Source organism: Paenibacillus sp. R-74696 (assembly GCF_055814915.1).
In genome coordinates this window covers 57672-115342 of sequence record NZ_JBPULM010000045.1, presented here as the reverse complement: position 1 = coordinate 115342, position 57671 = coordinate 57672, and the positions used below count along the sequence as shown (strand labels likewise).

General features: G+C 51.2%; 46 protein-coding genes, 1 CRISPR repeat array and 1 riboswitch (1 of these 48 only partly in view). Of the genes, 42 read left to right on the top strand and 4 right to left on the bottom strand.

Going from position 1 to position 57671, the window contains the following annotated elements; genetic code table 11:
• From ACSR9A_RS20680 to ACSR9A_RS20670, 3 genes are all read left to right on the top strand, one after another.
• Positions 1–2230 carry the 3' portion of a VWA domain-containing protein gene (locus ACSR9A_RS20680; protein WP_473760197.1) on the top strand. 794 nt of this gene lie to the left of the window's left edge, so 2230 of the gene's 3024 nt are visible here — the last part of the coding sequence; the start codon falls outside the window, past its left edge; it ends in the stop codon at positions 2228–2230.
• 114 nt (positions 2231–2344) lie between these two features.
• The gene (locus ACSR9A_RS20675) at positions 2345–2653 is read left to right on the top strand and encodes a rhodanese-like domain-containing protein (RefSeq protein ID WP_473759273.1); all 309 of its coding nucleotides are present in this window, start codon (positions 2345–2347) and stop codon (positions 2651–2653) included.
• A 132-nt stretch (positions 2654–2785) separates the two neighbouring features.
• Positions 2786–3622 (top strand): Rpn family recombination-promoting nuclease/putative transposase, encoded by an 837-nt coding sequence (locus ACSR9A_RS20670; protein ID WP_473759272.1) that lies wholly within the window; start codon positions 2786–2788, stop codon positions 3620–3622.
• Positions 3623–3750: 128 nt separating this feature from the next.
• On the opposite strand, the gene ACSR9A_RS20665 is transcribed toward ACSR9A_RS20670, so the two are convergent.
• A complete protein-coding gene (locus ACSR9A_RS20665; protein WP_473759271.1) occupies positions 3751–4053 on the bottom strand; it encodes a BLB8/JUQZ-1 family protein in 303 nt (100 codons plus the stop codon).
• A gap of 246 nt (positions 4054–4299) precedes the next feature.
• Positions 4300–4929: a CRISPR direct-repeat array (repeat unit 32 nt; unit sequence GTTTCAATCCACGCACTCACATAGAGTGCGAC).
• 467 nt (positions 4930–5396) lie between these two features.
• Here ACSR9A_RS20665 and ACSR9A_RS20660 point away from each other — a divergent pair.
• The 20 genes from ACSR9A_RS20660 (at position 5397) to ACSR9A_RS20565 (ending at position 28570) form a co-directional block, all read left to right on the top strand.
• On the top strand, positions 5397–7667 hold the full coding sequence (locus ACSR9A_RS20660; protein ID WP_473759270.1) for a heavy metal translocating P-type ATPase: 2271 nt from the start codon (positions 5397–5399) through the stop codon (positions 7665–7667).
• 193 nt (positions 7668–7860) lie between these two features.
• Positions 7861–8838 carry an ABC transporter substrate-binding protein gene (locus tag ACSR9A_RS20655; protein WP_473759269.1) on the top strand — a complete coding sequence of 326 codons (978 nt, stop codon included), beginning with the start codon at positions 7861–7863 and terminating at the stop codon, positions 8836–8838.
• Positions 8839–8841: 3 nt separating this feature from the next.
• The gene (locus ACSR9A_RS20650; RefSeq protein ID WP_473759268.1) at positions 8842–9876 is read left to right on the top strand and encodes a FecCD family ABC transporter permease; all 1035 of its coding nucleotides are present in this window, start codon (positions 8842–8844) and stop codon (positions 9874–9876) included.
• A gap of 8 nt (positions 9877–9884) precedes the next feature.
• A complete protein-coding gene (locus ACSR9A_RS20645) occupies positions 9885–10685 on the top strand; it encodes a heme ABC transporter ATP-binding protein (RefSeq protein WP_473760194.1) in 801 nt (266 codons plus the stop codon).
• Between the two features lie 4 nt (positions 10686–10689).
• On the top strand, positions 10690–11754 hold the full coding sequence (gene cobT / locus ACSR9A_RS20640; protein WP_473759267.1) for a nicotinate-nucleotide--dimethylbenzimidazole phosphoribosyltransferase: 1065 nt from the start codon (positions 10690–10692) through the stop codon (positions 11752–11754).
• A gap of 11 nt (positions 11755–11765) precedes the next feature.
• Positions 11766–12371, top strand: coding sequence for a bifunctional adenosylcobinamide kinase/adenosylcobinamide-phosphate guanylyltransferase (gene cobU, locus ACSR9A_RS20635; protein ID WP_473759266.1), 606 nt, complete (start codon positions 11766–11768; stop codon positions 12369–12371).
• The gene (gene cbiB, locus ACSR9A_RS20630; protein WP_473759265.1) at positions 12368–13348 is read left to right on the top strand and encodes an adenosylcobinamide-phosphate synthase CbiB; all 981 of its coding nucleotides are present in this window, start codon (positions 12368–12370) and stop codon (positions 13346–13348) included. Before cobU ends, cbiB begins: the two co-directional genes overlap by 4 nt.
• Positions 13330–14139 carry an adenosylcobinamide-GDP ribazoletransferase gene (gene cobS / locus ACSR9A_RS20625; protein WP_473759264.1) on the top strand — a complete coding sequence of 270 codons (810 nt, stop codon included), beginning with the start codon at positions 13330–13332 and terminating at the stop codon, positions 14137–14139. Before cbiB ends, cobS begins: the two co-directional genes overlap by 19 nt.
• Positions 14140–14157: 18 nt before the next feature.
• Entirely contained in the window at positions 14158–15270 is a 1113-nt protein-coding gene (locus ACSR9A_RS20620) for a pyridoxal phosphate-dependent aminotransferase (RefSeq protein WP_473759263.1), read from the top strand.
• Positions 15263–16852: a cobyric acid synthase gene (locus ACSR9A_RS20615; protein WP_473759262.1), complete on the top strand. Its 1590-nt coding sequence runs from the start codon at positions 15263–15265 to the stop codon at positions 16850–16852. Before ACSR9A_RS20620 ends, ACSR9A_RS20615 begins: the two co-directional genes overlap by 8 nt.
• Positions 16853–16918: 66 nt before the next feature.
• The gene (locus ACSR9A_RS20610) at positions 16919–17743 is read left to right on the top strand and encodes a hypothetical protein (protein ID WP_473759261.1); all 825 of its coding nucleotides are present in this window, start codon (positions 16919–16921) and stop codon (positions 17741–17743) included.
• Between the two features lie 23 nt (positions 17744–17766).
• Complete coding sequence (gene hrpB, locus ACSR9A_RS20605) at positions 17767–20298, top strand: ATP-dependent helicase HrpB (protein ID WP_473759260.1); 2532 nt, start codon at positions 17767–17769, stop codon at positions 20296–20298.
• A 46-nt stretch (positions 20299–20344) separates the two neighbouring features.
• Entirely contained in the window at positions 20345–20638 is a 294-nt protein-coding gene (locus ACSR9A_RS20600) for a DUF1294 domain-containing protein (RefSeq protein WP_473759259.1), read from the top strand.
• Between the two features lie 216 nt (positions 20639–20854).
• The gene (locus ACSR9A_RS20595; RefSeq protein ID WP_473759258.1) at positions 20855–22954 is read left to right on the top strand and encodes a HelD family protein; all 2100 of its coding nucleotides are present in this window, start codon (positions 20855–20857) and stop codon (positions 22952–22954) included.
• A gap of 106 nt (positions 22955–23060) precedes the next feature.
• Positions 23061–23753, top strand: a complete 693-nt coding sequence (locus tag ACSR9A_RS20590) for a DsbA family protein (protein ID WP_473759257.1) — start codon at positions 23061–23063, stop codon at positions 23751–23753.
• Positions 23754–23785: 32 nt separating this feature from the next.
• Positions 23786–24241 carry a disulfide oxidoreductase gene (locus ACSR9A_RS20585; RefSeq protein ID WP_473759256.1) on the top strand — a complete coding sequence of 152 codons (456 nt, stop codon included), beginning with the start codon at positions 23786–23788 and terminating at the stop codon, positions 24239–24241.
• Positions 24242–24459: 218 nt separating this feature from the next.
• Positions 24460–25563: a nitric oxide synthase oxygenase gene (locus ACSR9A_RS20580; RefSeq protein ID WP_473760192.1), complete on the top strand. Its 1104-nt coding sequence runs from the start codon at positions 24460–24462 to the stop codon at positions 25561–25563.
• Positions 25564–25565: 2 nt separating this feature from the next.
• Positions 25566–26708 (top strand): DUF3900 domain-containing protein, encoded by a 1143-nt coding sequence (locus ACSR9A_RS20575; protein WP_473759255.1) that lies wholly within the window; start codon positions 25566–25568, stop codon positions 26706–26708.
• A gap of 64 nt (positions 26709–26772) precedes the next feature.
• The gene (locus ACSR9A_RS20570; protein WP_473760190.1) at positions 26773–27132 is read left to right on the top strand and encodes a Lin0512 family protein; all 360 of its coding nucleotides are present in this window, start codon (positions 26773–26775) and stop codon (positions 27130–27132) included.
• 160 nt (positions 27133–27292) lie between these two features.
• A complete protein-coding gene (locus ACSR9A_RS20565; protein ID WP_341282575.1) occupies positions 27293–28570 on the top strand; it encodes a hemolysin family protein in 1278 nt (425 codons plus the stop codon).
• A 25-nt stretch (positions 28571–28595) separates the two neighbouring features.
• On the opposite strand, the gene ACSR9A_RS20560 is transcribed toward ACSR9A_RS20565, so the two are convergent.
• Positions 28596–29129, bottom strand: a complete 534-nt coding sequence (locus ACSR9A_RS20560) for a hypothetical protein (RefSeq protein WP_473759253.1) — start codon at positions 29127–29129, stop codon at positions 28596–28598.
• A 199-nt stretch (positions 29130–29328) separates the two neighbouring features.
• On the opposite strand from ACSR9A_RS20560, the gene ACSR9A_RS20555 reads away from it, so the two are divergent.
• Positions 29329–30117 carry an undecaprenyl-diphosphate phosphatase gene (locus ACSR9A_RS20555; RefSeq protein ID WP_473759252.1) on the top strand — a complete coding sequence of 263 codons (789 nt, stop codon included), beginning with the start codon at positions 29329–29331 and terminating at the stop codon, positions 30115–30117.
• A gap of 126 nt (positions 30118–30243) precedes the next feature.
• Here ACSR9A_RS20555 and ACSR9A_RS20550 read toward each other — a convergent pair whose 3' ends face one another.
• Positions 30244–30858 (bottom strand): TetR/AcrR family transcriptional regulator, encoded by a 615-nt coding sequence (locus tag ACSR9A_RS20550; RefSeq protein ID WP_473759251.1) that lies wholly within the window; start codon positions 30856–30858, stop codon positions 30244–30246.
• Between the two features lie 135 nt (positions 30859–30993).
• Between ACSR9A_RS20550 and ACSR9A_RS20545 the strand changes: the two genes are divergently transcribed.
• The 18 genes from ACSR9A_RS20545 (at position 30994) to ACSR9A_RS20460 (ending at position 56064) form a co-directional block, all read left to right on the top strand.
• Positions 30994–33234, top strand: a complete 2241-nt coding sequence (locus ACSR9A_RS20545; RefSeq protein ID WP_473759249.1) for an MMPL family transporter — start codon at positions 30994–30996, stop codon at positions 33232–33234.
• A 297-nt stretch (positions 33235–33531) separates the two neighbouring features.
• On the top strand, positions 33532–33855 hold the full coding sequence (locus ACSR9A_RS20540) for a hypothetical protein (RefSeq protein WP_473759248.1): 324 nt from the start codon (positions 33532–33534) through the stop codon (positions 33853–33855).
• A gap of 787 nt (positions 33856–34642) precedes the next feature.
• On the top strand, positions 34643–39478 hold the full coding sequence (locus tag ACSR9A_RS20535; protein WP_473759246.1) for a leucine-rich repeat protein: 4836 nt from the start codon (positions 34643–34645) through the stop codon (positions 39476–39478).
• Between the two features lie 319 nt (positions 39479–39797).
• Complete coding sequence (locus tag ACSR9A_RS20530; protein ID WP_473759245.1) at positions 39798–40271, top strand: DUF6376 family protein; 474 nt, start codon at positions 39798–39800, stop codon at positions 40269–40271.
• Between the two features lie 24 nt (positions 40272–40295).
• Positions 40296–40565 (top strand): hypothetical protein, encoded by a 270-nt coding sequence (locus tag ACSR9A_RS20525; protein ID WP_341282584.1) that lies wholly within the window; start codon positions 40296–40298, stop codon positions 40563–40565.
• A 233-nt stretch (positions 40566–40798) separates the two neighbouring features.
• Positions 40799–40948: riboswitch (cobalamin riboswitch) on the top strand.
• Positions 40949–41113: 165 nt separating this feature from the next.
• Positions 41114–42955 carry a precorrin-3B C(17)-methyltransferase gene (gene cobJ / locus ACSR9A_RS20520; protein ID WP_473759244.1) on the top strand — a complete coding sequence of 614 codons (1842 nt, stop codon included), beginning with the start codon at positions 41114–41116 and terminating at the stop codon, positions 42953–42955.
• A 24-nt stretch (positions 42956–42979) separates the two neighbouring features.
• Entirely contained in the window at positions 42980–44044 is a 1065-nt protein-coding gene (locus ACSR9A_RS20515) for a sirohydrochlorin chelatase (RefSeq protein WP_473759243.1), read from the top strand.
• Between the two features lie 3 nt (positions 44045–44047).
• Positions 44048–44815, top strand: a complete 768-nt coding sequence (gene cobK, locus ACSR9A_RS20510; protein WP_473759242.1) for a precorrin-6A reductase — start codon at positions 44048–44050, stop codon at positions 44813–44815.
• Positions 44816–44855: 40 nt separating this feature from the next.
• Positions 44856–45506, top strand: a complete 651-nt coding sequence (locus ACSR9A_RS20505) for a precorrin-8X methylmutase (RefSeq protein WP_341282588.1) — start codon at positions 44856–44858, stop codon at positions 45504–45506.
• Between the two features lie 5 nt (positions 45507–45511).
• Entirely contained in the window at positions 45512–46603 is a 1092-nt protein-coding gene (locus ACSR9A_RS20500) for a cobalt-precorrin-5B (C(1))-methyltransferase (RefSeq protein ID WP_473759241.1), read from the top strand.
• Between the two features lie 72 nt (positions 46604–46675).
• Positions 46676–47893, top strand: coding sequence for a precorrin-6y C5,15-methyltransferase (decarboxylating) subunit CbiE (cbiE, locus tag ACSR9A_RS20495; protein WP_473760188.1), 1218 nt, complete (start codon positions 46676–46678; stop codon positions 47891–47893).
• The gene (gene cobI / locus ACSR9A_RS20490; protein ID WP_046233157.1) at positions 47886–48596 is read left to right on the top strand and encodes a precorrin-2 C(20)-methyltransferase; all 711 of its coding nucleotides are present in this window, start codon (positions 47886–47888) and stop codon (positions 48594–48596) included. Before cbiE ends, cobI begins: the two co-directional genes overlap by 8 nt.
• Entirely contained in the window at positions 48593–49372 is a 780-nt protein-coding gene (gene cobM / locus ACSR9A_RS20485; RefSeq protein ID WP_473759240.1) for a precorrin-4 C(11)-methyltransferase, read from the top strand. Before cobI ends, cobM begins: the two co-directional genes overlap by 4 nt.
• The gene (locus tag ACSR9A_RS20480; RefSeq protein WP_473759238.1) at positions 49369–50502 is read left to right on the top strand and encodes a cobalt-precorrin 5A hydrolase; all 1134 of its coding nucleotides are present in this window, start codon (positions 49369–49371) and stop codon (positions 50500–50502) included. The genes cobM and ACSR9A_RS20480 overlap by 4 nt, the downstream gene beginning before the upstream one ends.
• A 152-nt stretch (positions 50503–50654) precedes the next feature.
• Positions 50655–52058, top strand: a complete 1404-nt coding sequence (locus ACSR9A_RS20475) for a cobyrinic acid a,c-diamide synthase CobB (protein ID WP_473759236.1) — start codon at positions 50655–50657, stop codon at positions 52056–52058.
• A 223-nt stretch (positions 52059–52281) separates the two neighbouring features.
• Complete coding sequence (locus tag ACSR9A_RS20470) at positions 52282–52530, top strand: hypothetical protein (RefSeq protein WP_341282593.1); 249 nt, start codon at positions 52282–52284, stop codon at positions 52528–52530.
• A gap of 39 nt (positions 52531–52569) precedes the next feature.
• Positions 52570–53979, top strand: a complete 1410-nt coding sequence (locus tag ACSR9A_RS20465; RefSeq protein ID WP_473759234.1) for an MDR family MFS transporter — start codon at positions 52570–52572, stop codon at positions 53977–53979.
• A 111-nt stretch (positions 53980–54090) separates the two neighbouring features.
• Entirely contained in the window at positions 54091–56064 is a 1974-nt protein-coding gene (locus ACSR9A_RS20460) for a copper amine oxidase N-terminal domain-containing protein (RefSeq protein ID WP_473759233.1), read from the top strand.
• Between the two features lie 149 nt (positions 56065–56213).
• Here the strand turns inward: ACSR9A_RS20460 and ACSR9A_RS20455 are convergent, their stop codons facing one another.
• Positions 56214–57275, bottom strand: a complete 1062-nt coding sequence (locus tag ACSR9A_RS20455; RefSeq protein ID WP_473760185.1) for an NAD(P)/FAD-dependent oxidoreductase — start codon at positions 57273–57275, stop codon at positions 56214–56216.
• Positions 57276–57671 lie beyond the last annotated feature (396 nt).

Genomic DNA, 57671 nt, shown 5'->3' with positions numbered 1-57671 from the left:
CCGTTTTCGGGCTGAGCTGTATGCCGAAGGGGATGAACGTGAGCAGAACAATACTGCTTATGCGTTCAGCAGAGTCAGCGGCCCGCCCGCTGTGCTCATTGTCGAAGGTGTGCCGGGCTCATCAGGCAATGTGGAGGCAGCTTTGAAAGCTTCGCTCATTCGTTACGAGACGATACCGCCTGAGCGGCTGTCTGTACAGCTGGCTTCATATGCCGCCTATGACAGCATTATTTTAAACAATGTTTCAGCAACCCGCATTGCGGCTAAACCGATGGAGTGGCTTGGCAAGGCGGTCAGCGATTATGGCATTGGCCTAGTCATGCTGGGTGGCGACAACAGCTTTGGCTTGGGTGGCTATTTCCAAACGCCTATAGAGAAGGCGCTGCCGGTCTATATGGATTTGAAGGGCAAGCGCCAACTGCCCTCGCTCGGCTTGATTTTGGTAATTGACCGTTCCGGCAGTATGGTCGGCGGCAAGCTGGAGCTGGCGAAAGAAGCGGCAATGCGGACGATCGAGCTGATGCGCCCAGAGGATTCAGTAGGCGTAGTCGCCTTCGACTCGACGCCTTGGTGGATCGTGGAACCGACCAAGCTGACGGATCGCGAGGAGGTTTTGGATAAAATCCAGGGCATTCAGGCCGATGGGGGCACGGAAATTTTTCCGGCGCTCGATACCGCTTATAACAAGCTGCTGGAAATGGATGCACAGCGCAAGCATATTATTTTGCTCACCGATGGGCAATCGGCTTCCAACCCGGGTTATGCTGCGCTGACACAGGGCATGGTGGACAATAAAATGACGATGTCTACAGTTGCAGTCGGCGACGGTGCGGATCAGGTGATGCTGGAGCAGCTTGCGAAGCAGGCAAAGGGACGGTTTTATTTTACAAATGATGAAAGCACGCTTCCGGCTATTTTCAGCCGTGAGACGGTGCTAATGTCGCGAACCTATATTGTGGAGCAAAATGCTCCGCCGCTCGTCGGGCAAGCCGGAAGCTGGTCGTCGATGTGGCAAAATGGCGTGCCGAGCTTGCAGGCGTACATCGCAACGACAGCGAAGGAAACGGCAGAGGTCGCGCTGCTGTCGCCGCAAGGTGATCCGATTTTGGCGCGCTGGGCGTACGGTTCAGGACGAACGGTAGCCTGGACGAGTGACTTGACTGGGAAATGGTCACGAGACTGGGTGCAGTGGGCCGCATTGCCGAATGTGCTTGCCGAGTGGATTAAGTGGACGTTTCCCCAGTTTGAGAGCACGCCTTATTCCGCAACAGCTGCGCTTGATGGTCGAGAGGCTATGCTGCGCTTGCGCACCGAGGGCAGTGATACAGCTGCTAAGCTGTCGGCTGTAGTCACGGATGAAGCAGGCGAAAGCACGACGCTTTCGCCGCTTCCAGCAGCTCCAGGCGAATATGCGGCAAGCCTTCCGATATCGAAGCCGGGCGTGTATTTAATGCAAGTGAATGAACAGAGCGCTGCAGCGGGCGGAGCGGAAGCGCCCAATACGGGCAGCGGCACGACGACGGGTTTTGTCATCCCCTATTCGCCCGAGTATCGATTGACGGGTGAAAATGGAGCAGCAGCGCTGCAGCAGCTTGCTGACGCTACAGGCGGACGCTTGCTGTCGCTGGACGCGCCGCAGGAGGCTTACCGCTTCAATCCAGTAGAGTCCAGGCAGCCTTATGATTGGACGCGTGAGCTGCTCTTATTGATTTTGGCGCTTTGGCTGGTCGACATTTTACTGCGCAGGCTGTCGCTTCCATGGCAGCGAATCGGGCGGATGCTTTTGGCGAGACTCGGGCTCGTAGGTGGACGTTTGCAGAGGAATGAGCCAGCCGCCGCTCCGTCAGGTGCGATGAGCAGGCTGCAGCAGCGGAAAAGCCGCACCGCTGGCTTTTATGGTGAGCGAGCGGATACAAGTGACGTGACTCCAACTCCAACCTCGCCAGCATCTGGTCAGGTGAAGGGAGCGAGTGGAGAGATTAATGGCGTTCAGGGAGCTTCGGCCAATATGTCGCAAACGACTAGTCGTCCGTCTCGAGCACAGGCTCCGAAGCCAGATGGTCGAGGCCAGGCGGGTAAGCAGCAGCGAGAAATGCTAGACTCACAGGCTAACGCTTCAGGCGGCAGCAGCCAGCCGTCGGCCCCTCCTTCGAACCCAGAGACAAAGCAGGCTGATGGTCAGGCAACGGTCAATCGTCTGCTTGCTGCCAAGAAGCGCGGCAAGCGGTAGCATTTTTGAACGGATGCGGGGCTAAAATATTGGCATTGTTTAGAGGAATGGACAACGGCGGCGTCGAAAGTTACAATGCACATAAACGATTTTTTCTAAGGAGCTGACGTAACGATGTATAACGAAATCACGCCGGAGCAAGTTGAAGCGCGTCTGAATAATAAGGAAAAGTTTCATTTAATCGATGTTCGTGAGCTTGATGAGTGGGAGGAGGGACATATTGCCGAAGCAGCGCATTTGCCATTGTCTGAAATTCAGGAGCGTTTGGATGAGCTGCCTAAGGATGAAAATATAATTTTCGTATGCCGCAGCGGCGGACGCAGTGGCAAAGTATGCGACTTCCTCGCGCCACAGGGCTACTCCGTGACCAATATGATGGGCGGCATGCTCGCATGGCCGGGAGCCATCGTTACTGGAGCGTAGCATAAAGCGTTAAAATCAAAAGCAGCTTTGCAACCGGATGTTGGCGGATTGCAAGGCTGCTTTTCACTTTTTCCGATTCGGAAAAAAGGCATTGATCATGATATAATAAAAATTAAACGGAGCTGATCCTTCATGAATCTGCTAAATCCAAGAAATGATTTTTTGTTCAAACGCATTTTTGGGAGTGAAGAGAATCGCGATGTCCTACTAACCTTTTTAAATCGAACATTTGATGAGGCTGGCAGGCCTCCATTGACAGAGATTATTTTGCTCAACCCTTATACAGATAAGGACTCTCCGCGCGACAAGCAATCCATTCTGGACATTCGAGCCAGGACAACTGAAGGTGAAATTATTAATGTTGAAATGCAGCTTTTTAATAAATATGATACGGAGAAAAGAACGCTTTTCTATTGGAGTAAGCAATACTCTGGGCAATTGCAGGAAGGGCAGCCTTATAGCCAACTGAAACGGTGTGTGACTATTAATATTTTGAACTACGCCTTGCTGCCGAATGATTTGTACCATAACGTATTTCATCTGCGGGAGGATCGAACCGGAATTTCGCTAATTGACGATATTGAAATTCACTTTCTAGAGCTGCCGAAGCTAGACGAACAAGCCATTTCCATTGAGGAAGGCGGACTTGTGAACTGGCTGTTATTCCTGAAAGGTGCAGATCAATCTAAATGGGAGGTGTTAACGATGAATGAACCGGTACTAAGAAAGGCCATGGATACGCTGGAATTTTTGAGTCAGGATTTAGAAGCGCGAAGACAATATGAAGACCGTCAGAAGTATCTGCATGATGAGGCGTCGATGTATGAAGCAGCTAACTCAAGAGGAAAGGCGGAGGCGAAAAAGGAAATTGCCAGAAAGCTTCTTACTCTTGGAGTTGAGCTATCCGTCATCATTGAAGCATCCGGTCTAACTGAGAAAGAGATCAATGATTTAAAGTCGAGTAGTTAAAAATAGAGACGAGCGGACCCATGGCGGTCGGCTCGTTTTGTCTTTAAGGAGTTGTTTTTACAAAAAAAATCGTCAATTGACTGTATAAAAAGTACAGACCGCCTTTTATGACGGTCTGAGAGATAAATTTATGAGGTTACCGTAACATACCAAGTCCAAAGAAGGACTCCGCTGGTACTGTAGCCACGGACTGTTGCGCTCCCAGTATTTAATGCGGTTAGCCATCCAGAAGATGATACTGAAACAACAGATGTTCCTGATGCAACAACATAGTTATTTGCACCAATGAGTAACGTAGAATTTCCTTTTTTCAAAGTTGTAAAGGTTGTTCCAGCTGCGGAAACCGTTGTTGGAGCTAATAATGCGAAGCTTGTAAAGGATGCGAGTGCTAAGGTTGTGGCGAGAAAGATTTTCTGAATGGATTTTTTCATTTGAACCTCCCTTTTGATTAATTTACTTAAATGGTAATAATAAGTAAATTAAAATTAATCATACATTATGATTTTCTGCTTGCATAGAGGTGTATATTGTCGAACTAAGACTATTAATTACGAGCACGTTTGTTTCTGTTTAGTTGAGTGCGACTGTGTTTAAAGAGGCTATATTAGGCGCCTGTAAACACATGCCCACAAATAGCGCAACAAAGCTTGATTGGCGAGTTCGACTCAAGCCAATATTTTTCAATCATCGAACTCACTTAGAGTGCGACAGATGTAGCAACAAAAAAGGGAGATGATCGCGATGTTTCAATCCACGCACTCACACAGAGTGCGACTTATGACGCTTTTGGTAATTCGGAGGTCGTTCGGAGGTTTCAATCCACGCACTCACACAGAGTGCGACTTTAATACGACGGTCAACCGTTGACGCATTATAGTTTCAATCCACGCACTCACACAGAGTGCGACCGAGCGATTCCCTTCTGTTAACATTAATAAAATGGTTTCAATCCACGCACTCACATAGAGTGCGACGGGTAGAAGATTGGGATATTAAACGGTTCAAAGTAGTTTCAATCCACGCACTCACATAGAGTGCGACAAGCCATCCTTGGTACGCTGTCCGGCGATGAGAAGTTTCAATCCACGCACTCACATAGAGTGCGACGTCTCTGCTACTAATCCGTACCGCTTCGCGACAATGTTTCAATCCACGCACTCACATAGAGTGCGACGTTTGAGATCGAGAGATTAAAAGCGGCTCATATTGTTTCAATCCACGCACTCACATAGAGTGCGACGGTCCTCGGCTGTTATAGGCGCTCTGAGCACATAAGTTTCAATCCACGCACTCACATAGAGTGCGACAGCGGAAAAGTACATAATTTATTCCATAATCGCATTAATGCTGTATTTTTTCAACAAAATCAATGAAAGAAAAATCAACCGAGGTATTGACTTTTATCGAAACAGCACTTTTTCGGCATAATTCGACAAAATATGAGGTGCGAGTGACCTAGGGTTTTTATGTGAGCTTCACATTCGCACCAAAAAACGACCGTGAAGTGTTAGGCTTATCGAAATAAAATGCATATGTAAAACGTTTTTAAACAAGTTCTACCTCTACTCGAAATAAGAGCTGCCTTCAAAGGACGGCAACATCTGCTCACACTTGTTTATGCTTGATCTATATTGACACACTCAGCCTGTACACATGTTGGCCCCATGCCGAACATATGATGATAGTAAGATTATAAATCATTAAGATCATTTTGAATTGATCTACTATATTGCGGCGGCGGTTGTAAAAGAAGGGCGAAAGGGCGGGTGTGCCATTGGAACAGCGGCATAATGAGAGTGAGAATAGCGTGACGACGCAATATGCAGTGGGCGGCATGAGCTGTACAGCATGCGCGGCACGGATCGAGAAAGCTGTGGGCAAAATGGAAGGCGTACAGTCGGTCGCCGTCAGCTATCCGGCAAGATCGGCTTGGGTGCAGTTTGTGCCTGGGCGGATACGGTCTGAAGAGGTTATGGCGAAAATCGGACATATCGGTTTTCAAGCATCGGCAGCTGAGCACAGCAAAGAACAATGGAAGCAGGAGCGCAGCGCCCTCGGCCTCCGGCTGATGATCTCGCTGTTGCTTACGCTGCCGCTGCTTGCTGGAATGACCCAGCATCTCCCGCTGCTAAGCGGGCTTTCCATTCCGGCTTGGCTGCTGCATCCATGGCTTCAGCTCGCACTAGCTACGATAGTTCAATTCGTCATTGGGCTGCCTTTTTATATCGGCGCCTACCATGCGCTGCGTTCGCGAGCAGCGAATATGGACGTGCTAGTCGCAGCAGGAACGTCTGCTGCCTATTTATACAGCCATTATATTGTTTTCTCACGCCTTCCGACTGGAGAAACGCTTGCCGCCGGGCATACGCTGCCGCTTTATTTTGAAACCTCTGCTGTCGTTATTAGCGCGGTGCTGCTCGGCAAATATTTGGAGATGACAGCTGCATCGCGGGCGCAGGATGAGGCGGGCGGGTACAGCCAATTGCAGGTGCAATCCGCAACTGTAGAACGGTCAGGCCAGTGGGTCAGTGTACAGACCGCTTTCATACGGGAAGGCGAGATTGTGCGCATTGCACCGGGTGAGACGGTCCCGGTTGACGGCGTTTTAACGAGCGGGGAAACCGAAATGGATGAATCGCTGCTGACTGGAGAAAGCTTGCCGGTGATTAAACGAGCGGGAGATCGAATTTGGGCAGGAACAACGAATGTGGGAGCAATGCAACGCATCCGTACAACGGCTGCGGGACATGCGACGTTGCTCAGCCGCATTAGCGAGCTGCTTCGTCAGGCGCAGCGCTCCAAATCTGCGATTCAGCAGCAGGTGGACCGGGTGGCCGCGTGGTTCGTTCCGGCGATGCTTGCCCTTTCGGCTTTCACCTTTATGCTTTGGCTGGTGCTGCTGGAACCTGGCAATTGGCATCAAGCTTTCCGCTGTGGGGTCGCTGTTATGCTCGCTGCCTGTCCTTGTGCACTGGGGCTTGCCGCGCCTATTTCACTGGTTATCGCTTCTGGCCGCCTAGCAAAGCTGGGCATTGTGCTCAAACAGGCCGGGGCGCTGGAGCGGCTTGCACGGCTTAATACGCTGCTGCTAGACAAAACCGGAACGCTCACCGAAGGTACCCCGCAAGTTAGCGCCGTATGGGCTGCGCCGACTCAGACGCGCTCGGCCGTGCTTCGTTTGGCTGCAGCCGCGGAAGCGGGTTCCGCTCATCCGCTAGGGCAAGCGATAGGACGTGAAGCAGGGCGAGTAGGATTGACGCCGCCAAGCGCGCTTAATATGGTTTATTTTCCCGGCAAAGGCGTTCAAGCAGTAGTTGAGGGAAGGAGCATAGCCGTCGGAAATGCAACCTTTGCGAAAGCCGAGCAGTGGAAAGCGAATGCGGAGGTCGCAGCAGCTGTAGCTAATTTTTGCACCGAACGGGAAAAAAGAGGAGAAACGCTCTTATATGTGGCAGCAGATGGTCTGCTCATTGGGTGTATTTCACTTGCGGATCGGGTTAAACCTCATTCTTTCGCTGCCGTTCAGCAGCTCCAACGATATGGACTGCAGGTGATGCTCGCAACAGGCGACCACCAAATTCCTGCTCAAAATGCCGCCCGCCAAGCAGGCATTACGCAAGTGTTCGCCGGATTGCTGCCTGAGCAGAAGCTGGAGCTGGTAGAGCAGCTGAAACGTTCGGGCAAACGGGTCGGCATGGCTGGAGACGGCTGGAATGATGCACCGGCGCTTGCTGCTGCCGACGTGGGCATTGCGATGGGCAATGGTACGGAAGCGGCGCTCGCTGCCGGACATTTAACGCTGCTTCAGCCGCGCATGACTGCGATTGTTGATGCACTTGGCATAAGCCGGCTCACGGTGCGCAATATTAAGCAGAACTTGCTGCTTGCTTTCCTATATAACAGCAGCATCGTGCCGTTCGCCGCGTTCGGTCTGCTTGAGCCATGGATGGCAGGGGCAGCGATGGCGCTTAGCTCCGTGTCGGTAGTCGGAAATGCGATGCGGCTGAGCTATATTTTGCGGCGGCACAAGCAGCTCCCTGCCTAGTCCAAGGTGGACAAATACGGAAAAACGATGGTATAGTTACTACGTCTAACCTACATAATGATGAGGGCCAGCGCCAAGCAGGGATACCGCATTTTCGGCACAGCTGCCGCGAATGCTTTTTTTATGCCTGATTAGCCTGAAAGAGCCTTCCGCTTGGAGAGAACAAACCATTTTAGAGGAGTGTATACGAGTAATGAAAGTTAAAATGAATACCATGCTGAAAACAAGCCTTGCCATTTGGCTGATTGCTATGCTGACGCTGCTTGCCGCTTGCGGCGGTGCGGTGAATAATAGCAAGGAATCTGCTGCACCATCTATCGCACCATCCGCTGCTCCGTCTGCAGAGACAGGCGCCGCATATCCGCTCACCGTAACCGACGCAACGGATACCAAGCTAACCTTTGAGCAAGCGCCTGAAAAAATTGTAACGCTTGTGCCAAGCGAGACAGAAGTTGTGTTTGCTGTAGGAGCGGGCAAGCAGGTAGTCGGCGTGGATCAGTACAGCAACTATCCAGAAGAAGCGAATGACATTGAGAAAATTGGCGATATGACGACCAATATTGAGGCTGTCGTGAAGCTGAATCCGGACCTCGTGCTTGCATCCTCCAGCATGAATGGAGATGCGATTGCCAAGCTGCGCGAACTGAATATTCCGGTATTTGCCTCCGATTCGAAAACATATGGCGAAACCATTGCCCATATTGAGACGGTCGGCCAAATTTTGAACCATGTGAAGGATGCCGAAACGGTTGCTGAACATATGCGTGATGTGATGAATCAGGTCATGAATGCGGTGAAGGATGCGCCTGCGAAAAAGGTATATTTGGAGTTTAGCCCTGGCTATACGGCAGGATCAGGTACTTTTTTGGATGAGCTGCTGACGATGGCGGGAGGCACCAATGTAGCGGGCTCGAAGGAAGGCTGGTACGAAGTCAGCGCCGAAGAGATCGTGAAGCAAAATCCGGAAATCATCATCTACCCGGATATGAAGGTGAAACCGAACCCCATCGTTACAGCGTTGGACAGCCGGGCAGGCTGGAACGTCATTGACGCGGTGAAAAATAAGCAGGTTATCGCGGTTTCGGAAGATCCGCTCGTTCGTGTAGGCCCGCGGCTTGCCGATGGCTTGCTGGAAATTGCGAAGGCTGTTCATCCAGACCTCGTTAAATAGCGGATGAGACATCAATGGTTAGGCTACGGAGGAGCAGCAGTGCTCCTTCTTGCTGTTTCTATTATCGCAAGCTTGTCGATTGGCTCCGCAGGTATTTCCTTTACTGATGTGTGGGGCATTTTGCTGCATCAGCTGCCATGGCTTAGAGATCAGCCGGTTAGCTGGAGTGAAGGTGAAATTGCTATTGTTACTCAGGTGAGGCTGTCACGGGTGCTGCTGGCGGTGCTTGTAGGCGCTTGTCTGGCACTGGCGGGCAGCGGGTTTCAAGGTGTGCTGCGCAATCCGCTGGCCGATCCTTATACGCTCGGGGTTGCTTCTGGCAGCTCAGTCGGTGCTGCGGCATTGATTTTATTCGGCTATCAGGCGGCAGTAGGCATTTGGACGATTCCGATCGTCGCTTTCATAACGGGAATTGCGACGCTATTGGTCGTTTTCTGGCTAGCGCGAAGCTCGGCCGGACTGCAGTTGGAAACGCTTATATTATCCGGCGTTATTATCCAGGCCTTTCTCGGAGCTTTCGTATCCTTTATGGTCTCGCTTTCCAATAGCGTAGTAAACCAGATTTTGTTTTGGCTAATGGGCTCGCTGGCGATGAAAAGCTGGGCGAACGTCTACATGCTTATTCCTTTTCTTATTATTGGGCTTATTGTGCTGATTGCCTATGCGCAGCATTTGAATGTTTTTCTGCTTGGCGAGGGGCAGGCGGCACATTTAGGCATTCGCGTAGAGCGAACAAAGCTGATTGTGCTGGCTTGCTCGACGCTGCTCACGGCTGCTGCCGTATCGGTGGCTGGTGTGATTGGCTTCGTCGGCCTCGTCGTCCCGCATGTGATTCGCCTGATCGTTGGGCCGGATTACCGCCTGCTCATTCCACTGTCCGCATTTGGCGGCGGCATATTTGTGCTCTGGGCCGATACACTTGCCCGCATGGCGCTAAGTCCGAAGGAAATTCCGCTAGGCGTAGTAACTGCGCTGATTGGTGCGCCATTTTTCGCTTATTTACTGCATCGGCGCAAACGGCTGGAAGGAGGGGCATAATGGCTGTTATGCTTGAAGCACGCCAGCTTGGTACGACGATACGCGGGCGAAAAGTGCTGAATGACGTAACCTTTTCCTTTCAAAAAGGGTATACATATGGCATTATCGGCCCCAATGGCGTTGGGAAATCCACCTTGCTGAAGCTGCTTTCCGGCGTATTGCCTCCTTCGCAGGGTGATATTTTTCTGGAGGGGCGCAGCATTGCCGCCTATTCACGCAAGGAGGCAGCACGCAAGCTTGCTGTGCTTCAGCAGGGTGTGCTTCCGCCAGTAGGCTTTACGGTGCGTGAAGTAATTGAAATAGGCCGGTTTCCTTATCAAAATTGGTTCGGTAATGAAGCAAGCGATTCTGCGCCAATCATTAATCAGGCAATCTCAGCAATGGGGCTTGAAAAGCTGGAGCAGCGCAAAATGGCTGAGCTAAGCGGCGGCGAACGGCAGCGCGTCGCGTTAGCCAAGGTGATGGTGCAGCAAGCGGAAGTCATCTTGCTGGATGAGCCTACGACCTATTTGGATATCGGCTACCAAATTCAATTGCTCGATACGGTAAAGAGCTGGCAGCGTGAGCAAGGCATTACCGTTGTAACCGTGCTGCATGATTTAAATTTAGCCGCTTTATATTGCGATGAAGTGCTGGTGCTGCATAAGGGCAGCATCGCAGCATTGGGCAAACCGCAGCATATTTATACGACGGAGCTGATTCGCGATGTATACGGCGCTGAGGCTTCGATTATGAATCATCCGTTAACAGGGGCGCCGCAAATTTTGCTCGCGCCCAATGTGAGAATAAACAATGGGGAGCTGGAATGAAGGGATGAAAGAAGAATTATGCATGCTGCTGGCGAACGCAATTGGGAGAATCCCGGCATTTAATGAACAGGAAGCGGAGGCGGCAAGACGCCATTCGGACCAATTAACGAAGCCGCCGGGCAGCTTGGGCAAGCTTGAAGATGTGGCCTGCCAGCTTGCCGGAATTTCGGGGGAGCGCTGGCCGGATATGGAGCGCAAAGCGGTCATTATTATGGCTGGCGATCACGGCGTGTGCGAGGAAGGGGTCAGCGCCTTTCCACAAGCGGTAACCCCTCAAATGGTGCTTAATTTCTTGAATGGCGGCGCAGCCGTCAATGTACTCGCCCGGCAGGCGGGAGCTGACGTGTATTGCGTTGATATTGGCGTGAACGCGGAGCTTGAGCATCCGAATCTTTTAAGCCGCAAGGTCATGTATGGAACCGCCAATATGGCCAAAGGCGCTGCGATGACGAAAGAGCAGTCCATTAGAGCTATTTTGACAGGGATAGAAGTTGTGGATGAGCTTTACAAAAAAGGCTATCGCGCCTTTGCCATAGGAGAAATGGGCATCGGCAATACGACGGCAAGCGCAGCGATTACGACGGCACTGACAGGGCTTGCGCCCGAAGAAACCGTTGGCAGAGGAACAGGTATTAATGATGAGGCTTGGAAAAATAAAGTCGAGGTTGTTAAACGGGCTATCGCGGTTAATGCACCAGACACGCTCGATCCTTTTGACGTGCTGATGAAGCTGGGTGGTTTAGAAATCGCTGGGCTGGTAGGCGTTATTATTGGAGCGGCGGCCAATAGCTGTCCGGTCGTTATTGACGGCTATATTTCCTCGGTAGCAGCCTTAGTAGCTTCGCGTATTTCCGATAAAACGAAGCCATGCATGATTGCGTCCCATCTTTCCTATGAGCAGGGTCATGCGAAGCTGCTGAAAGCCGTGGGCTTAAGCCCGATGATTCATATGGATATGCGGCTCGGAGAAGGCACAGGTGCGGTATTATGCTTCCATTTTATCGATGCGGCATTAAAGCTCATGCAGGAAATGGCTACTTTTGAAAGTGCAGGGGTATCGAAAGCGTAGGTGAGGCTGAAATGGCAATGTTAGTAACAGGCGGTACGCGCAGCGGCAAAAGCTTATTCGCCGAGCAGCTCGCGATGAGGCTTGGCAAAAAGGGTATTTATATGGCAACAAGCCGTATTTGGGATGAAGAAATGGCTGAGCGCGTAAATAGGCATCAGCAAAGTCGCAGCACAGGAGATTTTGAATGGGAAACGGTGGAGGAGCCGCTTGAGCTGGCCGAATTGCTGGCGAAGCAGGCACGGGCAGCCGCAGCTATGGCATCAGCTGGAGAACAGCCGCCAGTTGTGCTTGTAGATTGTCTGACTCTCTGGTTGACAAATGCTTTGATGGCAGCAGAGGAGCAGGCAGGACAACCCGGCACAGAAGCAGACGAGCAGCTGCAACACCAGACGGAAGCACTCATTGCCGCTATTGCCGCTTATCCTTATCCGCTCGTAATCGTTACAAATGAGGTAGGGGCGGGTATTGTGCCTGCCTATCCAATGGGCCGAAAATTTCGCGATGAGGCAGGGAGGCTGAATCAGCGGGTGGCCGCGGTTTGCGATAAAGTATTTCTTGTAACAGCTGGCATTCCGATTGAGCTCAAGGCAGCGGCTTTCCGCTGGGAGCAGTTATGATCTTCTATTCCTTGCCGGACATGCTGTGGCTGACCGCCGCAGCTATTCTGGTCGATTGGATCGTTGGCGATCCAAAATGGCCGACACATCCCGTCATTTGGATCGGCAGGCTCATTGCTTGGCTGGAGCACAAGCTGCGCAGGAGCGATAAGGCCGAATCCTCCAAGCTCCTGAGACTAAAGGGCACCTTGCTAATGCTCATTACGTTAGCCATTTCATATGTCGTCATGTGGGGAGTCGTCGCGGTCGCTTCGCTTATCCATCCTTGGCTCGGCTATGCGGTGACCATTTGGTTTATATCGACGACTATCGCGGTCAAAGGATTAAAACAGGCAGCGATGCTCGTCTATACTCCGTTAATAGCTGGAAACCTTCAGGAAGCGCGCAAATATGTCGGCTACATTGTCGGACGCGATACGGACAAGCTGGATGAATCAGAAGCTGCCCGTGCTGCTGTGGAGACGGTGGCTGAAAATACAGTCGATGCGCTTGTATCACCTATCTTTTTCGCTTTAATAGGAGGAGCACCGCTTGCTATGCTGTATCGGGCGGCAAATACGCTTGACTCAATGGTCGGTTACCGCAATGATAAGTATATTGATTTCGGCTCGTGCTCGGCACGAACCGATGATGTGCTTAATTATATACCCGCCCGGTTGACGGGAGCTCTGCTCGCGTTGTCGGCTTGGCTGCTGCCGGGCATGTCTGCCAGGCGCTCGGTCGCTGCGATAAGAAAATTCGCCCATCGGCATCCGAGCCCAAACAGCGGCATTCCTGAATCGGCTGTTGCCGGGGCGCTCGGTATTGAGCTAGGCGGACTCAATTATTATTTTGGCGCGCCTAGCGAACGTGCGAGAATGGGAGAGCCTATGCGCCCATTGACGGCGCAGGATATTATTTTCACGACTAGATTATTGTATCTGGTCAGTCTATTACTTGTAGTTGGGGTGCTGGCATTATGGCTGTTCGTTCATTAAAGCTGCATGCTCAGGCGCTGGTCGCCGCTATTCAATTTTTGACTAGAATTCCGGTGCCTGTCACCGTTCCGTTTGAGCCGCAGGTGTTAGCGCGCAGCGCTGTTTATTTTTCGATTGCTGGAGGCATGATTGGCGGTATCGTCACATTAAGCTTTGCTGCTGTTCAAAGCTGGCTGCCCGTTGGGCCGGGAGCTGTCTTGCTGCTTGCACTATGGCTTGCGCTTAGTGGCGCTTTACATATGGATGGCTGGATGGACACGGCAGACGGCGTGCTGAGCCATCGCTCGCGGGAGCGCATGCTGGAAATTATGAAGGATAGCCGAGTAGGCGCTATGGGTGTCATTGCCGCCGTTTTGCTGCTGTTGTTCAAATTTACAGTGTTATATGAGCTGCTTAGTCATACAGAGTCTGTTTATGTGCTTCAGATGCTGGTCATTATTCCGGTGTGGAGCCGCTGGTGGATGGCGGCGGCGATTGTCATCTGGCCGAGTGCCCGTGAGGGAGAGGGGATCGGCGCATTATTCCAAGCGGCCTCACTGCGGCATGTATGGACGGGGTTTGTGCTTACCTTCCTGCTAGCCTGTGGCATCGGTCTGGCATTCGGATTGCCTCTCAGCACATCCGTATTCACAGTGGCAGGTGCTGCTGCTGTGACGATGGTGACAGGGACGCTAATGTCTTTCTGGCTCGCCCGCAAGCTTGGCGGCTTGACTGGAGACACTTACGGTGCCATGAATGAAGCGATTGAAGCTATATTGTTGTTTGCACTGCTATTATTGATAACTCACTAGAAGAGGGGAATACTCACCATGCTTGAAAGATACGGACATGGCGGTGACCTGCGAACGGCAGAGGAAAATTTCGGACGGCCAGCTGATCAATTTGTCGACTTCAGCTCCAATATGAATCCGTTAGGCCCGCCCCCCTTGGTACATCAGGCGCTGCTTTCGTATGCCCAGCAGATTGGCAAGTATCCTGATCCTGCGGTACGCGGGCTGCGGGCAAAGCTTGCGAAGCTGCACGGCATTGACGAACAGTGCATTTTAATCGGAAATGGTGCGGCAGAGCTGATCGACCTGACTGTTCGTGCTGTAAATCCTATCATTACGAGCCTTGCTTTTCCTTGTTTTAGCGAATATGGCGACGCCGTTCATAAAATTAGCAGCGGCATTGCCCCTATTATGCTAAAGCCGGAAAATGGCTTTGAGCTGACCGAAGAGGCCATTCAAAGCACGACGACCGAGATGGAGGAGCCTTTCTATATGCTGGGCTCACCGAATAATCCGACGGGTCGGCTAGTCCAGCCGGAGCTGATCAGAAAGCTTCTAGCCAGTGGCGCTAAGGTGGTCGTAGATGAAGCCTTCATGGATTTTGTGCCTGAAGAAGCGGATTATTCGCTGGTGAAGGAGGCTGCCAGCAATGACAGGCTGTATGTCATTCGTTCCATGACGAAATTTTATGCGATTCCAGGCATTCGGCTTGGGTATATGGTCAGTACGCCAGAGCGGATTGCAGCGCTGCGACTGCTGCAGGTTCCGTGGAGCGTCAACTCGCTTGCGCAGCTCATTGGAGAGGGCGTATTGGAGGATGCGGAATATGCGGAGAAGACGCTGAAATGGCTGGACGAAGAACGGCCTTGGCTCATTTCGAAGCTGGAGGAGCTTGGTTTTTTCGTCACGCCTAGTCAAACCAATTATGTGCTTGTAAGGCTGCCGTCGCTGCCTAATTTAACGGCAGCTGCTTTGCAGCTGGAAATGGGCCGCCGCGGGGTGCTTATTCGCGATGCCTCCCACTTTGTCGGGCTTGATGACCATTATTGCCGCTTTGCGATTAAGCTGCGCAGTGATAATGAAAAGCTGCTGGAAGCACTGACAGAATGTCTGGATGATTTTAAAGAAGATAGTAGGGATAAGCATGAGTAATCAGTCAAAAAACAAGGCTGGGCTGACGATAATGGTGCAGGGCACCGCTTCTGATGTTGGGAAAAGCTTGGTGACAGCCGCTTTGTGCCGGATTTTTAGGCAGGATGGTTATACAGTCGTTCCCTTCAAATCACAAAATATGTCGCTTAATTCCTATGTCACCTGGGATGGCAAGGAAATTGGAAGGGCACAAGGCATGCAGGCAGATGCTTGCGGCGTGCTGGCAACGACGGATATGAACCCGATTTTGCTGAAGCCGACGAAGGAGATGTCTTCACAGGTTGTCGTTCATGGCAAGCCGCTGCGAGATTTCAGCGCGCGCGAATATCGGGAGAGCTATTTGCCGCAGGCTGGCGTTATTGTGCGGGAAGCACTCGCCCGTCTGCGCAGCAGCAATGATATTGTCGTGCTGGAAGGTGCAGGCAGCCCAGCGGAAATTAACCTGAAAGATCGCGACATTGTCAATATGCGCATGGCTGCTTGGGCAGATGCACCCGTCATTCTTGTGGCGGATATTGACCGGGGCGGTGTGTTTGCTTCAATTGTCGGTACGCTTGAGCTGCTTGAACCGCATGAGCGCGAGCGCGTATGCGGGTTCGTTATCAATAAATTTCGCGGCGATATAGGACTGCTGCAGCCCGGAGTCGATTGGCTGGAGGAGCGGACGGGCAAGCCAGTGCTTGGCGTATTGCCGTTCTTGCCGGGACTTGCGCTGGAGGATGAGGATTCGCTGTCGCTGGACCGGAAGCTCGAAGAGCAGGTGAAGGGTCGGCCTGATACGCTGGATATTGTCGTGCTGCGTCTGCCTCGTATATCTAATTTTACCGATGCTGATCCGCTTTACTTTGAAGCGGATGTCATGCTGCGTTTTGTAGACAGGCCTGAGCAATGGGGCAATCCTGATGCTGTTATTTTGCCAGGCAGCAAAAATACGGTCGAGGATTTGCTATGGCTTCGCGAAACGGGACTAGCCCAGCAGGTAAGCGCGTTCGCTAAGAAGGGCGGACATCTCGTCGGCATATGCGGAGGCTATGAAATGCTTGGGGATATGCTGCTTGATCCGGCAGGTGTGGAGTCCGAGCATAAGGAAACACCGGGCTTTGGCTTTTTTCCTTTTAACGTAAAATTTGCAGGGGAGAAGAAGACGGTTCGTATAGAGGGGACTGCCCATGCTGCCTCAGGTTGGCTGGCAGACAAGCTTCCCGTTGAAGGCTATGAAATTCATATGGGGGAAATGATCCAGCATGGAGAGCTTCTTCAGCCCTTTGCCATTCGAAGCCAGCAGACTGGTGCAGCATCGCTGCAAGAGGGCGAGCTTGCCTATGAAGGTGAAGGGGCATGCTCGGCGGATGGCCGGCTTTGGGGCACATTTATACATGGCATTTTACATAATGATGATTTGCGCCGGGCGTGGCTGAATAATATTCGTGAGGAGCGCGGCTGGGAGCCGCTTGCGGCAGAGCTGCGTTTCCGTGAAAGCCGTGAGGAGGCTTTTGACCGGCTTGCAGCACATACGCGCAAGCATTTGAATATGCCGCTCGTTTATAAGCTGCTTGGTGCGGGCGGAGAGCTTGGTGCTTAGCTTAAGAATCGGGCCTAATGGTATGAAATGATTAATTAAACAGCTGGAAAGGGAGTGGGTGAAGTCATGGAGAAGCAAGCTGCGCAGCGTTTGGGAAAGAAAAAAAGCTGGATCATCGCAGGCATTATGCTGGCGTTTCTTGCCTTTTGCGCGCTGCTGCTTTACGGAATGATTCAGTCGATGCAGCATAAGGGTGGAGCGGCAAGCGACGGCACCCAGCAGCCTGTTAATTACAGCTATGAAGCTGCGGAGGCGACTAATGGCTTTATGCTGCATGTTTTGAAAACCCGGCCATCCAATGTGAAGCCTCAATTGGTGCAAAATAATGTAGCGTTAACGCCGTATTATGGCATTAATGGCGGATTTTTTTATGAAAAATCGCTGCTTAGCATTGCCGTGGTCAACAGCCTTGCGGTCAATGAAGAGCAGGGGGCCTATGGCTCCGGCAGCGAAAATGCCAAATATGCCCGCGGAACGCTCGTATGGGATGGCGTTAAGGATCAGCTTAGCGTACAAATAGCGAGCAAGGCATCCGAGCTTAAAGTTCAGGATCATACACGCTTTTGGGCGCAGGGCGGCATTAGCATGAGTATCGGCAATGATGCGGGCTGGCTGGCGCAGGCGGAACAGGAAAATGCTCCTTTTCCCGACGACGCGCGCTTAAGGTCTGCTGCCGTATACGATCAGCGGGGCAATATTTATTTGGTAGTCAGCAGCACGAAGGGGAGCTTGGCTGCTTTTCGCGAAGCAGTTATCGAGAAGGTTGGCGACAACAAGCTGTCAGGCGGCATCTTTCTCGATGGCGACGGCTCCTCGCAGCTGCGTAGTGCGGAGGCGACGCTGCAAGGAGATAGCCGCCCCGTCGTGCAAATGCTGCGCATTATGAAATAAGACGGTTTATTGAGGAGAAAAAGATGAATCAACTTCCGATTGATGCGGTTTTGCCGGAGCTGCTTGAGGTGCTGGCTGCTGGAAGCGGCGCCGTGCTGGTCGCCGAGCCAGGAGCCGGCAAGACGACGCGCGTGCCGCTTGCCCTGCTGGACGCGGCCTGGCTGGACGGCCGTAAAATTATTATGCTGGAGCCGCGAAGGCTTGCAGCCCGCTCTGCCGCCAAATATATGGCGGAGATGCTCGGAGAACAGGTAGGCGACACGGTCGGCTACCGCGTTCGTCTGGATACGAAGGTGAGCGCTCGGACCCGCATTGAAGTGGTGACGGAAGGCGTACTGACCCGCATGCTTCAGGAAGACCCGGCATTGCTGGACGTTGGTGTTATTGTGTTTGACGAGTTTCATGAGCGCCATTTGCATGGTGATCTTGGGCTGGCGCTGAGCCTGCAGTCGCAGGCGCTGCTGCGCAGCGATCTGAGGCTGCTTGTGATGTCGGCGACGCTTGCAGCAGGCCCCGTTGCAGAACTGCTCGGTGGAGCGCCGATTATCGAAAGTGCCGGAAGAGTATTTCCGGTGCAGACGATTTATCGCTCCGCGAAAGTGGAAGGGCGTATCGAGCCGAATGTTGTAAGCACGATCTTGCAGGCGCTTTCGGCAAATGAAGGGAATATGCTCGTCTTTCTGCCGGGCGTTGGCGAAATTCGGCGCGTTGCCTCTTTGCTGGCAAGAGAGGAGCGGATGAAGGGCGTTAAGGTGGCGGAGCTTTATGGCACGATGCCGCTGGAAGCGCAGGATCAGGCGATTCAGCCGTCCGCTGCTGGCGAGCGCAAAGTTGTGCTGGCAACGGCAATTGCCGAATCCAGCCTGACGGTCGAAGGCGTGCGTATCGTCGTCGATGCAGGCCTGATGCGAGTGTCGCGGTTTTCGCCGCGCACGGGCATGACGCGGCTGGATACGGCTCTGGTGTCGCAAGCGTCAGCCGACCAGCGCCGGGGGCGCGCCGGAAGGCTTGCTCCTGGCGTCTGCTACCGGCTGTGGACGGAGCAGGAGCATATGTATTTGCAGCCGTTCAGCCAGCCGGAAATGCTGGAGGCCGATCTTGCGCCGCTCGCGCTGGAGCTTGCGGTGTGGGGTATCCAGCAGCCGGAGGAGCTCGGCTGGCTTGACCCGCCGCCGATCGGCGCGTATCAGCAGGCGCTGCAGCTGCTTGAGCTGCTGCAGGCTGTTGATTCATTAGGCAGGCCTACGGAGTCGGGCCGGCGAATGGCGAGGCTCGGGCTTCATCCGAGGCTCGGGTATATGCTGCTCCGCGCGCAGCAGTATGGCGCGGGGCAGCGCGCTTGTGAGCTGGCCGCGCTGCTTAGCGAGCGCGACCTGCTGCCGCAGCAGCGCAGCGCGGATGTGCAGCTGCGGCTGGATGCCCTGCACCGCGGCAGCAGCGGTGCAGACGTGGATCGCAGCGCCGTGCAGCGTATACGCTCGCAGGCGCAGCAATGGAGCCGGCTGCTGGCTAGCGCAGCAGCCGGCGAAGCAGCGTTGGCCGCGCAGCACGGAGCAGCGGCTGCCGGAGCGCGCCAGCAGGACGCCGCGATGTCCTGCGGCGCGCTGCTGGCGCTCGCATATCCCGATCGCATCGCGCAGCGGCGCAGCGACGGCAGGTATTTGCTCGCAAGCGGCCGCGGTGCAGCGCTGCCGGAAGCCCAGCCCTTGTCGCGCGCAGCCTACCTCGTTGCGGCGGAGCTCGACGATGCCGGAATGGAGAGCCGTATCCGGCTCGCGGCTGAACTGACGGAAGGCGAGCTGGCATCGGCAGCTCGCGACCAAATCCGGCAGGAGCGCGTCGTGGAGTGGGACGCGTCCGCCCAAGCGGTAAGGGCGCGTGAGCGCGTCCGGCTTGGCGCGCTCCTTTTGCAGGAAAAGCCGCTGGCGAAGCCGGATGCAGAGCTCGTCGCTGCGGCGCTGGCACAGGGGGTGCAGCAGGAGGGCCTGGCCTTGCTCCCGTTATCTAAGCAAGCTGCCCAGTTTCTTGCCCGTATGCGGCTGATGAGACACTATGACAGCAGCTGGCCGGATGTATCTGAGGAAGGGCTGTTGTCCTCCTCAGCACTCGCGCAGTGGCTGCTGCCGCATATACAAGGGATGAAGAGCAAATCCGATCTGCAGCGCCTCAGTATGCAGCAGCTTCTCGAAGGCATGCTTACCTGGACGCAGCGGCAGGAGCTGGACAAGCAGGTTCCAACGCATATCACGGTGCCAAGCGGCTCGCGCATTCCGGTCGATTACAATGACCCGGAAGCGCCGTTCATCGCTGTGCGGCTTCAGGAGCTGTTCGGCATGAAGGACACGCCAATGCTCGCAGGCGGCAAGCTGCCGCTAACGCTCCAGCTGCTTTCGCCTTCGCAGCGCCCGGTTCAGGTGACGCGCGATTTGGGCAGCTTTTGGAGCCATACTTATTTTGAAGTGAAAAAGGATTTAAAAGGACGTTACCCGAAGCATTATTGGCCGGACGACCCTTACGCGGCGCAGCCGACGAATCGGGTAAAGCCGCGCAAGTAGCTTGCGGCATTCATAGCAATAGCAACAAGGAAAAGAGGGCTTAAAAATGTCGATGGAGCTTTTTATTTTATTTATACTCGCGATTAACTGCTGGACATTTACGCTCATGTATCTCGACAAGCAGAGCGCTCGCCGCCAGCAAAGGCGTATTCCGGAGAAACGGCTGTTTACTTTGAGCGCTCTTGGAGGAGCTATTGGCGCCTACGCCGGCATGCGGGCATGGCGCCACAAGACGAAGCATCGCTCTTTCGTTTTGGGAATGCCGCTGCTTGTGATGTTGAATTTGGTTCTATTTGCAACGGTATTCCACTATGTGTTCGACATCTCGATTTTCAAATAGCGCAACGGGCGCAGCAGGCTTTTTCAAAAATATAGGAAAGGATATGATTTCGTTATCCTTTCTCTATATTTCTCGGACTGAAACGCGCCGCACCGCCAGAGGACGGCTTTCGGCCGTTTCACCTTGATTGGAAATAAGAAGTTGATACCCGCTATTCTCTTATGGTATATTGACAGTTCGTTTTCCCACTATATTCTTAGGAGGTAACTGGCTGAAATGACGGTTCAAAGTGCCTATCAAGAAGAGCAAGAGCGTTTAGCGCGCTCGCTTGAAGAAATACAATCACAGCTAAGCGCGATAGGCCCGCGCTACACAGGCGATGATTTTACGGAGCAAATGCTCGATTTGCAAAGAGAGGAACGGAAGCGGGGGCTGGAAATTGCTTTTCGCGAGCCATATTTTGGACGGATTGATTTTCAGGAGCTGCCAAATGATGCTAAGCAGGAGCTCTATATCGGCAAGGCAGGCGTAGCTAGAGAGGGTGGCAAGGAGCTGCTCGTTATTGACTGGCGTGCGCCAATTGCCAGCTTGTTTTATTCTTTTACAGGCGGTGAAGCGGCGGTCACTTATGATTCTCCTGATGGCGAAATCGAAGGGATCGTCTATTTAAAGCGCAATCTGATGGTTCGCCAGGGCGAGCTTGTCCGAATGGTGGACAGCTTCACACGCGGTCAGGAAGAAGAAGCGGTCACCGACGAGTTTTTGCTCTATCGACTAGGTGAAAATAAAGACAATAGGCTCAGAGATATCGTCTCGACGATCCAGCAGGAGCAGGATGCGATCATCCGTACGGGACGGAGCAAGGCGCTGTTTATTCAAGGCGTGGCGGGGAGCGGCAAGACGACGGTAGCGCTGCACCGGCTCGCTTTTTTGCTCTATCAGTATGCGGATCGAATGCGGGCGGAGCGGATGGTTATTTTTGCGCCTAACCGCATGTTTCTTGAGTATATTTCCGGCGTGCTGCCGGAACTGGGCGTAGGCGATATTCAGCAGACGACGTTTGCCGACTGGGCGCTGGATCTGCTGGAGCTTGAAGTGCGAATGGATGATAAAACCGATACATTGGAATATTGGTTTGAGCATTATCGCAGCGCGGAGGAAATTGCGGAGGCGCCGGGACGCTTGAAGGGCTCGCTTGATTTTAAGCAGGCCATTGACGAGCGGCTGGAGCAGCTAGAACTAAGCATCGTGCCTTTGCAGCCGTTTGAGCCTGTAGATAAGCTGGTGCTGACTCCGGAGCAAATGCTGGAATGGTATCGCACCGATTATGGCGAGGAGCCGCTGATGCGCAAGCGCGAGCGATTCGTCAGCCGTATTCGCAGATGGCTGGAATCCGAGCTGAAAATGCGCGGCATGCATGATAAAAAAGTAAGGGCCAAGGCATTAACCCGCTTAAATGCACTAGCGAAAAAAATTCCGGCTTACACCGCGCCGAAGCTATATGCGTCTTTCTTCCAAGGCAAGCAGGCGATGAGCCTGGTGCCAAAAGCAATAGCGGCGGCAACGGCTGCCCGCCTGAAAGCAGGAACGATTGCGCCGGAGGATTTGGCGCCGCTCGCCTATATTCATTTGCGCCTGTTTGGGCTGCAAACAGCGCCTTATGACCATATCGTCATTGACGAGGCGCAGGATTATTCGCCGTTCCAGCTGGAAGCGCTGCGTCTCTGCCAGCAAACGCCGTCATTGACCGTGCTGGGCGACTTGCAGCAGGGCATCCATGCCTATGCAGGCATTCATAGCTGGCAGGAGCTGACTGCGCTGTATGATGAAGAACAGACCGGATTTTTTGAGCTGAACCGCAGCTATCGCTCAACGATGGAAATTATTGCCTTCGCCAATCGGATTCTTGGTGCAATGGGGGCTGGCGTGAAGGCGGCCGTACCTGTATTCCGGAGCGGAGATGCCGTGGAGCTTGCGCCAGCTGAGCCAAGTGAGTGGATGGACATGCTGGAGCAAACGATTCGGGAATGGCAGGCGGATGGCAGCTATCAGACGATCGCAGTTATTGGCCGGACGACGGAGGAATGCGCGGTTATCCATGCAGCTTTGAATGCTGCGGGGGTAGAAGCTTCGCTTGTGGAACGGGGACAGCCCGAATACAGCGGCGGCTTGTCCGTCGTGCCCGCTTACTTGTCCAAAGGGCTGGAATTTGATGCGGTGCTCATTGCTGATGCCGGTGCGCTTGCTTATACCGATCAGGATGCCAAGCTGCTATATGTTGGTTGTACGAGAGCGCTTCATAAGCTAAAATTAGTTTATCAAGGCTCGTTTACCTCGTTAGTAGCAGACGTTGCCGACGGCGTGCAAGAATTATGACAGTATTAAGGCATTTTGCCGCAAATTCTTGACTTTAGCAGGCCTTGTAACTAAAATTGCTACAAGATGTATATACCTGTATTTATTGAGGAGGATTTGAGCGGTAGTGACGAAAACAAAGAAAAAAGGTTCTAGCAGTAATCAGCAGCAAAGGCAGCAGCCCAAGAAAAATTCGAACAGCGCGCTTATTTTTCTGACGGTCGGTATTTTGGCGGTCATTGTCGTCATCGTACTCGGCATTAACAATCAGTCCAAGCCGTTTGAATTTGACTATGAAGCAATGCCTGTACTGGGCAGCGTAGATGCACCTGTCAAAATCGTTGAATTCGGCGATTACAAGTGCCCAATCTGCCGTGATTTTTCGCAACAAATCAAACCTCAGCTGGAGAAAGAATTTATTGAAACAGGCAAAGCATCCTTTTATTTTGCAAACTATTCGTTCATCGGTAAAGATTCCGTGACTGCTGCACTCGCGGCGGAAGCGGTCTATCAGCAAAATAATGACGCCTTCTGGACTTATAATCAAGCGATTTATGATAATCAACAGAATGAAAATATCGAATGGGCAACGCCGGAACATTTGGTGCAGCTTGCAAAGGACGCCAAACTTCCTATCGATTTTGATTTGCTGAAAAGCGACATCGAGAATAAAACCTATCAAAAGCAGGTCGACCGCGATAACTCGCTCGTTCGTCCGCTTAATATCGGAGGAACGCCTACCGTCTTTGTTAATGGCAAGGCGGTTTCAAGTCTCGATTACGCAACGATCAAATCAACAATCGAGGCAGCTCTAAAATAAGGGGCCTTGATTAAAAAGGAGCCCGGTCAAAAATGACAACGCCACCCTATGAATCGTGGTTGAAACGGTATGCATTATATTTTGCCTGGATCGTTACGCTAGTCGCAACGGGGGGCAGCTTGTATTTTAGTGAAATTAAAGGGTTTTTACCTTGTGATTTATGCTGGTATCAGCGCATCTTCATGTATCCGCAGGTCATTATTTTAGGTATTGCAACGTATCGCGGGGACCGGAATATCATTAAATACTTACTGCCGATTAATATAATCGGGCTTGCGATTTCCATTTTCCATAACTTCGAGATTTGGTTTCCGAAGGTGGGCGAGCTGGTGCCTTGCCGTTCCGGCATCCCGTGCAATTTTGACTATTTGAACTGGTTTGGCTTTCTGACGATTCCGATGATGGCGATGATCGCTTTTGTGCTTATTATCGTGTTTCTGCTGCTGGCTCGCCAAAGCAATGAAGACGAAGAAGCAAACGAAAACTAACGGTATTCCTAAGCAAAGCCCCGAGGCGGATGTCGCCATTCGGGGCTTTGCTTTTGTATATTGGGGATGCAGCATAAAGTGACAAGGCAGTGAACAAACGCCTAAAGTTTGCTCCCCCTAATGTCTAATCCCTTAGCAATCGGCTAGCGAATGAAAGCAAAATGGGTTATCTTAAAAGTAGCAGGTGTGAAAGCATAAAGAGAGTAGGGAACACCATGATCGAAGTGGAGCAGCAGCTATATAGAGAAGCAGAGCAGTTCATCTTTACCTGTTATGCCGAGCTTGGCAAAAGTGAAGCGGAGGTTGTGCATCGGCTGGCGGAAATCCGCTCTGAAGTTGAGCGCACAGGTTTTTATGAGCATACATATGAAGAGCTCCAGCATGGGGCGAAAATGGCTTGGCGCAACAGCAATCGCTGCATTGGCCGTCTTTTTTGGCAGACGATGGAGGTGTTTGACGCCCGTCAGCTCCACGAGGAAGACGATATCGCAAATGCGATCTTTTCGCATATTCGCTATGCGACGAATGGCGGCAAAGTCCGCCCGGCGATTACGATTTTTGCAGCAAAGCAAGAGCAAAATCAAATCCGGCTGTGGAACCATCAGTTTGTTCGTTATGCGGGCTATGAGGACGGGAATGGCGGTGTCATAGGCGATCCGGCTTCGCTGCCATTTACGAGGGCTTGCGAAGCATTGGGCTGGCAAGGTGCAGGAACAAGGTTCGATGTGCTGCCGCTTGTTATTCAGAAGCTCGGAGAAGAACCGAAGCTGTACGAGCTTCCCGCAGGGCTGGCGCTGGAAATTCCACTGTCGCATCCGGAGCTGGAGTCGTTTGCGGAGCTGGGCCTGCGTTGGTACGCGGTCCCATTCATCGCAGATATGATGCTGGAAATTGGCGGTATTTCCTACACAGCGGCGCCGTTTAATGGCTGGTATATGGGGACGGAAATTGGGGCGCGCAATTTGGCAGATACGGATCGTTACAATCAGCTGCCTATCGTAGCTAGGTTAATGGGACTGGATATGACGACGAATACATCTCTGTGGAAAGATCGGGCGCTAGTAGAGCTGAACGCGGCGGTCATTCATTCGTTCAAAAAGCATGGCGCCAGCATCGTCGACCATCATACGGCTGCCGAGCAGTTTACTCGCTTCGAGAAGCAGGAGAAGGAACAGGGACGTGCGGTTACCGGCCGCTGGTCATGGCTTATACCGCCGATGTCTCCGGCAACAACAGCGGTATGGCATCGGAGCTATGATGATACGGAATTAAAGCCAGCTTATTTATATCAGGAAAAGGCGTATACAAGCGGAGGGTCATAAACGTGGATTTTATAATGGAATATTTATCCTTCTTCGTCATTGTTACCGAGGGCGAAGACAGCAGCTCCTCCAAGCGATACAAGCATTATCAGACGCTGGAGGAAGAGGACTATGAAGATAGTGAGATTAAGCGATTTTTGGACGGGGAATTTGCCCGCATCGTCAAGCGCAAAGTAGAGCGCAACCCGAATTCGGAAAATGCGCCGACTAAAATCGGACGGTTCATGGTTGAGCCTGGCTATGAGCTGGGCAGTAATCAAAACTATAATTTGTTCCAGCGGCTGCGTGATGCGGACAATAAGGAGCGTTACATAGGCATTGCTGACGAGCTGGTGCATATTTATATGGATACGAGCGCAGTGCGCGGCGGTGCTTTTATTATTGCAAGAGCGAAGCTGAACACTTATTTTGATGAACCTTTTTTATTCCTCTTAAAATGTGATTTTGAGCCGAAAATCGCCCGCATTTCCGATGAGCGTAATTTGATTTCGCAGGTGGAAATGGCGATTAGCGCCCGCAGCATCAAGTCGATTCAATACCCGCATATGCCCGAGGAGGGGATACTTGAGCATTGGGAGCTGAAAATTCATCAGGCATCGCATGCCCGCTATTTTGAAGATTTTCTAAAATACGTATCATATGAGAAGCCGCTACCGGAAGTGATGAGCGATCAGCTGCTGGACATGGTGCAGCAATATATGGATGAAAAGTGGGAGGGCGTGACGGAGAGCACCGAGCGCCACGAGGAAGAAAATGCGATTGAAGTATGGGCGCATAGCGAGAAACGCGATATTCATGAATACTGGTCACAGGAGCAGGTGACATTGGCATCGGCAGCACTGGTGGAACAGAAGCCGGATTTGCCGTTTACATTCAAGCTGGACAGCGTAACGGTTAAAGGTTTGCTGGCGGAGTTTGGTACAGCGCTGCATTTTGCCAAGCATAATGGCCGTTATGTTGTCGTCATTGAGGGGGATTCGTTCCAGTTTGATAAAGGGATGTCGCCAATCGAGCTGCTGCAGCCGCCGGATTTAATGGAGCTGCTGCCTGAGATCGGGACGCACAAGCAGGAGAGCAGCGCCATTGAGGATTTGCAGCGTTATGCGGATGACCTAGCGAATGACCCGAATTACGAAGGCGAATAACAGCTACGGCTGTATTGGCAAGCTATATGGAATAAGCCAACAAGAAGATAAAGGAGGTACTATGGTGGAAAAGCTGCTGTTTATTGAAATTGGCATGGGCTGCGACCTGCATGGTCAAGATGTTACGAAAGCGGCGGTACGGGCTGTGCAAAATGCGATTCATCACAATTCCATGCCGGGCCTGCTTGAAATTTTGCCAGGCGGAACGCTGGATGCGATGAAGGTCAGAGTGCGGCTTGCTGTTCCATGCGACAAGGACCTGCTGGATATCGAGCAAGTGAAAGCGGTGCTCCCCTATGGCGAAGTAACTGTGGAGCTTGTGGACGGAGGCATGCTGACAACAAGCGGTATTGTGCTTCCGGACAAGGCAGATCGCAATGATTTGATCTACATCGTCAATGCATCCGTTGAGGTAGGCTATTAGTCAGAGATTAGTCCAACGCTTCTTATAAAATGCCCGCAGGCAGCTGTAGCTTTACAGCCTGTCTTGCGGGCATTTTTCTTTTCAGCCGTCCCCTTTGTAATGATTTTCGCCGTTCATGGAAACAATAGGGCATAGTCCAAAATGACAGAGGAGATTCGGCATGATTTGGAAGCTGACGGTATTCGTAATTTTGCTTATTTTTACCGCGTTTTTTGTGGCGACTGAATTTGCTGTCGTCCGTTTGCGGGCAAGCCGCGTGCATCAGATGGTAGCGGAAGGCGTGAAAAACGCGGGTGCAGTGGAAAAGGTCATTAACAATTTGGATGGCTATTTATCTGCCTGCCAGCTAGGAATTACGATTACAGCGCTCGGACTTGGTTGGCTCGGAGAGCCGACGATTCATGAGGTGCTGCATCCACTGCTTCACCGCTCAGGCATCGTAGGCGATTTTGCCGATGTGCTGTCCTTTATCGTTTCCTTTAGTATCGTGACCTACTTGCATGTCGTGCTGGGCGAGCTTGCGCCAAAGACGCTGGCCATTATTAAGTCGGAGCAAATTAGTCAGCTCACAGCGCCGCTCATCATTTGGTTTTACCGGCTGTTTTTTCCGTTCATCTGGCTGCTGAACGGGTCAGCAAATGGGCTGGTGCGATTAGTCGGTTTTAAGCCGGCTACGGAGCATGAGGCACATTCGGAGGAAGAAATCCGGCTGATAATGTCCGAAAGCTACGAAAGCGGCAAAATCAATAAAAGCGAGCTTAGCTATGTAAATCGGATTTTTGAATTCGACGAGCGGCTGGCGAGAGAAATTATGGTGCCGCGCACCGATATGGTGTGCCTGTACAGCGATAAGCCGCATGAGGAAAATGTCGCGACCATAAAGCGTGAGCAATATACGCGATTTCCAGTGGCCCAGGGGAGCAAGGATAATATTATTGGAGTTATAAATACGAAGCAGTTTTTTATGCATTATGTGGATCAGCAGACGACCGAGGTAAGCTCGCTCATGCAGCCGGTCATGTTTATGCCGGAGGTTATGCCTATAAAGAAGCTGCTGCGGACGATGCAAACGGAACGGGTGCATTTATCGATCTTGCTCGATGAATACGGCGGCACATCGGGGCTGATTACAATCGAAGATATTATTGAGGAAATCGTAGGCGAAATTCGCGATGAATTTGATGCGGACGAAGTGAAGGAAATTGATCAGCTTGGTGAGGGAAGGTTCATGGTAAACGGCAATGCGCTCATTAGCGAGGTGAATACAGCGACCGGCAGCCATTTAGAAAGCGAAGAGGTGGATTCGATTGGCGGCTGGCTGTTTAACCGCATGCCCGACCTCCCTGTCGGGGAGGCATGGACGTTTGCGGAGCTAACATTCATCATTCGCGAGAAAGAGACGCATCGCATTCGTAAAATCGAAATTATCGTCGGTTGAGACTTGTAATGGGAATGAGCTGCCGTTACGAAAACCAGCCTGCAACGATGTTATATAAGCTTTCCAGCCGCGTGAGAAGCTTGTTCGTTTTTCTCCCGTGCTGCATCAGGTTTATGGCCCAGTCCCAGTCCACGAGAAAATGAATGACGGTCACGACAATGATAATGAAGACGATGGCGAACGTAATAATAAAGGCGGCTTGCAGCCGAAAATAAAGCAGCAGCCGCTGCGCCAGCTTGAGCATCGCATTTTCGTCAGACTGGCCAGCAAGCTTGCCAACCTGTTTTCCTAACAGGTACAATACGACCGCGACGCTGATTTCCAGCAGCCCGGCAATCGTCCCGAGGCCAAATTGCAGCAGGCTGGCGAAGGTTTGAAACAAGCCGAACAGCATCGTTAGAAAGGCCGTCATTTTTATCCAAAACGCGAGCTTTTTCCAAGTGCTGCTTAGCTGGGCAGCGGTATTCGTTTGCATAATCGCTGAGCTCTCGCTCAGCGCGGGTGGGTCGCCTTCTCTTGTATGGAGTGGGCTTTTTGACATGTCTTCTTGGTGATTCAATGCTGCAGGCTCCCTTCATGACATACGCTGAAATGTTACACGACTAATACGGAAGGCCCTTAGGACAAGTTGCAAAAACCTAGCTGTCGCTGTCGAAAATCTGGGACTTGCTGAGCAAGACTTGGCGGAAGTCATGTGTTACAATAATAGAGTTTATTTCAGATTAGAAATTAGAGATTAGGATGCAGGAGGCAGGAGAATGGTGGATTTATTAAATGCGATTCTGATGGGAATCGTGGAAGGTTTGACGGAGTTTCTACCTGTATCATCGACAGGGCATCTCATTTTACTCGCAGATTTACTTAACTTTACAGGAGACCGTGCAAAAACCTTTGAGGTCGTCATTCAATTTGGAGCGGTATTGGCCGTGCTGGTGCTTTATCGCAAAAGGTTCTTGAAGCTATTGAACTTCAACTTCTCCAAATCATCCGGGATGAACGCACTGCATATTGCGCTTGCGATGCTTCCGGCAGGTCTAATCGGTGTCGTATTTCATGGATTTATTAAAGAATATTTGTTTAGTACAACAACGGTATTGGTAGGTCTCGTCGCAGGCGGTATTTTGATGATTGTTGCTGACCGCATTAAGCGGAAAGTAACGGCCGAGGAGCTGGATGATCTGTCGTACAAGCAAGCACTTGCGATCGGCTGCTTTCAGGTACTGGCGCTGTGGCCGGGCTTCTCGCGTTCCGGCTCGACGATATCGGGGGGGATGTTTTTCGGGGCAAGCCAAAAGGCTGCTGCGGAATTTACGTTTATCGTATCGGTGCCGATGATGGCGGGAGCAAGCGGTATTGATCTGATTAAAAGCCGTGAATTTCTGACGATGGCGGATATGCCGCTGTTTCTGATTGGCTTCATTACTGCGTTTATCGTGGCGCTTATTGCTGTCGTTACCTTTATTAATTTAATCAAAAAGCTGCGCTTATCCTGGTTCGCCTACTACCGCTTTGCTCTTGCCATCGTGTTTGCTTTTATTCTTTTGTAGTCGATGTAAGGAAAGAGCTGCAGCTTTAAACCCTATGAGACTTTCTTCGGCCTATGAAGGCTGAAGGGAGTCTCTTTTATTATTTCGCGGCGGCAGCGCTCGCCTAGCTCTCAGCTGGCGCGCGTTTTAATGGGGAGCGGCGCCATGCCAGAACAGATCTACAAGCTCACGTGCCGTTTGCTTGAGTGAAGCTTCGTCGTTGACCACTTTTTTACGGTTGCGGATGCTCAGCATAGCGGTATAGGCATGGGCAAGCAGCAGCGGATTGCCTGGGACCAGCTCTTTTTTATCCATAGCCTCTTGAAAAATGTCAGCGAGCAGCTCATGCAGCCGCGATTCACCGGCACGGATCGTTAGCGTTTGCTCCTCGCTGAGGCCTGGAGCCGCTTCGCGCATCATCGTTTCAAAGTCGACATGGGCGTTCGCCATATGCCTTTCAGCTACAATAAGCAGTCGATCCTTAAGCTCTCCAGGGCCGGTAATGATTTTGCGCGTACTTTGATAAGCCATGTTTAAGACGAATAAAAGCGCCTCGGTAAAAAGCACCGCTTTATTGTTGAAATAGTAATAGACGCTTGCCTTTGTAACGCCGCATGCTTTGGCGACGCCGTCGAGCGATACTTTTTCGAAGCCAAGCTCCATAAATTGATAAGATGCCGTAAATAAAATTTTCTCCATCGTTTGAGCGGTGCTGCTGCCTTTTGGACGGCCAGGTTTGCGTTTTTCTTGATCATCTACCATGTTGTGACCCTCCATGTTCATCTAATTGTAATAAAAGCAGTTGATTAATTAACCTTCGGGTATATATAATTAAATTAGCCTACAAAATCTATTTTAAACCAAATGGCTGAAGATGTGAAACGGAGGATGGGAGTAATGCTAGAGAAATTAGGCAGCGCAATTGCAGGCCGCCGTACGCGGTGGGTCACGGTAATCGTGTGGATAGTACTTGCGGGAGCTTTAACGATGTGGCTTCCGGCTGTTGGAGGACAAGAGAAAAATAATGCGCCCAACCTGGAAGCAGACAGCCCTTCCGTGCTTGCAGATCAATTAATGAAGGAAAAATTCCCAAATGGGGCAGGTGTGCCTGCCTTGCTTGTATGGCATAGGGATGCCGGTCTCACCGATGAGGATTATGCGCTCATTCAGAAAACGTCGCAGCTGCTTAGCGAGCAGCCGCTGCCAGAGCAAGGAGAACTGCTGCCGCTGCATCAAATGCCGGCTCCTGCGCTTTCAAAACTGGCATCGGAAGACGGCGGCACGCTTGTTCAGCCAATTACATTCGCAGAAAATGCGGATACGGAAATTTTACGCAGCAATTTGGAGAAAATTCAAGAGCTGGTTAAAGAAGCGGCAGGGGGCACGAGCCCGTTTGATGCGGCTACAACTGGCGTCGATGCGCTGAGCGCAAGGATCAGCGGTCCAGTGGGCATTCAAGTCGACGCATCAGCATTATTCAAAGGAGCGGACGTGTCGCTGCTTATTGCTACGGTGCTGATTGTACTCATCCTATTGCTGCTTATTTATCGTTCTCCGATTTTGGCAGTCGTTCCGATTGTAGGCGTAGGGTTCGCTTATTTGGTTACGAGCCCTATTCTCGGCTGGCTGGCCTCTGAGGGCTGGATTACAGTAGATGCTCAAGCCATTTCGATTATGACGGTACTGTTGTTTGGTGCAGGCACAGACTACTGCTTGTTCTTTATTTCGCATTTCCGCCAAGAGCTGGAGCGGGAAGAGAATAAGATGACAGCACTCAAAATTGCTTTCCGTGATGCATCGGGAGCGATTGCGATGAGCGGCTTCACGGTCGTTCTGTCATTGCTGGCACTGCTTGCGGCCAAATATGGTGCTTACCAGCGTTTTGCAATACCATTCAGCTTGTCGATTTTCATTATGGGCATTGCCAGCCTGACACTTGTGCCTGCGCTATTGTCGATTATGGGAAGAGCTTCATTCTTCCCGTTCATTCCTCGCACCGAAGGTATGCAGCGGTTGCGTGCAGAGAAGCGCAGCAAGCCGTATCGCCCACGTCGCCAAGGCAGCAAGCTAGGCACAGCAGTAGGAAGCTTAGTCGTTGCGAAGCCTTGGACCGTTGTTATCGCGAGCGTTATTTTTCTCGGTGCGCTGGCAGGTTTTGCTCCACAGGTTAAGTTTACGTATGATTTATTGTCTTCCTTCCCGAAAGATATGCCTTCGCGTGAAGGTTTTGATACGATTTCCACTGCATTTACCCCTGGGCAGCTGGCTCCTGTCGGCGTGGCAGTTCAAACAGAAGGCAAGGCAGCCCAGCTTGTTGCCAGCCTTTCGGATATGGATCTCGTTGATTCGGTATCGGAGCCGGTTCAAAGTAAAGAGGACCCGAATTTGCAGTCCGTTCAAGTTACGCTAAACATTAATCCTTATTCACAGGAGGCCATGGATTTGGTTCCGCTGCTTCGCGGGGCGGCTGAGGAAGCATTGGATAAAGCAGGCGTTTCAGGTGCGGCGTCTAAAGTGTGGGTAGGCGGACAGACTGCAACGCAGCATGACTCACAGCTGTTGACCGATAGGGACAATAAGGTTATTATCCCTCTTGTTATTGGGATGATTTTAGTGCTGCTCATCGTCTATTTGCGCTCCATTGTTGCAGCTCTATATTTAATCGCCACCGTATTATTGTCATTCGGCTCTGCTTTAGGCCTCGGCTGGCTTATATTGCATTATGGGATGGGTGCAGAAGCGATTCAAGGAGCGATCCCGCTGTATGCATTCGTGTTCCTTATTGCCCTTGGCGAGGACTACAATATTTTCATGATTTCGAGCATTTGGAAGAAAAAGGCGAAAATGCCGCTTAAGCAAGCGATACGTGAAGGTGTAGCAGAGACTGGCGGCGTAATTACATCCGCAGGTCTGATCCTGGCAGCTACGTTTGCGGTACTTGCGACGCTGCCGATTCAGGTATTGGTCCAGTTCGGCGTTATTACGGCGATTGGCGTGCTGATGGATACGTTCATCGTAAGACCGTTCCTCGTGCCAGCCATTACAACGCTGCTTGGCAAAAGAGCCTTCTGGCCTGCTAGGGCTGAGCTTGTGGAGGCGGGAAAAAGCAAGCCTGGCAAGCAAAAACAAATCGTTTAAGTCGCTGCGTCATTGGCAGCAGCAAGGCGCCTTACTGTCTGATCGAAATGATCAGACAGTAAGGCGCTTTTTTTCTAAATATAGGAAAGCATAGCATTGCGCAAAACCTTCTCTATATTTCTACGCGAAACGGTAGCTTTGCCGCCAACGGACGGCGATAGCCGTTTACGCTTGGTCGTTTTTGCATAAGCGTAAGCATAAGCATAAGTAGCTGTTAAAATTCGCAGGGCCAAGCTTCCGTTCTGGGCGCACAGGAATAAAATAAAGGGAAACGAAAGCGCAAAGGGGGTTCGCCAAATGCAAAAGAGGTTCCTCAGTCTAACTTTTATGGTGGTTTTGTTTATTGGAATAAACCTCTGGAGTTCTGCTTTGCTAGCTGTATCCGCTGCTGATGTCTGTACACCTGCTGATACCGAGCAGCAGACGAATGCGACCACTACACCAGCATCCGGCTCCAACTGTAACGAGCATGCTGGCCATGGTGCTTCTGATCCGGCTGCTACCGCTCCGGGAGATCAGCTCAATGATGAGCAGGCGGGATGGCTGCTTACGGGTGTAATTGCTTTATTTCTAGTCATCGTCGTCATATGGCGCCGGCAAGTGTTCAAGTCAAAGCGCTAGCTGCCAAAAGGAGTGGCGCAGCTCACCTCACCTGACAGGGCTGCATCGTTATGCCGCAGACGCAAGCAATAGCCAGTGTGCGATTCAGCCATCTGCGGCTTATGTTTTATTTTTCTGCTAAATTGCGAGTTATAACATGAATTGATACATATTATAATATTATTAGTGTGTATTACAACATAATTTTTAGTTATTGGTATGTTATAATATTTGAAATTACAAAATCATAAAAAATAAGCTGTAACAGTTTTGATTTTTAATTTAGTTTGTTATTGATTAGAAACGTAGATTTGTCACAACTTAGTCAGTCCCGATGTGGCTTAAAGCCTTGGTACATCGGGATATTTTATAACTAACTAAATCACGATCTTTTTTAGTTATATACTCAAGTTCTTATCATTTGGCGTTGGCTGCATCGACGACAGCATGCAAGCGATTACCGAGTGCTTCACATCGCCTCGTTGAGACACTAATTTGCCTGACCATCCCGACTCCTATTTCCTCTCGTTCGTTCGCCAAAAATATCCAAAGGAACCTTCCAATATCACTTTTAGATATTACGGAATTTTTCAAAACCGACTTTACAATAAAGTAAAGAATCCTTAAGCATTGATACTGCGCGCAATTCGCTGATTTTTTCATTATTCTTTCATTATTCTTTTATTAGCCTTCGTTATAATCAAATGTAGTTATCATCCAGTTGCAGAAACCTATCCCTACCCGCTCTTGCGACAATTTTCTACTCTTCGTCATCTCACTTCAAGCGTTATAGTAAAGGAGAAAAATCATGAAAAAATCAGTCTTATGTCTATTAATTGCATTATTTACGTTCGGGAATTCATTCTCGCAGATTCTACCTGTTTATGGAGCAGAGAACGATTTTACTTTTACAATCGGTTCCAATGGCGCTACGGTCACGGACTACAGGGGGACGGATCTGAATGTGGTTATTCCCGCTGAGTATGCGGGTACGACGGTAACCGAAATTGGGAGATCAGCATTTGATACATACGGTACAGGCAAACCTAAAATTACAAGCGTCGTGATTCCGAACAACGTGAAGGTAATCCAAACGTATGGATTCCGTTATACTGGCCTCACTTCCATAGACCTTCCAGACAGTTTGTTAACGATCGGCTCCAGCGCATTCGAGAACAATCCGCTTACAACAGTCGTTTTTCCAGATAGTGTAACGACGATCGGCAACTATTCTTTTTATATGAATAATTTGACATCGATTAAATTATCGGAAAATTTGAAGACGATTAATGGCGGGGCTTTCGACACCAATCACATTGCGAAACTTGTCATCCCGGCCAGCGTAACGAATGTCGCCAGTAGTTCATTCTATAATAACAACTTAACAAGCATAACTGTGTTAGGCAATGCAACAACTTTTGGGACAGGTGTATTTGAGGGTAATCCGGGCAATCTGAAAATATTCGGAATTGCGAATTCTCCCGTAGCCGTTTATGCGTCGAGCAACGGACATACGTTTGTGGACGGAACGGCGTTATTTCAAGCGGTCTCTAGCGCCAAGTCGTTGTTGAAAAGTAATCTGGTGGGCACCAGCGTAGGACAAGTTCCGGCCAATGCCTATAACGACTTAACGGCAGACTATGACGCAGCCATGCTTTTTATCGACGGAATCGGGAATGCCACCATCGCCTCTGACCTGGCTAACGCAGCAAATCCTCTGACCTCTTCAATCGCGGCATTCAATGCGCAAATTGTCCAGGCCGGCAATCCCGCGGTGTTGGCAGCGGCAATCACGGCGGCGCAGCAGGCATTGACGGATCATCCGCAAGGGGAGAACGTGGGGCAGGTGTCAGCGGGAACGCGCACCGCGCTCGAAACTGCGATGGATGCGGCGCAGCAGATTCTTGATAACGCGAGCAATTACACGCAAGCTCAACTGGATACGGCAGTGAACCAGTTAAATTCAGCGGTTCAAATCTTTAATGCCGCTGTTATACAAGCGGGTATTCCGACGGCGCTGGACGCGGCGATCACGGCGGCGCAGCAGGCGTTGACGGATCATCCGCAAGGGGAGAACGTGGGGCAGGTGTCAGCGGGAACGCGCACCGCGCTCGAAACTGCGATGGATGCGGCGCAGCAGATTCTTGATAACGCGAGCAATTACACGCAGGATCAACTGGATACGGCAGTTAACCAGTTAAATTTAGCGGTTCAAATCTTCAATGCCGCTGTTGTACAAGCGGGTGTTCCGACTGCGCTGGACGCGGCGATCGCGGCGGCGCAGCAGGCGTTAACGACTCATCCGCAAGGTACGGATGTAGGGCAGACTTCGGCAGGAACTCGCACCGTGCTGGAAACTGCGATGGATGCGGCGCAGCAGATTCTTGATAACGCGGGAAATTACACGCAGGATCAACTGGATACGGCTGTTACCCAGTTAAATTCAGCGGTTCAAGTCTTTAATGCTGCTGTTATACAAATGGGTATTCCGACGGCGCTGGGGGCGGCGATCACGGTTGCACAGCAGGCGTTGACGGATCATCCAGAAGGTATGGATGTCGGGCAGACTTCGGCAGGAACTCGCACCGTGCTGGAAACTGCGATGGATGCGGCACAGCAGATTCTTGATAACGCAGGCAATTACACGCAGGATCAACTGGATACGGCAGTTAACCAGTTAAATTCAGCAGTTCAAATCTTCAATGCCGCTGTTGTACAAGCGGGTGTTCCGACTGCGCTGGACGCGGCGATCACGGCGGCGCAGCAGGCGTTAACGACTCATCCGCAAGGTACGGATGTAGGGCAGACTTCGGCAGGAACACGCACCGTGCTGGAAACTGCGATGGATGCGGCACAGCAGATTCTCGATAACGCGGGCAATTACACGCAGGATCAACTGGATACGGCAGTTAACCAGTTAAATTCAGCGGTTCAAGTCTTTAATGCTGCTGTTATACAAGCGGGCATTCCAACGACGCTGGACGCGGCAATCGCGGCGGCGCAGCAGGCGTTGACGGATCATCCGCAAGGTACGGATGTAGGGCAGACATCGGGAGGAACTCGCACCGTGCTGGAAACTGCGATGGATGCGGCGCAGCAGATTCTCGATAACGCGGGCAGTTACACACAGGATCAACTGGATACAGCAGTTAACCAGTTAAATTCAGCGGTTCAAGTCTTTAATGCTGCTGTTATACAAGCGGGTGTTCCAACGGTGCTGGACGCGGCAATCACGGCGGCGCAGCAGGCGTTGACGGATCATCCGCAAGGGGAGAACGTGGGGCAGGTGTCAGCAGGAACTCGCACCGCGCTGGAAAATGCGATGGATGCGGCGCAGCAGATTCTCGATAACGCGGGCAATTACACGCAGGATCAACTGGATACGGCAGTTAACCAGTTAAATTCAGCGGTTCAAGTCTTTAATGCTGCTGTTATACAAGCAGGTATTCCAACGGCGCTGGGGACGGCGATCACGGCGGCGCAGCAGGCGTTGACGGATCATCCGCAAGGTACGGATGTAGGGCAGATTTCGGCAGGAGACCGCGCTGCCCTGCAGACCGTGATAGATGCAGCGCAGGCTATTGCCGACGATGCGGAAAATCAATCTCAGACTCGTTTGGATGAAGCTACTGTCAGTTTGAACGATGCTATGGCGGTATTTGAAGCTGCTTGGGTAGGGATGGTGCTAACCGCATCGGCCAATGATTTGTACGGAACGAGCGACACGCTTCGCTTTACGGTATTTTACGGATATGAAGTAACCGTGATAGGGACACCGGTCGTTCCGATCATGGTTGGAGACAATTCCGCCACTCAGACGGTATATGCCCCATATATGGGAGCGCGCGGCGAGGCAGTGACAAAACTTACTTTCGAATTCGAAGTTCCTGCTGGGCTCGCGGATGTTGACGGAATTGAAGTTGCTGCATCATTAGAGCTCCCGAACGGTGCAAGCATCGTTCGCACCTCCAGCGGACGCCCCGCTTCGCTAACTTACGTAGCACCGGACGCGAACGGAATACGTATCGTGGCGATACCGCCCGAAGTTGCCATGACGGTTGCACCGAACGGATCGGAACGTAAAGCGATCAGTGTGATTGCAAGCGTGTACGGCGGAGCTGCGGGAAATGCGCTGACGCAGCTCCGTTGGCTGCCTGGAAGTCTTAGTGGGGTTGATTTTGCCGGTGGAACGAAGGGAACCGATATTTTGGCCACACCTCAATTCACCATTACTGCCAACGGCGACTATACCGTTTATGCCCTAGACGAAGCAGGCAATGAAGCAGTGAAAACCATCACTGTTACTGGGATTTCAACCCCGTCTTCGTCGGATAACGGCAATCGACCGGTCACATCGGGGACGACTGTGAAGTTAGATTCGAATGGCGGGATTAAAATTCTCGTCGATCCATCCGACATCAAACAAGTCAAGCGTTTGGACGGCACGGTGATCGAGCAAGTCTTCCTCCCCGAACGGACGAGGGAGCAAGTGCTGGAACTCCTGAAAGATGCGATGAAACCGTTTGTCAGCATTACAATCGGCAATCGGGAGCAAGCGTTACAGGCACAGTTTCAAGCTGACTGGATCGCGGATATGGTCAAAGCTAATCCTAATACCATTATCGAGGTGAGGTTGAACAATTCTAGCTACCAATTGCGGTTAAGCGCGATCGATCTGATCGGCTTGGCGGAGCGTCTCGACGCGGAAATATCGAATTTGACCGTGAACATCATACAGGAGCTGGCCGGCGAGCATATTCGACAAGAGATCAATCGGATCGGGGTTTCCCAAGGTTTTACTGTTTTCGCCGACGTCATTGACTACAAGGTGATGGTCGAAGCAAACGGGCAAATGTTGGAGGTGCACGACTATGGCGGATCGTACTCGATCCGGACCATTAAGTTGGACCGAGAGAACACAAACGGTAACCTGGTTGCCGTTCAGTATATCCCGGAAAACGGAACCGTCGTTTTTGTTCCGGCAAAGATGGAAACCGGTCCAGACGGCACTAACGAAGCGATTCTGAACGTGCCACATAACAGCTTGTACACAGTCGTAAATGTGCAAGCCCGAACGTTCGCCGATTTAACCAGACACTGGGCGAAAGCGGATGTGGAGCATCTGGCGTCCAAGCTGCTGGTGAACGGCGTGGCGGCCGACCGTTTTGACTCAGAAGGAACCATTACACGAGCAGAATTCTCAGCCTTGCTCGTTCGTGCGCTAGGGCTATCCGTGAAGGAGAGCGAGGGCGGTGATCGTTTTGCGGATGTCCCTGCATCCGCATGGTATGCATCTGCAGTAAATGCGGCAGTGGCTAGCGGGCTGGTTAGCGGCATCGGTGCCGGCCGTTTTGCGCCTAACGATCCAATTACCCGCGAGCAAATGGCCGTTGTGATTGCTGGCGCCTTAACCTTCACCAGCCATGGAACCAGTAGCGGTGGGCAAAAGGGAGGCCATCTGGATGCTTTCACGGATCGAGACTCCATTTCTTCATGGGCGCAAGCTGCGGTAGTCCGAGCATCGGAAGACGGCATTATAAAAGGAATGGAAGACGGACGCTTTGCCCCGAGGGAGAATGTAACGAGGGCGCAGGCAGCGGTTATACTGAAAAGGTTCCTGCAATATGTAAATTTTATCGATTAAATCAAGCAAAGAAATCAATTCAAAATGAATCGAAATACTCATTCATAGAATCATCTGTAAAACGATAGTGAAGGAGCTTGCCTCGTGGCAGCTCCTTTTTGTCGTACAAGTAACTGGCAGATAAGTGTGAAATATCGGTTGACAAGAAAATGGTCTAAATGAAATCCACGAAATCATCGGGCTGTTTTTGTCTCATTTGATCTTATAGCCCACATAAATGATGGACAAGCTTATTAATAAGACGAAATGCAACCGTTTGGACGCTTATGCCGTATAAATAGTGCTCTGTGCCATACAGGCGGAAAGGAAGAGATTAAACATGACCATTCGTTCAGGAAAAAGCATACTTTTAATCATTGGAATGTTATTATTAGGAGGATGCTCGTTATTCGAGGATGCCAAGCAGGCGGTCAATTCCGTATCGAGCTCGGCCGACTATGTGACGGGGGCGGCTTCGTACATGCAGACACTGACAAGCTTCAGCGAGCAGGCGACGCAGCTTGCGGAGCAAGCCGTAAACGATGCGAGTGCACGCGCCGATTATAAGGAGCAGCTGGTAGCTGTGCAGGACTCGATTAAGCAGTTTGGCGAGCTGCAAGCGCCGGATTTTGCCAAGGATGTCCATCAGACCGTGGTCGATTATAATTTGAAGCTGCAGGAAAGCATTGATGAGGTGCTGAAGCAGATCGAAGACGGCAAAGCATTGGTTGACGCAACGGAAATTCCAAATACGATTAACAAAATCAACGAGCTGTTAAATCAAGTAAATCAACTTCAGCAGCTGGTGTCGTAACGGTAAAGAGAGGAAGAATGAAAGATGAAAGTAAATATTTTGCATGCTAGCATGACGAACTCTAAGGAATCTGGTTTCGTGGGCAAGGTTCATTTTGAAGTAGAGGGCCAGACGAACCAATACGAAATTGCCCTTCACAGCCGCAAGGCGACTGAGTGGGGCTACGGTTTATTTTTTCTGAATGAATCGGGCAAGGAAGAAGATCTTTTAGCGGTCGAGGATGAGTTGGAAGAGGATGATGAGCTGTTTGATTCCCTCGTGAAAGCGGCTTGGGAAACACTGGAGAAGAAATAAACCTTTACGCGTATATGGCTGAAGCCGTCCTCTGACGGCAAAGCTGCCGTTTCGAGGATGCAATATAAGCCCATTTATAAGTGCAAAACTTATAAATTCTTATATTTTGAAAAATAGAGCTGGCGCCAGCCTGGACATGCAGTCCGTGCTTGCGCTGGCTCTATTTGCGTCTAGGCTGATGGCATAAACGCACTTGTCGATCATACAATCTAATGTTATCATTAAGATTACAATTTAATAGGAAGGGAATAAGTGTCAGCAGGCGTGCAAGGCGCCCAAGTTGACTTAATAGGGAAGTCGGTGAGAGACCGGCGCGGACCCGCCACTGTATGAAGCGACTGACGCTTCAAAGCCAGGAGACCTGCTTATTTCAACGACACTGTAAACCTACGTGGATATTAGGAAGGTGTTAGAGATTGGATGGCCCTTCGCTGTCTGCGTTTAACAAGGACATTGGTCTTTTCAAGCATTTCTAACACATAGCGTTAGAGGTGCTTTTTTTGTTGGATAGAAATTGTAAATTGCTACATAGAAGGAGTTGGGCATCAATGAGTGAAGCAGGCGTCGGCAAGCTGTTAATTATCGGATTCGGCCCAGGGAGCTTCGAGCATATTACGAAACGCGCCCGTGAAGCGATTCAGGAGAGCGATATAGTCATCGGCTATAACACGTATGTGGACTTGATTCGGGAGCTAATCAGCGATCAGGCGATTGTGCGGACAGGGATGACGGAGGAGGTCAGCCGGGCGCAGGAAGCGGTGCGCCAGGCGGAGAACGGCAAGAAGGTTGCCGTTATATCAAGCGGCGATGCGGGCGTGTACGGTATGGCAGGACTCGTGTATGAGGTGCTGATTGAGAAGGGCTGGAAGCGTAATGGCGGGGTAGAGGTTGAAGTCATTCCCGGCATTTCCGCCATTAACTCGACAGCGTCCCTGCTCGGCGCACCGATTATGCACGATGCTTGCACGATCAGCCTAAGCGATCATTTGACCCCTTGGGAGCTGATAGCGCGCAGAGTAGAAGCGGCTGGACAAGCGGATTTCGTCATTGCGCTTTATAACCCGCGCAGCGGCAGAAGAACACGGCAAATCGTGGAGACGCAGCGTATTTTGCTCAAATACCGTTCGCCAGATACGCCGGTTGGTATTGTGAAAAGCGCGTATCGCGACCGTGAGGATATTGTCGTGACGACGCTTGCCCGTATGCTTGATCATGATATCGGCATGCTGACAACGGTCGTTATTGGCAACTCCACAACCGTTAATTATGATGGGCTGATGATTACGCCGCGTGGCTATCAGCGCAAATATACGCTGGGTGAAGGCGCGCAGCCTTTGAAGCCTCACCAGCGTCTGCAAGAGAAGAATGAGCCGTGGGCACTTCATACGGCAGGAATGCCGGAGCTCTCAGGTGATGGAGACTATCCTGAGGATGAATATGATGCGACGGACCCTTTGGTGGAGCGGGAAGAGCCGCAAATGGCGGTGCCAGACCAGCCGAGAAATGAAAATGGGCAAGGCGGCGGCGTAGCCGTAGCCATAGCACCTCCAGTCGCACCCGTGAAGCCTGCTCCAGCTCCGGTTGATAAAGCTGCTTCATCGAAGGTGGAGTCAGCCGCGATGCCAGCTGTCTCGCCACTTCATTTGGCAATGGAAGCAGTACTGCTTAATGATCGCAGCAAGGGTATAGAGCCTAGTGCGGCATATGCGGAAGCTGCGAGCCCATTGCCTGTATTTACGCAGCAATCGGTTTTGGAGTTCGCCGTAAGCCCGGGTGTAGCGACGAAGAACTTTACTCCCCAGCAGCTGGTGGCACTGGCGCAGGCGGTTGGCGAGAAGGGCTCGATTGAATATACACCGCATCATCATCTGCTTGTGCGGATCCCGACGTCTGATCCTGACAGCGTTACGGCAAAGCTGCGTGCAGATGGCCTCAGTCTGGCGCCGATCGGTGATGTTTTGCAACTGAAGGCTTGCGATTTTTGCAATCTGGAGAAGGCGGAATCGGTGCCTTATGCCGATGAACTGCAAGAGAAGATCGGCGGCATGGCCATGCCGAAGGAGCTGCGTGTCGGGTTCAATGGCTGCGGCATGGCTTGTTATGGCGCAGTTAACGAGGATATCGGCATCGTGTATCGCCGTGGCAAATTTGATTTGTTCCTCGGCGGCAAAACCGTCGGCCGCAATGCGCATGCGGCGCAGCCGGTTGCCGAAGGCATTGCAGCCGATGAAATCGTGCCACTGATTGAACGCATTATTGCGCTGTATAAATCGGAAGGCCATCCGAATGAGCGCTTTCATAAATTTTTCAAACGGATGGGTCAAATAGAAGGCTATCGCTATCAAGAGCTGCCTGTTTTTCATATCGAAGACGCATTGTGCGGAGACTAGCGACAGCAAGGGAGATGAAGGAAGATGGATGCGGTTTTATTTGTAGGGCACGGAAGCCGGGATGAGAGAGGAAATGAAGAGGTGCGCGAGTTTGTCGCCTCTGTAGCGTCAACACTGAAAGCAGATTTGGTAGAGCTGTGCTTTCTGGAGTTTGTCACGCCGACGATGAAGCAGGGCTTTGATATTTGTGTATCAAAAGGGGCGACTCGGATCGCCGTTATTCCGATTACGTTATTTTCGGCAGGGCATGCAAAGCTTCATATGCCTGCGGCAATTGATGAGGCAAAGCTGCGTTACCCAGCTATAAATATTATTTATGGTCGGCCGATTGGCGTTCACGATCAAGTGCTGGAAATTCTGACCTCCCGCCTTGGCGAAGCCGCTGCGGCAGAGGAAAGCGAGCTTGCTGATACGGCTATTTTGATCGTCGGTCGGGGCAGCAGCGATGCCGATGCGAACAGCGAGCTATTTAAAATTTCCCGTTTGTTCTGGGAGCGCCTTAAAGTCAAATGGGTCGAAACTGCCTTTATTGGCGTAACGGCGCCTCTGATGGATGAAGGTGTAGAGCGCTGCCTCAAGCTGGGCGCGCGTAAAGTTATTATATTGCCGTACTTCCTGTTTACCGGCGTTTTAATTAAACGGATGGAAGCAGCGATGGAGCAATATACGGCTGCTTATCCGGATACGGAATTTGTGCTTGCGGAATATTTTGGCTTCCACCCGCTGCTTAAAGAGATATTGAAAGATCGCGCCGCAGAAGCGCTGCAGGACGAAGTGAAGATGAACTGCGATATGTGCCAGTTCCGCCTGCAGGCGATGAAAGATCATGACCATCATCACCACCATGAGCATCATGATCACGATCACGGTCATGATAATCATGATCATCATGACCATAATCATGAACACCATGCGCATGATCACGAGCATCATCATGAGGGCCATACGCATGAGCATAACCATGATCACGACCATGATCACCACGACCACGAGCACCTTGAAATTGGCGAGCCTGCTGCTAATGCCAAGGAAGATGCCCCGCAGAAAAATGATCCGTCCAAGGCAGCAACGCTTGTCGGGGAGGGTTAGGCCATGATTTTTATGCTATGTGGAACGAGCGATGCGAGGGAGCTCGCCGTACAAATTAAGGCACAGGGCTATAGCGTGCTGACTTCGGTCGTGACCGACAGTGCGGCAGGCAGCTTGAAGGAGGCCGGACTTGACGTGCGAGTGGGACGGCTAACCGCAGACGAAATGGCAGCTTACCTGAAGGAAAATCAGGTAAAGGCTGTCGTTGATGCCAGCCATCCCTTTGCTGAGGAGGCGCATCGCAATGCGATGGCTGCGGCTGAGCAAGCATCGGTGCCTTATATTCGCTATGAGCGCGAGAGCCTGACCTTTGACGGACAGCCGCTAATCCAGTATGCGGATGATTACGCCGAAGCAGCCGAAATGGCGGCTGCCAAAGGCGGCGTCGTGATGCTGACGACCGGCAGCAAAACGCTGCAGGTTTTTACCGAGCGCCTGCTAGGCTTGCCTAACGTGACGCTGATCGCCCGCATGCTGCCGCGTCTCGACAATATGGAGAAATGCGATGCGCTGGGACTGCCGCAAAAGCATATCGTTGCCATGCAGGGTCCATTTTCCAAAGCGCTCAATCGCGCCCTTTATGAGCAATTCGGCGTGACGCTGATGATTACGAAGGAGAGCGGCAAGGTTGGCTCTGTGGATGAGAAGCTGGAAGCGGCGCTTGAAATGGGTGTTGAGACGATTATTATTGGGCGTCCTAAGCTTGCCTATGGGCATGTTTTTTCGCGCTTTGACGAAATAAGTGATACATTAAAGGAAATGTTGAGTTAAATACACGTTGCATCATAATTGAAGGAGCTGAGCGAAAAACATGGATTTTTTGACCGATTTTAAACCGCTTACTGTACAACCGCAGGAAATTGAAGCACGCAGCTTTGAAATGATTACCGAGGAGCTAGGGGAGCACCCGTTCACAGATGAGCAATATTCTGTTGTACAGCGCGTTATTCATGCTTCCGCCGATTTTGAGCTGGGACGCAGCATGATGTTCCATAAGGATGCGGTACAGGCAGGCATTAAGGCAATCCTCGCAGGCAAGCCTGTAGTTGCCGATGTGCAAATGGTTCAGGTAGGAATCAGCAAGCCGCGCATTGAGAAGTTTGGCGGCGACGTGCGTGTATACATATCGGATGCAGATGTGATGGAGGAGGCGAAGCGCCTCAATACGACGCGGGCGATTATTTCCATTCGCAAAGCGATTCGTGAAGCGGACGGCGGTATTTATGCGATCGGAAACGCGCCTACAGCGCTGCTGGAGTTAATTAGACTGGTGAAAAATGGCGAAGCCAAACCAGGCCTTATCGTTGGCGTGCCCGTCGGCTTCGTATCGGCAGCAGAATCGAAGGAGGAGCTTGCCAAGCTGGACATTCCGTTTATTACGAATCTCGGACGAAAGGGCGGGAGCCCGGTTGCCGTGGCTGCGGTTAACGCGATTTCCCTGCTGGCAGAGCGCCAAGTGTAAAAAGCGTGGACAAGAAAGAGGATAAGCCGCTTCGCCATGGCTATACGACAGGCTCTTGTGCAACTGCTGCGACGAAAGCGGCGCTGACAGCGCTGATTTTGCGTGAGCAGCAGACCGAGTCGGAAATTGTGCTGCCGATTGGCGAGCGGGTCACTTTCACCATTGTAAGCTGTGAGCTGACTGGCGATGCCGCAAAAGCTGAAGTGATTAAGGATGGCGGCGACGATCCGGATGCTACGCATGGCGCAAGCATTTTTTCGGAGGTCAAATGGCATGACGGCGAAGGCGTTATACTTGATGGCGGCATTGGTGTTGGCCGGGTAACGAAGCCCGGTCTGCCCGTGGCGGTTGGCGAAGCTGCCATTAATCCGGTGCCGCGCCGCATGATTCACGAAGCGGTCGAAGAGGTGCTGCGCTCGTTCGAGCTGGAGGGGCGAGGCGTAAGCGTCGTCATTTCTGTGCCGGAAGGCGAGCGAATCGCGCTCAAAACGTTAAATGGTCGCCTTGGTATTCTAGGCGGCATTTCTATACTCGGAACGAGAGGCACCGTTGTGCCGTTCTCTACCGCAGCATACAAAGCGAGCGTCGCGCAAGCGATTAATGTCGCAGCCGTCAGCGGCTGCGACCATCTTGTTTTATCGACAGGTGGCCGTACGGAAAAGTTTGGGATGGAGCTGTATCCCGATTTGCCGGAGGAGGCTTTTATCGAGATGGGCGATTTTATCGGCTTTTCGCTGAAAATGGCCCGAAACAAGCAAATTCGCAAAGTAACGCTTGTCGGCATGATGGGCAAGTTTTCGAAGGTGGCGCAGGGCGTCATGATGGTGCATTCCAAAAGCGCGCCAGTCGACTTCGGCTTTCTCGCCGAAATAGCGGAATATGCAGCTGTTCCCGAAGGACTTGTGGAAGAAATACGCGGCGCGAACACCGCTTCACAGGTTGGCGATATGATGCAGGAGCGCGGCATTGATGCCTTTTTCGAACGAATGAGCGAGCTGTGCTGCCATCATAGCAAGAAGGAAGCGGGCGGACTGCTGATCGTCGAGACGGTCATTATATCGATGAAAGCCCAGCTGTTAGGCAGGGCTGAGCAATAGCGTTTTCAAATGCATGCAAGCTGCTTGGCAGCAAAGGATCGGGGGAGATAGAGCTTGGGGAACAAAATCAAAATGATCGGCATTGGCGATGATGGAGCGGCAGGCTTGCCGTCGCTTTATGAAGGCTGGATTCAAGAGAGTGAAGTACTGGTTGGCGGCGAGCGCCATTTGGCGTTTTTTCCGCAATATGCAGGCGAGAAAATCGTCATTAAAGGCGGCTTGACTGACTTGGCCAAGCAGCTGCAGGCGGAGAGCAGACGGACGGTTGTGCTCGCTTCCGGCGATCCGTTGTTTTATGGCATTGGCGGTTATTTGGCGGGCAAGGTGGAGCTGGACATTTATCCGGCGCACAGCTCGGTGCAGCTTGCTTTTGCGCGAATGGGCGAAAGCTGGCATGATGCGCTGCTGACTAGCGTTCACGGCAAGAGCATCAAGGGACTGGCACAGCGTATCGACGGCAAAGCGAAGATTGCGCTGCTGACCGATGACAAAAACAATCCAAGCGTAATCGCTCGCTACTTGCTCGATTTCGGCATGACTGAATATAAAGCCTTTTTGGCTGAAAATTTAGGTGGAGCGGATGAGCGCACGGGGTGGTATGAGCTGAGTGAGCTTGCGGAGGCGGAATTTTCTCCACTGAATGTCTTGATTTTGAAGCGTGTAGGGACGAGCCCCTCGTGGCCGCTCGGCATTGCTGACAGCGAGTTTGCCCAGCGTAAGCCGGACAAAGGACTAATTACTAAACGTGAAATTCGCGTGCTCAGCCTTGCGGCTATGCAGCTCAGGGAGACGAGCACGGTTTGGGATATTGGCACCTGCACAGGCTCCATGGCGATTGAGGCAGCACGCATTGCCCGCCAAGGCGACGTATATGCCATAGAGAAGAACGAAGGCGATCTTGCCAATTGTGTGGAAAACGCCCGGAAATTCAGAACCGACCTGACGACGCGGCTGGGACGCGCACCTGTTGGCCTGGACACGTTTGCCGATCCCGATGCTGTATTTATCGGCGGCAGCGGCGGCGAGCTGCGCGAGCTGCTGCATATTTGCTGCACGCGGCTTAAGGAAGGCGGACGCATCGTCGTGAATGCGGCAACGATTGAGACGATGGGCAAAGCGATGAGTGCTTTTGAGGATGAAGGCTTTAAAACCGATATTACGCTGGCACAGCTGTCGCGCAGCAAACCGATATTGGATTTGACGCGTTTTGATGCGCTTAATCCGATTTTTCTAATTACGGCTTGGAAGCAGCCAGAGATACTCACCGAGGAGGAAAGCAGCAATGACTAAGCTCGGCAAATTATATGGAATCGGAATTGGACCGGGGGATCCGGAGCTGATTACCGTTAAAGCTTTTCGGCTTATGAAGGAATGTCCGGTTATCGCATACCCGCGCAAAAAGATGGGCGCCAAAAGCTACGCGCTGACGATTGCTGAACTGTATGTGAACGCAGCGGAGAAGGAAATGCTCGGACTGACCTTTCCGATGACGAAGGACCGCGAATCGCTGGAGCGCCAGTGGGAGAAGACGGTGCAGCAGGTATGGCAGCCGATTAGCGAAGGCCGCGATGTGGCGTTCGTGACGGAAGGCGACCCGATGATCTACAGCACGTATATCCACCTGATGCGGCTTATGCGCGAGCGTCACCCTGAAGTGGAAATGCAGGCAATCCCGGGCATTTCTTCGTTTAATGCGTCGGCTTCCCGCCTTGGCATTCCGCTTGCCGACGGCGACGAGCATGTGGCGATTGTTCCGGCAACGCCAAGCTATGAAGCGATGCGTACAGCGATTGAGCGCCATGACTGCGTCGTATTCATCAAAGTTGCTAAGGTGCTGGATTTGATGCTGACCGTATTGCGGGACCTGAAGCTGGTTAAGAATGCTTATGTTTTGACAAAGGTTACATCGTCCGAGGAGCAGGTATGGATGGATGTTGAAGAGCTGCAAGGGCGCGAGCTTGAATACTTGACATTAATGGTGGTGAGAAAATGATCATACATATTATTGGCGCGGGTCCAGGCGATCCGGATCTCATTACGGTAAAAGGGCTCAAGCTGCTGCAAGCGGCAGATGTCGTCATGTATACCGATTCGCTAGTTAACGAAGAGCTGATTGCGAAAGCGAAGCCCGAAGCCGAGGTGCTGAAAAGTGCAGGCATGGATTTGGACGAAATGGTTGGCATCATCGTAGACCGGGTAAAGCAGGGAAAAAGCGTAGCCCGCATCCATACTGGCGACCCAGCGATGTATGGGGCTATTTTGGAGCAGATGGTGCTGCTTAAACGTGAAGGCATCCATTGTGAAATCGTGCCGGGTGTTAGCTCGGTATTCGCTGCTGCTGCTGCGGTTGGCGCTGAGCTGACGATACCTGACCTGACGCAAACGGTCATTTTGACGCGGGCCGAAGGACGGACGCCTGTGCCTGAGCTTGAGAAGCTGAAAGATTTAGCGGCGCATCGCTGTACGATTGCGTTGTTTCTCAGTGCTACGCTGACGCGCAAAGTAGTGCAGGAATTTAAAGATGCCGGCTGGGAAGACGAGACGCCAATCGCTGTCGTTCGCCGCGCGAGTTGGCCGGATCAGCTAATTATTCGGACAACGCTTGCCGAGCTTGACAATGCAATGCGCGAGCATGGCATTCGTGCGCATGCGATGATTTTGGCAGGCTGGGCGCTTGATCCGGAGCTGCACAACAAGGATGCGCATCGTTCGAAGCTGTATGACAAAACCTTCACGCACCGCTTCCGCAGAGGAGTGAAGCCGGAATGAGCGCGATCATTCAGCTAGAGGAAGGCGTCATCCCGGTAATTCGCCAGAAGCACGAATATGCGGTAGTTGCCATTACGAAGCATGGCGTGCAGACAGGCAGACGGCTGCTGGAAAATATGGGTGCGGTCGATTTATATTACATGGGAAAATTCGAAGCAGGCGATGAACAGAGCCGTGGCATTCAGCTGTTTAATGGCTCGGTTCGCATGCTGTTTCCCGCCTTGTTTCCGAAATATAAAGGAATTATTTGTATTATATCGCTTGGCGCAGTTGTGCGAATGATTGCTCCATTGCTGCAGGACAAGAAGAAGGACCCCGGCATCGTCGTTATTGATGATAAGGGGGAGCATGTCATCAGCGTGCTGTCCGGCCATCTCGGCGGAGCGAATGAGTTGACGCGGGAGACGGCAGCAGCTATTGGCGCGCGTCCTGTGCTGACGACGGCATCGGATGTACAGCGTACGCTGCCAGTCGATTTGTTCGGGCGGCGCTTTGGCTGGGAGTGGGAGAGCGATGCAAAGCTGACGCCTGTCAGCGCCGCTGTTGTCAATGAGGAGCCTGTTGCTATTGTTCAGGAGTCGGGCGAGCGGAACTGGTGGATGCATGAAACACCAATGCCTCCTAATCTGGTTGTTTACGACTCTATTGACGCAGCAGAGGCGGCTGCTCCAAATGCGGCGCTTATAGTCACACACCGACTGCTGGAGGAAGATGAGCAGAAGCTGCTGGATAACGGCGTGCTCTATCGTCCGAAGGTGCTGGCGCTTGGCGTTGGCTGCAATCGGGGGACGTCTGCTGAGGAAATCGAAGCAGTTATCGCTTCCGCATTGGAAGGAATCCGGGCTTCGATCCGAAGCGTCAAGGCGATCTGTACCATTGATCTCAAAAAGGATGAAGAAGGACTGCTCGCGGTATGCGCCAAGTATGGCTGGCCGCTAGTGACTTATACGCCTGAGGAGCTGAACGAAGAGGAAATTAGCGAGCCTTCTGAAACGGTATTTAAATTTACTGGAGCTTACGGGGTAAGCGAGCCTGCGGCGAAGCGTTATACGAAAAACAATGAGCTGCTGCTGGGCAAGCAAAAATCCGGCAATGTCACGATTTCAATTGGACTTATTCCATTCACATAAGCCGTGCAGCACAGCTTTTTTTAAATATAGGAAAGTATATGATTGTTCGATCCTTTCTCTATATTTCTCGAATGAAACGCGCTGTGCCGCCATAGGACGGCGACAGCCGTTTCACCTTGCGGCAAGTCCTTAACGAAAGGAATTCACATGTTATGACGATAGCAACGCAGAAAAGAATCATTATTGCCGGAACGGGCAGCGGAGTTGGCAAAACGACGACAACGGTCGGACTGATGGCTGCTTTAGCGCGCAGAGGTTTTGCGGTACAAGGCTTTAAGAGCGGACCGGACTACATAGACCCAACCTATCATACGGCGGCGACAGGGCGGCAGTCACGCAATCTGGACAGCTGGATGTGTCCTCCTGCCACGGTGAAGGAAATTTATTCGCGTGCTTCAAGTACGGCGGATATTTCAATCATTGAAGGTGTAATGGGGCTATATGATGGCAAAAATCCGCTTTCCAACGAAGGCAGTACTGCTGAGCTTGCTGTGCTGCTGGACTGCCCCGTGCTGCTGGTCGTCAACTGCCAAAGCATGGCTCGCAGTGCAGCGGCTATTGTGAAGGGCTTTCAGGCGCTGGATGACAATGTGCGCATCGTTGGCGTTATTGTGAACAAGGTGGGCAGCGACAGCCATTATGAGATTGTGAAAGCGGCTATCGAACAGGAATGCGGCATTCCAGTCGTCGGTTATTTCAAGCGCAGCAGCGAGCTTCATATACCTGAACGTCACTTGGGTCTCGTGCCTTCAATTGAACGAGGCGAGCTGTCGCCTTTATTCGACCAACTGGTGGCGATGTGCGAAGCGACTGTTGATCTTGATCGCGTGCTTGCGCTGGCAGAAACGCCAGTAATTTCTGAAGTAGCAGCAGGTACTTCCTTATTCGTGAGGAGAAATCCCGAGGGCAGCGTGCGAATGGCGGTTGCCAAGGACGCGGCGTTTCATTTTTATTATCCGGATAATCTTGAGCTGCTGGAGGCGTGTGGAGCCGAGCTTGTATACTTCTCGCCGCTTGCAGGGGAAGCTGTGCCGAATGATGTATCAGGCTTGTATATTGGCGGCGGCTTTCCAGAAGAATTTGCCGAGCAGCTGGCGCAGCAGCAGCACGTTCACCAGTCGGTGCGGGACGCCATTGCTAACGGCATGCCGACGCTTGCTGAATGTGGCGGTTATATGTATCTAACGGAGCAGCTTACGAATACGAGCGGCAATAGCTATGCGATGGCTGGCGTGCTGCCGGGAAGCGTGGTCATGCAAGGCAAGCTTGCAGCGTTAGGCTATAGGGAGGCAAAGGGGCTGGGCGCTAATTTTCTGCTGCCTGAGGGCGATCAGGCTCGCGGACATGAATTTCATTATTCTGTCTATGTGCCAAGCACCGATAGTGAAACGCCGGAGCCTGCCTATGAGACAAAGGGCAGACGCGGCGTGAAGCAGGAAGGGGCGCAGCTCGCGCAGCTGGTTGCAGGCTATACGCACTTTCATTTTGCCTCAAATCCGGAGATGGCTGAGCGCTGGATTGCTGCATGCTGGGCCTATTCTGTTCGTAAAGCATAATTTGCGCTGAAGCGCTTACGCTTATTGAAAATATAGGAAAGGATATGATTGTTCCATCCTTTCTCTATATTTCTACGAGAAACGGAAGCTTTGCCGCCAGAGGACGGCGACAGCCGTTTACGCTTGGCCATTTTAAACATTTCGTAACTTTTATATGTATGGTTTCCGCTATCATAGTAATGATGAGTGACCTAAACATATAACCGGGGGATGTCCAATTACTATGACGGATTTTCAATATAAAATAAATCGTTTAAGACAATGCGAGTCTATATGCTATACGATATGCCTAAAGCTATTGCAAAACGAGCAGCAGGCGGCGAAAGCGGCGGAATGGCTGCTCAAACGCTTGTTTACAGACGAGCAGTTTTGGAAAACTTCCGACGCTGCACGGGACCGGTATATTTTTCGTATCGCAAGCAGTGCTTATTTAAATCAGACACAGATGCGCTCCTTTATGAAAACATCATAAGGGGCGTGTTTGTTGTTAAGGGAAGGAAGCAGGGCGACTATGATTAATACGAGCAATACACGCAGCGTTACTATCGCACTGTTCGTAGCAACCTTTCTGGCAGCGATCGAAGGGACGATCGTCAGTACGGCTATGCCGAGCATAACGCGAGAGCTGCAAGGAACCCAGCAGTATAGCTGGGTTATTTCCATTTATTTGCTTGCTACGGTCGTCACAACACCGATTTATGGCAAGCTGTCAGATTTATTTGGCCGCAAAAATATGTTTATGATTGGGGCTGCGATTTTTTTGTGCGGCTCGATGCTCTCTGGCCTTGCGCAAACGATGACGCAGCTTATTATTTTTCGCGCGATACAAGGGCTGGGGGCTGGTGCGCTCACAACGATTCCTTATACGATAATTGGTGATTTATACGCTTATGAGCAGCGGGCGAAGGTACAGGGCTGGATGTCGAGCATTTGGGGAATAGCTGGTATATCGGGTCCTTTGCTTGGCGGGCTGCTAGTCGATTATGTCTCTTGGCGGGCGATATTTTATATGAATTTGCCCTTTGGCATTGTCGCGATGTTTCTGCTTGGCTCTACTTTGAAGGAAGCTTACGAGAAGCGGAAGCGATCGATTGATTATGGCGGAATAGGCACGTTTGCGGTAGGCATGTTCTGTTTTCTCTATGCCTTGACCCTGCTGCGTTCAGAGACGGGCGAGCAGGGAGCCAGCTATACGGAAATCGGACTGCTTTTTGCAGTTGCTGCGGTGCTGCTGGCGCTGTTCTTCTATATTGAGAAGCGTGTGCAGGAGCCGCTGATTCCGCTCATTTTGTTCAAAAATCGCACCATCAGCATGGTGAATTTGCTCAGCTTTTTGCTATGCGTCGTCAACGTCGTTATTATTTTTTATTTGCCGCTCTGGGTGCAGGGCGTTTATGGAAAAAGCGCCACCTATTCCGGTTTGGCGATGATTCCGCTTTCGGTTAGCTGGCCGCTCGGTTCGATTTTGGCAGGCACATGGATTTCGCGAATTGGGCTTAGAAATATAACGTTACTCAGTGCGCTTTCCCTCGTATTAGGAAGCCTGGGCTTCATGTTCCTGAATGCTACGACGCCGATTGCCTTGTTTATGCTCTATATGTTTTTAACGGGCTTAAGCTTTGGGCTTGCGCTAACCAGCTGTACCGTATCCGTGTCATCCGCTGTCGAACGGCAAATGCGCGGTGCCTCGGTTGCCACGAATAACTTTATACGGACGCTCGGCCAGACGATCGGAATTGCTTTATTCGGCCTTCTGCTGCACACTGGCAGCACGAATATCATCGACCCGCTATTGCTGGAGGAAAGCTTGCACCGGATCTTTACGATAGTGGTCGTATTGTCGCTCGTTGTCGGGGTAGTATCGCTAGCTTTACCACGTATATCCTCGGCAGAGCGGCAGGAAACGAAGCACGCTTCTTAAAATATTTGTCATAAATAATTGGTAGAGTGCAACTTTTCAGATTATATTGCGTCCAAACTTTTGGCGGATATGTAGAGAAATCGCAATTTTATTTTGGAAAAGGAGATTCACATGCTTAAAAAAGTCAGCTTATTTGCACTCGTATTCCTTTTTGTCTTTACTTTGGCTGTGCCGATTCAGGCGGAAGCAGCACAAAATGTCCTAGGTCAAGAGCAGCTCGTTCTGCTTCAAAAGTCGAATAAAATGTATCATAATGGCACGCTGTATACAGCTACACAGCCTGTAACTGAACTGAAAGGCACGACCTACGTTTCGGCGCGCTCAATCGCAGAGCGGCTCGGCGGCAAAGTCGTATTTGACAAGGTAGCTAAGGAGTATGTGCTGACGACGGAAAAAAACGTACTTCGTTATGCCATTGGCAGCTCCACCTACAATGTGAACGGAACGGTACAGAAGTTTACTGGAGCACCTTACAACTTGAAGGGTACGCTGATGATTCCGCTTCGTACGCTGCTGCAGCCGCAGGGCATCACGATGAAAGTGAACAAGGCGGAGAAAAAAATTACGCTGACGTGGACAGTAAAGATCGCGCCGGTCGCAACTTTTACAGTAAGCCCTAAAGTCATTTATGCGAATGAAACGCAGGTGACTTATACGAACCAGACGACCAGCAGCACCCCTATTGTGGACGAGCGCTGGGAAGGCAATTTGCCAATGTTTGACCAGCCAGGCACGTATACGGTAAACCATTGGGTTCAGGATTCGGATGGCGTCTGGAGCGAACCCTATACGGTGACGCTTGAAGTGCTTCAACCGAATTTACCGCCAGTAGCGAAGTTTGTTACCAACAAAACGAGCTACATGATGGGCGAGCCGATTGAATATACTGACCTTAGCAGCGATGAAGAAAACGCGATTACGAGCACGAGCTGGACGAATAAACAGCTAGGCTTTTTCGAGCCAGGTCCACAGACGATTTCCTTGAAGGTAACGGACAAGCATGGAGCAAGCAATGAATATTCGCTTTCGATTATGATTGAAGATCAAGAGCTTTACTCCAAGCAGGACTTTGGCATGTTGTTCACGCCTCCGGGTGAGCGCTTCTCGATTAATGGAGCTTCGGTTCTGAATTATGATGTGATTCCTTATTCATTGACAGAGTATGGACAGCAGACGCTGCTTCGCAGCAACAGTCCAGAGCGAATTGTAAATGAAGGCGTGTATTATACAGACTCGGCATCGGGCAACGTTCGCTTGATGTCGCATAACGTAAACAACCGCCTGAACAATGTGCGGATGTACATCGTCGCTACGAACGAGACTAATCAGGAAGCGACGGTTCAGACACAGCGCGTCGGTATTGGCGGTCCTGCGCTGTACGTTTCGGCAACGGGGAAATCTTCTATTAGCAAATATTTGACCTCGCGCATGAATCCGGTCATGAATGATATTACAACGATTCCAGCGGGCGAGAGCCGTCTTATTTTGAAGCAGCTCAGCGATTTGAAAATTTCGCCGGACCGCGTATTGACAATGATGGCGGATGTTTCGACTTCCGGTCCAATTAAATTCAGCTACGTCATTATTGATGACGGCAAGGATGTTCTATCCGAATTGCCGCTGCTGCCGTATCTGGAGCCGGATGGCATTCACATTCGCGGTACCTTCGAGAAGGCAGATCGTACGATCAACCTGACCCAGCCAGTAGGCTCAGAGCCAGGCCGTATGATATTTGGCGATAAAGTAGTCGATACACGCCTTACAACGATCGACAAGCTTACTGGTGCGACGATTTATAATGAAGGAAACTATGGCGTTGTCTACGTCGTGAAGCTGTTCAATGTTCAGCCTAATACGCTTATTGCCTTGAACCCGCGTGGCGGACATTATGGCGGTGCCTTCCTCGTCAACAACAATGTGGTTCTGACGACAAATAACTCCTTCCTAGCGAACAATGGTGAAGCGGGTGTTCTGTACCGGACGGGAAGCTCATCAGAAGCGGTAACGATTGTATTCTCGCCGGCATCCGGCAGCAACTTGCCAATCAATTTGCTGTTTATGCCAATGCCAGAGAAGAAAAGCTAGCGAATACAGCAAGCAAATTCAAGCAAAAGCATCATTGTGTTCACAAATGTGAACACAATGATGCTTTTTTTATTGCGATAGGGAATTTCCGAACATTAGGCAGTGAGCCATCAGAGGATAAAAAGTTTTTGTTATGGAATGTGAATTATTTATGATAGCTCGTCATACTGCTTAAATCGGGAGAAACGACAAGGCTCTAGTTCGCATCTTGATTCTCGATTGATTATTTCAGTTGCAGCTAGACGCGCAATTAGCGGAGCCAGAGTAATGGCAGAATGCATCACCGTCACATAAAGTCCCTTCATCTGATTATGAAAGCCTACAATTGGATAGCCGTCCTCTGGCATTGGTCTCAACCCAACTTTGATGCTTTCCAGCTCCAATTGCTCCCCACCCTTCAGGCTGCGACGCAGCGTCTCAAAGGCACGTTTGCCCACGGCCTCTGGTCCATTTTCCTCCGAATCATCGATATAATCTTCCGCAGCTAGCAATGAATGATCGGTTAGCTGACGCGCTTCATACTGCGCATTCGAGATTAATGTATGTATTAGTCTACTCGAGGTCTTCATTCGAATCAGAATGGAAGGTGACGGCGTTACTGGTACAGGGCAGCCTAATGAATTGCAAAGTTCGGATACGCCTGTACCCGCGGCTAATACCACAACATCCGACTCCATAAATCCGTTTGAGGTATGTACGCCTATTAAGCGTGAATTTTCTTGCTGCAGTTGTGTAACGTTGGTATCAAACTGTACCTTTGCTCCGTATTCCTGTGCTTTTCTTAACAATAGTTCCGTTAATTCGATCGGATCTACTGCTCCTTCTTCATTGGCAAACATCGCATCGTTCGGATACTCCTTCAGATTCGGTTCCAATGCCTCAATCTGCTCTCGGTTTAAATTTTGTAGGTAGATTTGTTCATTTAGGTTCGAATCGCCCCACGTTAATGCTCCGTGCCATTGAATTTGTAATTCGGGTAGCTCTTGCTGCAGTGCAAGGTATTCTTCTGAAGCACTGTCATACAAATGTCTGTACTGGGGAGCCACCCTATGTGTTGTATGTATCCAGGCAAATGATTTTTCTGTAACTTCACGGGCTGCGGTAGGGTGTCGTTCAATAATGGTTACATCCTGATTTCGTTTTGCTAGATGATAGGCCATACAGGCTCCGACAATTCCTGCTCCTATAATGACTACTTTTTGTTTTTCCAGCAGTGACGCCCCTTTTTCATCCTATTTTAACATATGCATTGTATTTCAGTTAATAGAGTAGACATAAAGAATCGAGAGAATAATGAGGCGAAAAAGTACGTATGTTCGTACTCATCTTTATCATCGGCTTTCAAAGTTCATACCGTAGTTTAAGGATTCAGGGTGGGAACGGATTATACTTGAAAAGGCGAACGATAGTGAGTGTTTTTCGATAGATTGTAAGGAGAAAATCAAACGAGCGAGTCCAGTTCATGTCACCTTTTTCTTTGAAAGCGGTATATTTATTGTGTTTTAGGCATTTACCCACGACAACATGTTAAGTTTAATTACATATACTATTGATAAATCGGGTTCATTGCTTTATTATGTTATAAAACATAACGCAAACTTGAAAGA

Excerpts from the sequence above, each read along its gene's own strand:
- ACSR9A_RS20620 (WP_473759263.1), top strand. The coding sequence starts at position 14,158 with ATGCTTGAAAGATACGGACATGGCGGTGACCTGCGAACGGCAGAGGAA.
- ACSR9A_RS20650 (WP_473759268.1), top strand. The coding sequence starts at position 8,842 with ATGAGACATCAATGGTTAGGCTACGGAGGAGCAGCAGTGCTCCTTCTT.
- ACSR9A_RS20550 (WP_473759251.1), bottom strand. The coding sequence starts at position 30,858 with ATGGTAGATGATCAAGAAAAACGCAAACCTGGCCGTCCAAAAGGCAGC.
- cobJ (WP_473759244.1), top strand. The coding sequence starts at position 41,114 with ATGAGTGAAGCAGGCGTCGGCAAGCTGTTAATTATCGGATTCGGCCCA.
- cbiB (WP_473759265.1), top strand. The coding sequence starts at position 12,368 with ATGATCTTCTATTCCTTGCCGGACATGCTGTGGCTGACCGCCGCAGCT.
- ACSR9A_RS20545 (WP_473759249.1), top strand. The coding sequence starts at position 30,994 with ATGCTAGAGAAATTAGGCAGCGCAATTGCAGGCCGCCGTACGCGGTGG.
- ACSR9A_RS20475 (WP_473759236.1), top strand. The coding sequence starts at position 50,655 with ATGACGATAGCAACGCAGAAAAGAATCATTATTGCCGGAACGGGCAGC.
- ACSR9A_RS20610 (WP_473759261.1), top strand. The coding sequence starts at position 16,919 with ATGGAGAAGCAAGCTGCGCAGCGTTTGGGAAAGAAAAAAAGCTGGATC.
- cobU (WP_473759266.1), top strand. The coding sequence starts at position 11,766 with ATGGCAATGTTAGTAACAGGCGGTACGCGCAGCGGCAAAAGCTTATTC.
- ACSR9A_RS20595 (WP_473759258.1), top strand. The coding sequence starts at position 20,855 with ATGACGGTTCAAAGTGCCTATCAAGAAGAGCAAGAGCGTTTAGCGCGC.
- cobI (WP_046233157.1), top strand. The coding sequence starts at position 47,886 with ATGACTAAGCTCGGCAAATTATATGGAATCGGAATTGGACCGGGGGAT.
- ACSR9A_RS20515 (WP_473759243.1), top strand. The coding sequence starts at position 42,980 with ATGGATGCGGTTTTATTTGTAGGGCACGGAAGCCGGGATGAGAGAGGA.
- ACSR9A_RS20615 (WP_473759262.1), top strand. The coding sequence starts at position 15,263 with ATGAGTAATCAGTCAAAAAACAAGGCTGGGCTGACGATAATGGTGCAG.
- cobT (WP_473759267.1), top strand. The coding sequence starts at position 10,690 with ATGAAAGAAGAATTATGCATGCTGCTGGCGAACGCAATTGGGAGAATC.
- ACSR9A_RS20460 (WP_473759233.1), top strand. The coding sequence starts at position 54,091 with ATGCTTAAAAAAGTCAGCTTATTTGCACTCGTATTCCTTTTTGTCTTT.
- hrpB (WP_473759260.1), top strand. The coding sequence starts at position 17,767 with ATGAATCAACTTCCGATTGATGCGGTTTTGCCGGAGCTGCTTGAGGTG.
- ACSR9A_RS20465 (WP_473759234.1), top strand. The coding sequence starts at position 52,570 with ATGATTAATACGAGCAATACACGCAGCGTTACTATCGCACTGTTCGTA.
- ACSR9A_RS20600 (WP_473759259.1), top strand. The coding sequence starts at position 20,345 with ATGTCGATGGAGCTTTTTATTTTATTTATACTCGCGATTAACTGCTGG.
- ACSR9A_RS20670 (WP_473759272.1), top strand. The coding sequence starts at position 2,786 with ATGAATCTGCTAAATCCAAGAAATGATTTTTTGTTCAAACGCATTTTT.
- ACSR9A_RS20505 (WP_341282588.1), top strand. The coding sequence starts at position 44,856 with ATGGATTTTTTGACCGATTTTAAACCGCTTACTGTACAACCGCAGGAA.
- ACSR9A_RS20470 (WP_341282593.1), top strand. The coding sequence starts at position 52,282 with ATGACGGATTTTCAATATAAAATAAATCGTTTAAGACAATGCGAGTCT.
- ACSR9A_RS20480 (WP_473759238.1), top strand. The coding sequence starts at position 49,369 with ATGAGCGCGATCATTCAGCTAGAGGAAGGCGTCATCCCGGTAATTCGC.
- ACSR9A_RS20555 (WP_473759252.1), top strand. The coding sequence starts at position 29,329 with ATGGTGGATTTATTAAATGCGATTCTGATGGGAATCGTGGAAGGTTTG.
- ACSR9A_RS20525 (WP_341282584.1), top strand. The coding sequence starts at position 40,296 with ATGAAAGTAAATATTTTGCATGCTAGCATGACGAACTCTAAGGAATCT.
- cbiE (WP_473760188.1), top strand. The coding sequence starts at position 46,676 with ATGATCGGCATTGGCGATGATGGAGCGGCAGGCTTGCCGTCGCTTTAT.
- ACSR9A_RS20565 (WP_341282575.1), top strand. The coding sequence starts at position 27,293 with ATGATTTGGAAGCTGACGGTATTCGTAATTTTGCTTATTTTTACCGCG.
- ACSR9A_RS20530 (WP_473759245.1), top strand. The coding sequence starts at position 39,798 with ATGACCATTCGTTCAGGAAAAAGCATACTTTTAATCATTGGAATGTTA.
- ACSR9A_RS20540 (WP_473759248.1), top strand. The coding sequence starts at position 33,532 with ATGCAAAAGAGGTTCCTCAGTCTAACTTTTATGGTGGTTTTGTTTATT.
- ACSR9A_RS20675 (WP_473759273.1), top strand. The coding sequence starts at position 2,345 with ATGTATAACGAAATCACGCCGGAGCAAGTTGAAGCGCGTCTGAATAAT.
- ACSR9A_RS20535 (WP_473759246.1), top strand. The coding sequence starts at position 34,643 with ATGAAAAAATCAGTCTTATGTCTATTAATTGCATTATTTACGTTCGGG.
- cobM (WP_473759240.1), top strand. The coding sequence starts at position 48,593 with ATGATCATACATATTATTGGCGCGGGTCCAGGCGATCCGGATCTCATT.
- cobK (WP_473759242.1), top strand. The coding sequence starts at position 44,048 with ATGATTTTTATGCTATGTGGAACGAGCGATGCGAGGGAGCTCGCCGTA.
- ACSR9A_RS20585 (WP_473759256.1), top strand. The coding sequence starts at position 23,786 with ATGACAACGCCACCCTATGAATCGTGGTTGAAACGGTATGCATTATAT.
- cobS (WP_473759264.1), top strand. The coding sequence starts at position 13,330 with ATGGCTGTTCGTTCATTAAAGCTGCATGCTCAGGCGCTGGTCGCCGCT.
- ACSR9A_RS20655 (WP_473759269.1), top strand. The coding sequence starts at position 7,861 with ATGAAAGTTAAAATGAATACCATGCTGAAAACAAGCCTTGCCATTTGG.
- ACSR9A_RS20665 (WP_473759271.1), bottom strand. The coding sequence starts at position 4,053 with ATGAAAAAATCCATTCAGAAAATCTTTCTCGCCACAACCTTAGCACTC.
- ACSR9A_RS20645 (WP_473760194.1), top strand. The coding sequence starts at position 9,885 with ATGCTTGAAGCACGCCAGCTTGGTACGACGATACGCGGGCGAAAAGTG.